General features: G+C 72.0%; 56 protein-coding genes (1 of these 56 only partly in view). 10 read left to right on the top strand and 46 right to left on the bottom strand.

Annotation, left to right across the window (positions count from 1 at the left end):
* Window positions 1-199, top strand: partial view of a hypothetical protein gene (locus ACZDWJ_RS05250; protein ID WP_463519873.1) — the 3' portion only. Its footprint begins 86 nt before the window's first position; the window shows 199 of its 285 coding nt (coding positions 87-285); its start codon lies beyond the left edge, outside the window; the stop codon is at window positions 197-199.
* 60 nt (window positions 200-259) lie between these two features.
* On the opposite strand, the gene ACZDWJ_RS05245 is transcribed toward ACZDWJ_RS05250, so the two are convergent.
* From ACZDWJ_RS05245 to ACZDWJ_RS05215, 7 genes are all read right to left on the bottom strand, one after another.
* Entirely contained in the window at window positions 260-1,156 is an 897-nt protein-coding gene (locus tag ACZDWJ_RS05245; RefSeq protein ID WP_463519872.1) for an LLM class flavin-dependent oxidoreductase, read from the bottom strand.
* Window positions 1,157-1,198: 42 nt separating this feature from the next.
* On the bottom strand, window positions 1,199-1,891 hold the full coding sequence (locus ACZDWJ_RS05240; protein ID WP_463519871.1) for a dihydrofolate reductase family protein: 693 nt from the start codon (window positions 1,889-1,891) through the stop codon (window positions 1,199-1,201).
* The gene (locus ACZDWJ_RS05235; RefSeq protein ID WP_463519870.1) at window positions 1,879-2,400 is read right to left on the bottom strand and encodes a class III extradiol ring-cleavage dioxygenase family protein; all 522 of its coding nucleotides are present in this window, start codon (window positions 2,398-2,400) and stop codon (window positions 1,879-1,881) included. Before ACZDWJ_RS05235 ends, ACZDWJ_RS05240 begins: the two co-directional genes overlap by 13 nt.
* Entirely contained in the window at window positions 2,397-3,266 is an 870-nt protein-coding gene (gene folP, locus ACZDWJ_RS05230) for a dihydropteroate synthase (protein ID WP_463519869.1), read from the bottom strand. The genes ACZDWJ_RS05235 and folP overlap by 4 nt, the downstream gene beginning before the upstream one ends.
* The gene (locus ACZDWJ_RS05225; RefSeq protein ID WP_463519868.1) at window positions 3,263-4,195 is read right to left on the bottom strand and encodes a glucosyl-3-phosphoglycerate synthase; all 933 of its coding nucleotides are present in this window, start codon (window positions 4,193-4,195) and stop codon (window positions 3,263-3,265) included. Before ACZDWJ_RS05225 ends, folP begins: the two co-directional genes overlap by 4 nt.
* Before the next feature lie 146 nt (window positions 4,196-4,341).
* Window positions 4,342-5,250: a glycosyltransferase gene (locus ACZDWJ_RS05220; RefSeq protein WP_463519867.1), complete on the bottom strand. Its 909-nt coding sequence runs from the start codon at window positions 5,248-5,250 to the stop codon at window positions 4,342-4,344.
* A 41-nt stretch (window positions 5,251-5,291) separates the two neighbouring features.
* A complete protein-coding gene (locus tag ACZDWJ_RS05215) occupies window positions 5,292-6,644 on the bottom strand; it encodes an RCC1 domain-containing protein (protein WP_463519866.1) in 1,353 nt (450 codons plus the stop codon).
* Between the two features lie 19 nt (window positions 6,645-6,663).
* Between ACZDWJ_RS05215 and ACZDWJ_RS05210 the strand changes: the two genes are divergently transcribed.
* Window positions 6,664-6,852 (top strand): hypothetical protein, encoded by a 189-nt coding sequence (locus ACZDWJ_RS05210; protein ID WP_463519865.1) that lies wholly within the window; start codon window positions 6,664-6,666, stop codon window positions 6,850-6,852.
* Between the two features lie 368 nt (window positions 6,853-7,220).
* On the opposite strand, the gene ACZDWJ_RS05205 is transcribed toward ACZDWJ_RS05210, so the two are convergent.
* The 3 genes from ACZDWJ_RS05205 to ACZDWJ_RS05195 all read right to left on the bottom strand — a co-directional run bounded on the left by ACZDWJ_RS05205 (window position 7,221) and on the right by ACZDWJ_RS05195 (window position 8,862).
* Window positions 7,221-7,703 carry a VanZ family protein gene (locus ACZDWJ_RS05205; protein WP_463519864.1) on the bottom strand — a complete coding sequence of 161 codons (483 nt, stop codon included), beginning with the start codon at window positions 7,701-7,703 and terminating at the stop codon, window positions 7,221-7,223.
* Window positions 7,696-8,625 carry an alpha/beta hydrolase gene (locus tag ACZDWJ_RS05200; protein WP_463519863.1) on the bottom strand — a complete coding sequence of 310 codons (930 nt, stop codon included), beginning with the start codon at window positions 8,623-8,625 and terminating at the stop codon, window positions 7,696-7,698. Before ACZDWJ_RS05200 ends, ACZDWJ_RS05205 begins: the two co-directional genes overlap by 8 nt.
* 75 nt (window positions 8,626-8,700) lie before the next feature.
* A complete protein-coding gene (locus tag ACZDWJ_RS05195; RefSeq protein ID WP_463519862.1) occupies window positions 8,701-8,862 on the bottom strand; it encodes a hypothetical protein in 162 nt (53 codons plus the stop codon).
* A gap of 243 nt (window positions 8,863-9,105) precedes the next feature.
* On the opposite strand from ACZDWJ_RS05195, the gene ACZDWJ_RS05190 reads away from it, so the two are divergent.
* Entirely contained in the window at window positions 9,106-10,563 is a 1,458-nt protein-coding gene (locus ACZDWJ_RS05190) for a sugar transferase (RefSeq protein WP_463519861.1), read from the top strand.
* Window positions 10,564-10,694: 131 nt separating this feature from the next.
* Here the strand turns inward: ACZDWJ_RS05190 and ACZDWJ_RS05185 are convergent, their stop codons facing one another.
* From ACZDWJ_RS05185 to ACZDWJ_RS05170, 4 genes are all read right to left on the bottom strand, one after another.
* The gene (locus ACZDWJ_RS05185) at window positions 10,695-10,979 is read right to left on the bottom strand and encodes a DUF2516 family protein (RefSeq protein WP_463519860.1); all 285 of its coding nucleotides are present in this window, start codon (window positions 10,977-10,979) and stop codon (window positions 10,695-10,697) included.
* A gap of 113 nt (window positions 10,980-11,092) precedes the next feature.
* Window positions 11,093-11,923 carry a hypothetical protein gene (locus ACZDWJ_RS05180; RefSeq protein ID WP_463519859.1) on the bottom strand — a complete coding sequence of 277 codons (831 nt, stop codon included), beginning with the start codon at window positions 11,921-11,923 and terminating at the stop codon, window positions 11,093-11,095.
* A 74-nt stretch (window positions 11,924-11,997) separates the two neighbouring features.
* Window positions 11,998-12,399: a helix-turn-helix domain-containing protein gene (locus tag ACZDWJ_RS05175; protein WP_463519858.1), complete on the bottom strand. Its 402-nt coding sequence runs from the start codon at window positions 12,397-12,399 to the stop codon at window positions 11,998-12,000.
* 127 nt (window positions 12,400-12,526) lie between these two features.
* Complete coding sequence (locus ACZDWJ_RS05170; protein WP_463519857.1) at window positions 12,527-13,507, bottom strand: asparaginase; 981 nt, start codon at window positions 13,505-13,507, stop codon at window positions 12,527-12,529.
* A gap of 77 nt (window positions 13,508-13,584) precedes the next feature.
* Between ACZDWJ_RS05170 and cysC the strand changes: the two genes are divergently transcribed.
* Window positions 13,585-15,390, top strand: coding sequence for an adenylyl-sulfate kinase (gene cysC / locus ACZDWJ_RS05165; protein WP_463519856.1), 1,806 nt, complete (start codon window positions 13,585-13,587; stop codon window positions 15,388-15,390).
* A gap of 158 nt (window positions 15,391-15,548) precedes the next feature.
* Here cysC and ACZDWJ_RS05160 read toward each other — a convergent pair whose 3' ends face one another.
* A complete protein-coding gene (locus tag ACZDWJ_RS05160; RefSeq protein ID WP_463519855.1) occupies window positions 15,549-16,133 on the bottom strand; it encodes an arsenate reductase/protein-tyrosine-phosphatase family protein in 585 nt (194 codons plus the stop codon).
* A 127-nt stretch (window positions 16,134-16,260) separates the two neighbouring features.
* Between ACZDWJ_RS05160 and manA the strand changes: the two genes are divergently transcribed.
* Complete coding sequence (manA, locus tag ACZDWJ_RS05155; RefSeq protein WP_463520011.1) at window positions 16,261-17,451, top strand: mannose-6-phosphate isomerase, class I; 1,191 nt, start codon at window positions 16,261-16,263, stop codon at window positions 17,449-17,451.
* A gap of 40 nt (window positions 17,452-17,491) precedes the next feature.
* On the opposite strand, the gene ACZDWJ_RS05150 is transcribed toward manA, so the two are convergent.
* From ACZDWJ_RS05150 to ACZDWJ_RS05110, 9 genes are all read right to left on the bottom strand, one after another.
* Window positions 17,492-19,645: an acyltransferase family protein gene (locus tag ACZDWJ_RS05150; RefSeq protein ID WP_463520010.1), complete on the bottom strand. Its 2,154-nt coding sequence runs from the start codon at window positions 19,643-19,645 to the stop codon at window positions 17,492-17,494.
* 56 nt (window positions 19,646-19,701) lie between these two features.
* Window positions 19,702-20,949, bottom strand: a complete 1,248-nt coding sequence (locus ACZDWJ_RS05145) for a hypothetical protein (protein WP_463519854.1) — start codon at window positions 20,947-20,949, stop codon at window positions 19,702-19,704.
* Window positions 20,946-22,214, bottom strand: a complete 1,269-nt coding sequence (locus ACZDWJ_RS05140) for an MATE family efflux transporter (protein ID WP_463519853.1) — start codon at window positions 22,212-22,214, stop codon at window positions 20,946-20,948. The genes ACZDWJ_RS05145 and ACZDWJ_RS05140 overlap by 4 nt, the downstream gene beginning before the upstream one ends.
* Entirely contained in the window at window positions 22,211-23,272 is a 1,062-nt protein-coding gene (locus ACZDWJ_RS05135) for a glycosyltransferase (RefSeq protein ID WP_463519852.1), read from the bottom strand. Before ACZDWJ_RS05135 ends, ACZDWJ_RS05140 begins: the two co-directional genes overlap by 4 nt.
* On the bottom strand, window positions 23,265-24,224 hold the full coding sequence (locus ACZDWJ_RS05130; RefSeq protein WP_463519851.1) for a glycosyltransferase: 960 nt from the start codon (window positions 24,222-24,224) through the stop codon (window positions 23,265-23,267). The genes ACZDWJ_RS05135 and ACZDWJ_RS05130 overlap by 8 nt, the downstream gene beginning before the upstream one ends.
* A gap of 153 nt (window positions 24,225-24,377) precedes the next feature.
* Window positions 24,378-24,647: a hypothetical protein gene (locus ACZDWJ_RS05125; RefSeq protein ID WP_463519850.1), complete on the bottom strand. Its 270-nt coding sequence runs from the start codon at window positions 24,645-24,647 to the stop codon at window positions 24,378-24,380.
* The gene (locus ACZDWJ_RS05120) at window positions 24,644-25,507 is read right to left on the bottom strand and encodes a nucleotidyltransferase family protein (RefSeq protein WP_463519849.1); all 864 of its coding nucleotides are present in this window, start codon (window positions 25,505-25,507) and stop codon (window positions 24,644-24,646) included. Before ACZDWJ_RS05120 ends, ACZDWJ_RS05125 begins: the two co-directional genes overlap by 4 nt.
* Window positions 25,508-25,574: 67 nt before the next feature.
* On the bottom strand, window positions 25,575-26,192 hold the full coding sequence (locus ACZDWJ_RS05115) for a hypothetical protein (RefSeq protein WP_463519848.1): 618 nt from the start codon (window positions 26,190-26,192) through the stop codon (window positions 25,575-25,577).
* A 190-nt stretch (window positions 26,193-26,382) separates the two neighbouring features.
* Window positions 26,383-27,678, bottom strand: a complete 1,296-nt coding sequence (locus ACZDWJ_RS05110; protein WP_463519847.1) for a hypothetical protein — start codon at window positions 27,676-27,678, stop codon at window positions 26,383-26,385.
* 43 nt (window positions 27,679-27,721) lie between these two features.
* On the opposite strand from ACZDWJ_RS05110, the gene ACZDWJ_RS05105 reads away from it, so the two are divergent.
* Complete coding sequence (locus ACZDWJ_RS05105; protein WP_463519846.1) at window positions 27,722-29,209, top strand: tyrosine-protein kinase domain-containing protein; 1,488 nt, start codon at window positions 27,722-27,724, stop codon at window positions 29,207-29,209.
* Window positions 29,210-29,412: 203 nt separating this feature from the next.
* On the opposite strand, the gene ACZDWJ_RS05100 is transcribed toward ACZDWJ_RS05105, so the two are convergent.
* The 7 genes from ACZDWJ_RS05100 to ACZDWJ_RS05070 all read right to left on the bottom strand — a co-directional run bounded on the left by ACZDWJ_RS05100 (window position 29,413) and on the right by ACZDWJ_RS05070 (window position 34,596).
* Window positions 29,413-31,188 carry a DUF4012 domain-containing protein gene (locus ACZDWJ_RS05100; protein ID WP_463519845.1) on the bottom strand — a complete coding sequence of 592 codons (1,776 nt, stop codon included), beginning with the start codon at window positions 31,186-31,188 and terminating at the stop codon, window positions 29,413-29,415.
* Between the two features lie 59 nt (window positions 31,189-31,247).
* On the bottom strand, window positions 31,248-31,679 hold the full coding sequence (locus ACZDWJ_RS05095) for a hypothetical protein (RefSeq protein WP_463519844.1): 432 nt from the start codon (window positions 31,677-31,679) through the stop codon (window positions 31,248-31,250).
* Between the two features lie 293 nt (window positions 31,680-31,972).
* Window positions 31,973-32,269: a DUF1416 domain-containing protein gene (locus ACZDWJ_RS05090; RefSeq protein ID WP_463519843.1), complete on the bottom strand. Its 297-nt coding sequence runs from the start codon at window positions 32,267-32,269 to the stop codon at window positions 31,973-31,975.
* Entirely contained in the window at window positions 32,269-33,117 is an 849-nt protein-coding gene (locus ACZDWJ_RS05085; protein ID WP_463519842.1) for a sulfurtransferase, read from the bottom strand. Before ACZDWJ_RS05085 ends, ACZDWJ_RS05090 begins: the two co-directional genes overlap by 1 nt.
* A gap of 79 nt (window positions 33,118-33,196) precedes the next feature.
* Window positions 33,197-33,682 carry a DUF4395 domain-containing protein gene (locus ACZDWJ_RS05080; protein ID WP_463519841.1) on the bottom strand — a complete coding sequence of 162 codons (486 nt, stop codon included), beginning with the start codon at window positions 33,680-33,682 and terminating at the stop codon, window positions 33,197-33,199.
* Between the two features lie 270 nt (window positions 33,683-33,952).
* Window positions 33,953-34,360 (bottom strand): PIN domain-containing protein, encoded by a 408-nt coding sequence (locus tag ACZDWJ_RS05075; RefSeq protein ID WP_463519840.1) that lies wholly within the window; start codon window positions 34,358-34,360, stop codon window positions 33,953-33,955.
* Complete coding sequence (locus ACZDWJ_RS05070; protein WP_463519839.1) at window positions 34,360-34,596, bottom strand: type II toxin-antitoxin system prevent-host-death family antitoxin; 237 nt, start codon at window positions 34,594-34,596, stop codon at window positions 34,360-34,362. Before ACZDWJ_RS05070 ends, ACZDWJ_RS05075 begins: the two co-directional genes overlap by 1 nt.
* Window positions 34,597-34,691: 95 nt before the next feature.
* Between ACZDWJ_RS05070 and ACZDWJ_RS05065 the strand changes: the two genes are divergently transcribed.
* Window positions 34,692-35,219: an LbetaH domain-containing protein gene (locus ACZDWJ_RS05065; RefSeq protein WP_463519838.1), complete on the top strand. Its 528-nt coding sequence runs from the start codon at window positions 34,692-34,694 to the stop codon at window positions 35,217-35,219.
* Window positions 35,220-35,255: 36 nt separating this feature from the next.
* Here the strand turns inward: ACZDWJ_RS05065 and ACZDWJ_RS05060 are convergent, their stop codons facing one another.
* Together ACZDWJ_RS05060 and ACZDWJ_RS05055 are read right to left on the bottom strand one after the other, a co-directional pair.
* Complete coding sequence (locus ACZDWJ_RS05060; RefSeq protein WP_463519837.1) at window positions 35,256-36,455, bottom strand: glycosyltransferase; 1,200 nt, start codon at window positions 36,453-36,455, stop codon at window positions 35,256-35,258.
* A gap of 98 nt (window positions 36,456-36,553) precedes the next feature.
* The gene (locus ACZDWJ_RS05055) at window positions 36,554-37,720 is read right to left on the bottom strand and encodes a nucleotide sugar dehydrogenase (protein ID WP_463519836.1); all 1,167 of its coding nucleotides are present in this window, start codon (window positions 37,718-37,720) and stop codon (window positions 36,554-36,556) included.
* Between the two features lie 169 nt (window positions 37,721-37,889).
* On the opposite strand from ACZDWJ_RS05055, the gene ACZDWJ_RS05050 reads away from it, so the two are divergent.
* On the top strand, window positions 37,890-38,903 hold the full coding sequence (locus tag ACZDWJ_RS05050) for a glycosyltransferase family protein (RefSeq protein ID WP_463519835.1): 1,014 nt from the start codon (window positions 37,890-37,892) through the stop codon (window positions 38,901-38,903).
* Here the strand turns inward: ACZDWJ_RS05050 and ACZDWJ_RS05045 are convergent.
* The 7 genes from ACZDWJ_RS05045 to ACZDWJ_RS05015 all read right to left on the bottom strand — a co-directional run bounded on the left by ACZDWJ_RS05045 (window position 38,895) and on the right by ACZDWJ_RS05015 (window position 47,156).
* Entirely contained in the window at window positions 38,895-39,650 is a 756-nt protein-coding gene (locus ACZDWJ_RS05045; RefSeq protein ID WP_463519834.1) for a hypothetical protein, read from the bottom strand. The two genes, ACZDWJ_RS05050 and ACZDWJ_RS05045, sit on opposite strands and share 9 nt — an antisense overlap.
* 65 nt (window positions 39,651-39,715) lie before the next feature.
* Entirely contained in the window at window positions 39,716-41,038 is a 1,323-nt protein-coding gene (locus ACZDWJ_RS05040) for a hypothetical protein (RefSeq protein WP_463519833.1), read from the bottom strand.
* The gene (locus ACZDWJ_RS05035; protein ID WP_463519832.1) at window positions 41,035-43,110 is read right to left on the bottom strand and encodes a glycosyltransferase; all 2,076 of its coding nucleotides are present in this window, start codon (window positions 43,108-43,110) and stop codon (window positions 41,035-41,037) included. Before ACZDWJ_RS05035 ends, ACZDWJ_RS05040 begins: the two co-directional genes overlap by 4 nt.
* A complete protein-coding gene (locus ACZDWJ_RS05030; protein WP_463519831.1) occupies window positions 43,107-44,009 on the bottom strand; it encodes a glycosyltransferase in 903 nt (300 codons plus the stop codon). Before ACZDWJ_RS05030 ends, ACZDWJ_RS05035 begins: the two co-directional genes overlap by 4 nt.
* A complete protein-coding gene (locus tag ACZDWJ_RS05025) occupies window positions 44,006-44,917 on the bottom strand; it encodes a glycosyltransferase family 2 protein (RefSeq protein WP_463519830.1) in 912 nt (303 codons plus the stop codon). Before ACZDWJ_RS05025 ends, ACZDWJ_RS05030 begins: the two co-directional genes overlap by 4 nt.
* Window positions 44,914-46,110, bottom strand: a complete 1,197-nt coding sequence (locus ACZDWJ_RS05020) for a glycosyltransferase (protein ID WP_463519829.1) — start codon at window positions 46,108-46,110, stop codon at window positions 44,914-44,916. Before ACZDWJ_RS05020 ends, ACZDWJ_RS05025 begins: the two co-directional genes overlap by 4 nt.
* A gap of 38 nt (window positions 46,111-46,148) precedes the next feature.
* Window positions 46,149-47,156 (bottom strand): UDP-glucuronic acid decarboxylase family protein, encoded by a 1,008-nt coding sequence (locus ACZDWJ_RS05015; protein WP_463519828.1) that lies wholly within the window; start codon window positions 47,154-47,156, stop codon window positions 46,149-46,151.
* A gap of 122 nt (window positions 47,157-47,278) precedes the next feature.
* Between ACZDWJ_RS05015 and ACZDWJ_RS05010 the strand changes: the two genes are divergently transcribed.
* Window positions 47,279-48,268, top strand: a complete 990-nt coding sequence (locus ACZDWJ_RS05010) for a polysaccharide pyruvyl transferase family protein (protein ID WP_463519827.1) — start codon at window positions 47,279-47,281, stop codon at window positions 48,266-48,268.
* On the opposite strand, the gene ACZDWJ_RS05005 is transcribed toward ACZDWJ_RS05010, so the two are convergent.
* Genes ACZDWJ_RS05005 through ACZDWJ_RS04990 form a run of 4 tightly spaced genes read right to left on the bottom strand, consistent with a single transcriptional unit; the run spans window position 48,254 to window position 52,708 of the window.
* Window positions 48,254-49,399, bottom strand: a complete 1,146-nt coding sequence (locus tag ACZDWJ_RS05005; RefSeq protein ID WP_463519826.1) for a hypothetical protein — start codon at window positions 49,397-49,399, stop codon at window positions 48,254-48,256. The genes ACZDWJ_RS05010 and ACZDWJ_RS05005 overlap by 15 nt on opposite strands.
* Window positions 49,396-50,736 carry a polysaccharide biosynthesis protein gene (locus ACZDWJ_RS05000; RefSeq protein ID WP_463519825.1) on the bottom strand — a complete coding sequence of 447 codons (1,341 nt, stop codon included), beginning with the start codon at window positions 50,734-50,736 and terminating at the stop codon, window positions 49,396-49,398. The genes ACZDWJ_RS05005 and ACZDWJ_RS05000 overlap by 4 nt, the downstream gene beginning before the upstream one ends.
* Window positions 50,736-51,875, bottom strand: coding sequence for a glycosyltransferase (locus ACZDWJ_RS04995; RefSeq protein ID WP_463519824.1), 1,140 nt, complete (start codon window positions 51,873-51,875; stop codon window positions 50,736-50,738). Before ACZDWJ_RS04995 ends, ACZDWJ_RS05000 begins: the two co-directional genes overlap by 1 nt.
* Window positions 51,876-51,886: 11 nt before the next feature.
* Window positions 51,887-52,708 (bottom strand): glycosyltransferase family 2 protein, encoded by an 822-nt coding sequence (locus ACZDWJ_RS04990; RefSeq protein ID WP_463519823.1) that lies wholly within the window; start codon window positions 52,706-52,708, stop codon window positions 51,887-51,889.
* Between the two features lie 132 nt (window positions 52,709-52,840).
* On the opposite strand from ACZDWJ_RS04990, the gene ACZDWJ_RS04985 reads away from it, so the two are divergent.
* Window positions 52,841-54,049 (top strand): glycosyltransferase, encoded by a 1,209-nt coding sequence (locus tag ACZDWJ_RS04985; protein WP_463519822.1) that lies wholly within the window; start codon window positions 52,841-52,843, stop codon window positions 54,047-54,049.
* Between the two features lie 16 nt (window positions 54,050-54,065).
* Here ACZDWJ_RS04985 and ACZDWJ_RS04980 read toward each other — a convergent pair whose 3' ends face one another.
* Window positions 54,066-54,728, bottom strand: coding sequence for an acyltransferase (locus tag ACZDWJ_RS04980; RefSeq protein ID WP_463519821.1), 663 nt, complete (start codon window positions 54,726-54,728; stop codon window positions 54,066-54,068).
* On the bottom strand, window positions 54,725-55,725 hold a 1,001-nt coding region (locus tag ACZDWJ_RS04975), incomplete at its 5' end, for a glycosyltransferase family 4 protein (RefSeq protein WP_463519820.1). The genes ACZDWJ_RS04975 and ACZDWJ_RS04980, both read right to left, overlap by 4 nt.

The raw sequence follows: 55,725 nt of genomic DNA, 5'->3' as shown, positions 1-55,725 counted from the left end.
CCGGCTCTCGGTCCTCGGGACGCTGCTGCTCTCCCTGCTCGACGACCAGCCGCGCACGGCCGACGACCTCGCTTTCTCAGCCGTGGCTCGGCTCGGCGAGGCTCCTCCCGACGCGGTCGCCGCCGCCCTCGACGCCGCCCTCGACGCGCTGGTCGGGCTGGGCGTGGTGCGCCGGGTCGACGCTCCGGCCGGCATGTAACGCGGAGTCCCGTGCACTGGCCCCCGGTTATGGCCGGTGGGAAGTGCACGGGACTCCGCGTTACAAGAGCTCGGCCACCCGCGCCACCTGCTCCACCGAGGAGTCGGTGGGGATCAGCTGCACCTCGTCGCAGCCGAGGTCGGCGAAGGAGTCGAGGACGGCGCGCAGCTGCGGCAGGGTGCCGGCGAAGCCGGTGGTGGGGGCCAGTGCGTCGACGAGCGAGGCCGGCAGCCAGCTCATGTAGTGCCGCAGGTGGCGGTGCACCTGGGCGCGGGGGCCGCGGTGGTCGGCGGTCTCCTCGAGGGCGAACCAGAACGACGTCGTCAGGCGCGGGGCGGCGCGGCCGGCGTCGGCCCAGGAGGTGCGGGCGAGGTCGAAGAGGCCCCCGACGGCCGCCGGGTCGAGGTCGAGGGTGACGCCGGCCAGGCCGTCGGCCCAGGAGGCGGCGTGCGCGATGGTGCGCGGGCCCATGGTGCCGACCAGCATCTCCGGACCGCCGGGCTGCAGGGGCGCCGGTCCGACGGAGCGGGTGGCGCCCTCGGGGGTCTCGCCCGCCCACACCGCGCGCATGGTGGCGACGCGGGCGGCCATGTCGCGCATGGTCTGGGTGGCGAGGTCGGCGCCGGCGGTGCGGTAGTCCTCCTCGCGGCCGCCCACCCCGACGCCGACGCTGAGGCGTCCGCCGCAGAGCCGGTCGGCGGTGGCCAGCGCCTTGGCGAGCAGCACCGGCTGGTGCAGCTGCGGGACGACGACGGTGGTGGCCACGCGCACCCGGGAGGTCCAGGCGGCGACGGCGCCGAGCAGCGTCAGCGTCTCGGGATTGTCGAAGGCGACCCGCTCGCCGAAGCAGAGGCTGGAGAACGGGCCGTCGTCGACGGCGCGCGCCCAGCGCTCGAGGGTGTCGGGAGCCGCCCAGAGGTCGGGCTCCATGACGGGCAGGGTGAGGCCCACGTCCATGGGCCGCACCCTAGGGCCGGTCGGCGGGCGCCGACCAGGGAACTACGAGACGTCGGTGGAGGCGATGGTCCAGCGGCCGAAGAGGGTGCCGGCGTCCTCGAGGAGCAGCGCGAGCTCGAGCGGGTTGTCGACGGGCGCGCCCTCGGTGATGCGCGGGTAGGCGCCGGCCACGAGGCGCGGCACCGAGGTGGCGGTGAGCTCGTCGGCGGCGCCCTGGTGGACGAGGTCGCGCAGCAGGTGCGGGCCGCCCTCGCAGAGCTGGTGGCCCCAGCCGCGGTCGGCGAGGGTCTGCTTGAGCAGCGGCAGGTCGACGCGGTGGCTGCCGAGGGTGAGCACGTGCTCCTCGCCGAGCAGCTCGCGGGCCTTCTCGATGCCGTCCGAGCGCGAGCAGGTGGCCAGGTAGACCGAGCCGGCGGGCGCGTCGCGCAGCGTCTCGGGCACCTGCGCCTTGCGGCTGACCAGGACGATGGGGCGCTGCGCGGGGCGGTAGCCCTCGGCCTTCGCGGTGCCGGCGCCGACGACGATGACGTCGGCGAGCTCGCGCAGGACGTCGAAGACCCGCTTGTCGGCGGCGTTGTTGATCGAGCCGCTGCGGCCGTTGGCGCCGGTGGCGCTGCCGTCCACGGTGGAGACCATGTTGACGCGCAGGAACGGCGCCGAGGGCGCCGCGTAGAGCGCGCGCAGGTCGTCGTCGGTGAGCTCGCCGGTCTGGTCGGCGCCGGTCAGGACTCGCATTGCCACCTCATCACCCAGTACTGGACGCCGAAGGGGTCGTCGGCGTAGTCCACCTGGGCCGAGCTCGCGGTGTCGAGCAGGTCGGCCAGGCGGGCGAACCCGTCGGGGTGGCCGATCATCAGCTCCGCGGCGAGTGCGCCGTCCAACTGTCTCAAACCGTCCGGAGCCGGAGCACGGAGGGCCTCCCCCAGCGCTGCGTCGACGCCGGCGGCGCGCTCGTCGAGGTGGCCGGGGGCCTTCTCGGTGCGGGTGGCCGAGCCGTTGGCGACGACGACGACGGCGTCCGCACCGCCCTCGGCGAGGGTGCCGGCGGCCCGGGCCTCGGCCCGCAGCGCCTCGACGACGCGGGCGCCCTGCGGCTCGGCGACGACCTGCGCCTCGGCACCGGCCCAGCCCACCGCGGCGACGGCGGCTACGCGCAGCTCGGCGACGGGATCGGTCTGGCCGGCGTACTGCGGCAGCAGGGCCAGGACGCCGGGCACCAGGACGACGCGGCTGGGGGTGCTCACTGCAGACCTCGGATCGCTCGGCGGGGCAGGCGCACCCCGGTGATGACGTCGACCATGTCGACGGTCTGGCGGGTCTCGACGACCTGGTGGACGCGGTAGATGCGGGCGCCGGCCTGGGCGCACAGCGCGGTGGCGGCCAGGGTGCCGATGAGGCGCTCGCCGACGGGCAGGTCGAGCGACTCCCCCACGAAGTCCTTGTTCGACAGCGAGACCAGCACGGGGCGGCCGCGTCCGGCCTCGACCATCTCGCCGATCCGGCGGGTGACCTCGAGGGAGTGGAAGGTGTTCTTGCCGAAGTCGTGCGCGGGGTCGATGACGACGCTCTCCTCGCGCACGCCGGCGGCGACGGCGCGGTCGGCGTAGGCCATGGTGTCGGCGATGGCGCTGGCGACGACGTCGTCGTACTCCAGGCGGTAGGGCCGGGTGCGCGGCGTGACGCCGCCGGTGTGGGTGCAGATGATCGCGGCGTCGTGCTGGGCGGCGACGTCGACGAGCTCGGGGTCGGCGCCGCCCCAGGCGTCGTTGAGCACGTCGGCGCCGGCGGCGCACACGGCGTCGCCGACCTCGGCGCGCCAGGTGTCGACGCTGATCACCAGCCGCGGGTAGGTCTCGCGCACCCGGGCGACGAAGTCGACCACGCGGGCCTTCTCCTCCTCGGGCCCGATCTCGACGCCGGGCGCGGCCTTGATGCCGCCGATGTCGACGATCTCCGCGCCCTGCTCGACGACGGCGGCGACCCGCTCGAACGCCTTGTCCTCGGCCCAGGTGGCGCCCTGGTCGAAGAAGGAGTCCGGCGTCCGGTTGACGATCGCCATCATCAGCTTGTGGTCGTCGGCGAACTCGTGCCGACGCAGTCTGAGGGTCACTGCACGCTCCTCGCGGGGGGCCGCTCGCCGACGCGGACGTCGCGCTCGGCGGGTTCGATGCGCCCCTCCTGGGGGCGGTACTGCCGCAGCACGACGCTGGCGTCGAGCTGCTCGGGCGGGCTCTGGAGGTCGCGTCGGCGCTGCACGGCGGCCAGCAGCTGGGTGGCCATCGCGCCGAGGTCGTGCAGCGGCTGGTGGGAGTGGGCGCGGACGCCGAGGCCCACCTGGGCGAGGGCGTCGACGCCGAGCAGCCGGGCGGTGTCGATGAGGGAGGCGATCTCGACGGCGTAGCCGGTGGGCACGCTCAGCTGCTCGAACAGCGAGCGGCGGATCGCCCACTCGCCGGCCAGCGGCTGCACCAGCCCGGCCAGCGCGGGGTGCTCGAGGGCGATGACGGGCCGGGCGACGAGCTCGGTGACGCGGCCGCCGTCGAGGGGGCCGGCCTGCCCGGGCCGCTCGTAGTAGCCCTTGACCAGCGCCACCTCGGGGCGGGTGAGCAGCGGCCCGAGGAGGCCAGGCACGAAGTGGGTGTCCCAGTCGGTGAGGTCGGCGTCCATGAAGACGATCAGCTCGCCGCGGGTGACGAACAGCGACTTCCACATCGCCTCGCCCTTGCCGGGCACCGAGCCGAGGTCGGGACGGATGTCGCGGGTGCGGTGGACGACGGCGCCGGCGTCGGCGGCGATCGCGGCCGTGGCGTCGGTGGAGTCGGAGTCGATGACGACGATCTCGTCGAGCAGCCCGGCGGAGTCGAGCAGCGCCTCGCGCACCCGGGTGACGACGTCACCGACGGTGGCGGCCTCGTTGCGGGCCGGCACGACCAGCGAGACGCACTGCTCGCCCTTGGCCTCGCGCAGCTGCTCGAGGGTCCACTCGTGCCATTGGTGGGTGTTGCGGTCGAACCACGCAGCAGCCGGGGACGTGGTCACGTCGGCGAGCGTAGCCAAGCCCCGTCCGGCATCCCGGGCCGAGTGGGTGAGACCCCGCACTCGTCTCGCCGGATCTCGACAGGCTCGATCCCCCGGATCGGTCGGTGATCGAGCCTGCCTTCGGCGCTCGAGCCTGACGAGACCCCTCAGCGGCGCACGGCCCGCCCCACCCGACGCAGCGCGTCCGATCGGTGCAGCCGCCGCTCGACGCGCAGCCGGGCCCGATCGCGCAGCCACACGCCCTGCGGCGCGACGACGTCGTCGGGCAGGTGCCGGCGGGCCAGGCGGGCGTAGGTGGTGGCGGCGTGCCGGACGTAGGACGGCGTGAGCAGCCCGGCGTGGAAGTGCGAGTGGTCGCGCCGCGCGCGGTCGCGCCACAGGTGCTCCCAGAGGTGGAGGCTGACGGCGTCGGGCGGCAGCTCCACGTCGCGCTCGAAGAGGTCGGCGATCCCGTCGGGGGTGTGGTCGAGGGAGAACAACGCGGTGCGCGGCAGCACCCGCAGCGCCTCGGGCATCCGCTGGCTGAGCCGGTAGGGCAGCACGGTGGAGTGGTTGCTCCAGGAGCCGTCGAACGCGGCGGGCATCTCCTGGAGCCAGGTGGCGATGAACGCGCTGCCGGGCTCGGCGGCGATCCAGGCGTTGCACAGCGAGCCCTCGGCTCCGTCCGGCGGCGTCTCGTGGCCCATGACGGCCGGGGCGTCGAGCCACTCCAGCGGCAGCGGTCGCACGAAGAGGGAGTCGATGTCGGCGTAGACCCCGCCCTCGCGCAGCAGGATCTCCAGCCGGACGACGTCGGACTCGTGGGCGTAGCGGTACTGCTCGAGCTCGGGCGGCGAGGCGCCGAGCCCCGCGCCGGGCTCGATGGGTCGCACCTCGACGTCGTCGACGATCCGCTCCCACCACGGACCCCACGGCGTCTCCCGCAGGTGCACGACCACCCGGAAGTCCGGATGCAGGTCGAGGCACGAGCGCAGCGCGAGGTGGTGCAGCAGCGGGAACGGCTCGGTCTGCGGGCGCATGCCGTAGACGAAGTGGAGGACGCGAGGGATCGTCACGGGCTCATGGTGACGGCGCGGGCGGTGGCGCGGGCGGGATCTCAGTCGAGCATGACCTTGTCGGTGAGCACCGGCGACGCGGTGAGGAGGGTGCCGGTGCCCCCGGTCGACGTCGTGCCGGTCACGCCGGAGAGCAGGGAGCCTCCCCACGCGTAGAGGACGCCGTCGTCGGCGAGCGCGAACTGGGCCGCGCCCACGGCGATGTCGGTGAAGGTGCGGCCGGCGACGTCGAGCCTCACGGCGTCTCCGGTGCTGACGGTGCCCCCACCGTTGCCTCCATAGAGGCCGCCCCAGGTCCAGACCTCGCCGGTGTCGGTGAGCGCCATCGCGCCCCCGGGGCCAGCGACGACCTTGACCCAGGTCTTGCCGGGGGGCAGGGCGGTGACCTCGTGGATCCGGTAGTCGGTCGTCGTCGCCTTGTTGCCGAGGCGCCCGCTGGATGCAGTCTGGCCCCACGAGAACACCTTGGTGACGCCGTTGAGCGTCCCGAGAGCGACGGCGAACGCGCCCCCTGCGCTCACCTGGCTGAAGACCACGCCCGCGGCGTCACCGTTCGCCGACGAGGTGACGAGCTTCTTCGGCACTGACTGAGCGCTCAAGGTGCTGGAGCCCGACGCGAGGTACTGGGTGGCTCCCCAGCCGTACAGCTCACCGCCGGCGACCACGACCACGGCATCGGCCGAGGGGTTGGATCCTCCTGGGCCGCAGACGGCGACGGAGGTCACCGTGCCCGCGGCCAGCTCGGAGCCGCCGGTGGGGGACGTCGCGGTCGCCTTGAAGGTCAGGGTGGAGGTGCTCGTGGTGCCGTTGCCGAGCTCGCCGTTGTCGTTGGCGCCGGCGACGTACACGGTGCCCCCGGCCACCACCGCCTGGATCCGCCCGCCGTAGGCACCGGTGGTGACCGACGCGGCTGGCAGGTCCGAGCTCGGGCTCACGAGGACAGGTCCGGGGCTGGTGGCCGTGGTACCGCCCTGCCCGTAGACGAACTGGCCACCGGCGTAGACGGCTCCGTCGACGCCGAGCAGGCTGTAGTGGAGGTACGCGCCGAATCCCCCGCCTGCCCAGTTGTGCCATAGCGCCTTGGTGGTGACCGTCCCGAGCGCTGTGACCGGTGCGGGAACGAAATCGGTGGTCGTGCTGCTGGACCCCCGGTAATTCTGGCTGCCGCACACGTACGCGGTGGTGCCGGCGATCATGTACGACGCAGCGGCGGCCGAGCTCGAGCGCCCGCCCGTCGGCAGCACCCACTCCCGGAACCGCGTGCGCCACCCCGTCGACACCGCACCGGCGGTCGTCGGCACGCTCGCCGAGACCTGCAGCAGCGCCGCGTGCCTGCTCGGCTTGGTGTAGGCGTAGGACACCGACGCGACACCCGCCGCGTTCGTCGTCGCCACCTGGGTCGTCACACCACCCGTGGCCGAGGCCCCGAACGACGCCGGCCACGTGGAGTCCACCTTCAACGTGAAGGTCACCGACGCCCCCGACACCGCCGCACCGGTCCTGTCGGTCACCTTCACCGACAACGACACCGCACTCGCACTCGCCGCCTGGGTGACGTACGACGTCGTCGACGGCGTCACCCGCGTGATCGAGGCCGCCTGACCCGCCGACGCCGCGAACGCAGGTGCGGCCGCCACTGCCGTCACCACCGGCGCCGCCCACACCGCAGCCGTCCCCGCCACCACCGCCCGACGCGACGGACCCGCCGACGGGGTCACGGAGTCAGGGGTGGACGAGACGTCATCGCGTCGCTGCGACATGGGGAGGCTCCTAGGAGGACGGGGAGGACTCCCGCGAGGCTAGGTCACTGTCTTAGGCGCCGCAGACGAACCGACCCACGTCACACCGCACGCGACGAGCGCTCTAGACAGGTCCCGGTGGCAGCCGGGCAGGAGGGATCTCGACAAGCTCGATCACCGGGCCTTTCGGTGGTCGAGCCTGTCGAGACCCCCGCACCGATCTGCCGACCCTCAGCGCACCTCGACGCGGGCCCGCGGCCGCTTGAGGGCGGCGCGCACCAGCGTGGTGGCGAGGGCGCCGAGGAGGACGCCGGTGGTGTTGGCGACGACGTCGCTGAAGGCCGGGACGCGGTGCGGGAAGGCGAGGGCCTGGGTGATCTCCACCGAGGCCGAGGCGGCGAAGGCGCCGACGGTCCAGCGCTCCCACGGCACCCGGCGCCACAGGGTCGCGAGGGCCGCGGCGAGCGGCACCATGATCACGACGTTGCACCAGAAGTCGACATAGGGATATCCGGAGAGCACCGTCGGCAGGCCCTGGGCGGTGAGGCGTCGGCTGATGGCGGCGATGCTCTGCGAGGGCACGTCGTTGGACGGCTCGAAGAGCACGAAGGCCAGGAACACGCTGTAGAGCGCCGTGCCGGCCAGCACCACCCACCACCGGGCGGTGCGCTCCGGGCGCGGGGTCCGAGAGGGGCGGGTCACCAGCTCAGCCATGCTCGCCGTGCAGGAGGCGACGGGTGCGGGCCACGACGTCGTCGAGCGCCGCGGTGGCCGCGGGGCTCACCACGCCCATGTCGATGAAGCCGTGGACGAGGCTGTCGTAGCGCACGGCGTCGACGCTGACGCCCGCGGCGGCCAGGGCCGCGGCGTAGGCCTCGCCCTCGTCGCGCAGCGGGTCGAGCTCGGCGGTGACGACGACGGCGGGCGCGACGCCGTCGAGGCGCCCGTGCAGCGGCGCCAGGCGCGGGTCGGCCAGCGGGCCGGCGTCCTGCTCGAGGGTGGGCAGGTAGTGCCCGAAGAACCACAGCATGGTGGCCATCTCCAGGAAGTAGCCCTCGGCGTTCTCCTCGCGGCTGGGGTACTCCCCGCCGGGGTCGACGGCCGGGTAGATCAGCAGCTGGCCGCTGATCTGCTCGCGCAGCTCCTGGGCGGCGATGGCGGCGAGGTTGCCGCCGGCGGAGTCGCCGCCGACGGCCAGGCCGGCGCCGCCGTAGGAGGCGAGGTCGTCGGCGACGGCGCGGGTGACGGCGAGGGCGTCCTCGACGGCCGCGGGCCAGGGGTGCTCGGGGGCGAGCCGATAGTCGACCGAGACGACGACGAGGTCGGCGCCGGCGCACAGCCGGCGGCAGGTCTGGTCGTGGGTGTCGAGGTCGCCGATGACGAAGCCGCCGCCGTGGAGGTAGACCAGCGTCGGCAGCGGGCCGGAGGTCTCGGGACGGTAGACGCGCACCGGCACTCCGGCGACGGTGGTGTCGACGACGTCGGCGACCGGCACGACGTGGTCGGGCTGGACGACGTCGACGGTCATCGCCCGGAACGCCTTGCGGGCGGTCTCGGGGGTGCCCTCGTGCATGGGCGGGTAGTCCGAGGCGGCGATGAGGTCGAGGAGGACGGCGATTCCTGGATCGACGGGCATCTGGTCAGCCTAGACGGCCGACGAGCGGCACCGGACGCGGCGTGAGCGGCGCCTCAGCAGCCGGTCAGGTGCGGGTCAGGCGGCGCGGGAGTCGCGCTGCGGGGACTCCTCGGTGGTGAGCGCGGCGGCGTGCGAGTGGTCGTGACGGTCGATCGCGCGGCCGAACACGACCGCGGCCGGCAGGGCCAGCAGGGTCCACGCGGCGAGTCCGCCGGTGATCCAGGTCGTGGTGTCCATGTCACGAGTGTGCTCGCGTGACGCCGCCGGCAAACACCGACGAGCGTCCGAGGCGTCGATGCCGTCCGGGTGGCCCGCGAAACCCGGCTGTCACACGGAGGTAGTCACTTGTGACCAACTGGTCTAGTCCCTCTGGGCCACTTTCCCCGCTGGAGTTCGCGAGAGTTAAGGAAGGCCTCAGAATCAGCGTGGGCCATCGACCGTCCCACCCTCCCCCACACTTCCTCGACATAGGAGATCCCCTTGTCGATCCTCGCTGAGCGCACGACGCGCTTCGTCCAGACCCGGGCGGCCAGTCGTGCTCTCAAGTTCCTCCCCGCCACGGCGGTGCTCCTCGACGCCGTCATCATCACCCTGGCCGTCATCGTCAGCGTCGCGATCCGAGCGGAGGTCAGCGTCGGCGGCAACGGCGAGGTCGACCTCACGTGGTCGGCGCTCGTGATCGGTCCCGAGATCCTCGCGGCCTGGATCGCGGTGACCTACCTGATGCGCGGCTACCGCGAGAACGTCTTCGGCGCCGGCACCGACGAGTTCAAGCGCGTGCTGAACGCGAGCCTCTACACCGGCGCGCTCATCGGCGTCACCTGCTACCTGGCGAAGTTCCAGCTCTCCCGCGTCTTCTTCGGCGCCACCTTCGTGCTCGGCACGATCGGCCTGCTGCTGGGCCGCTGGGCGCTGCGCCGGCTGGTGCACGCCGCCCGCCGTCACGGCGTCCTGCGCCAGCGCACCCTGCTGGTGGGCACCTGCACCCAGATCGACGAGATCGCCGCCGTGCTGCGGCGCGAGACCTGGCTGGGCTACGACCTCGTCGGCGCCCTGGGCGACTGCCCCGACATCGAGACCCCCGGCGGCGTCCCGGTGCTGGGCCGCGCCGACGCCCTGGTCGCGATGGCGCAGGACGACACGATCGACACCGTCTTCCTCGCCGGCGCCGGCGTGGCCTCGGGCGAGGAGATGCGCCGCCTGGTGTGGGCGCTGGAGCGCCGCGGCGTCAACATCGTGGTGGCCCCGAGCGTCATCGAGATCTCCTCCGAGCGCATCCGGGTGCGGCCCGTCGGCGGCCTCCCGCTGATGCACATCAGCCCGCCCACCGCCCGCGACGCCGCCTCCCTCGGCAAGCGCGCCTTCGACGTCGTCGGCGCGAGCGCGCTGCTCCTCTTCTTCGCCCCGGTGCTGCTGATGCTCGCGCTGGCCATCAAGCTCGACGACCGCGGCCCCGTGCTCTTCCGCCAGACCCGCACCGGCCGCGGCGGCGAGGAGTTCGCCTGCCTGAAGTTCCGCACCATGGTGGTCGACGCCGAGGCGCGGCTGGAGCAGCTGAAGGCCGAGATGGGCTTCGAGGGCGGCCTGTTCAAGATGGCCCACGACCCCCGCATCACCAAGGTGGGCGCGATCCTGCGCCGTCTCTCCCTCGACGAGCTGCCCCAGCTGGTGAACGTGCTCAAGGGCGACATGAGCCTCGTCGGCCCCCGCCCGCCGCTGCCCACCGAGGTGGCGGAGTACACCGAGGACGTCCACCGTCGCCTGCACGTGCGCCCCGGCCTCACCGGGCTGTGGCAGGTGTCGGGCCGCTCGGACCTCTCCTTCGAGGAGGCCGTGCGCCTGGACCTCTACTACGTCGACAACTGGTCGATGCTCCAGGACCTCAGCATCCTGGCGCGGACGATCGGCGCCGTGGTGAACAGCCGCGGGGCCTACTGACACCTCGAACCCATGCAGAAGGGCCGGTGGTCGAGCCGACCCTTCGGTGGTCGAGCCAACCCTTCGGTGGTCGAGCCTGTCGAGACCCCCGCACCCGCCGAGAGGCGGCGAGCAGGGAGGGACGCGAGCGCTCAGCGCCGGTAGAGCCCCTTGAGGGCGGGCCGCACGTCGAGGATGAAGACGAGCGCGGCGATGGTGAACGCCAGGTCGATGATGCCGCCGAGGCCCACCAGGGCCACGGCCACCCCGATGCCGGTGATCAGCGTCCAGGCGGTCTTGGTGAGCTTGCCGGCGGCCTCGTAGGCCCGCGCCTCGAACATGAGGGCGCTGATGAAGGCGAAGAGCTTCACCACCAGCAGGGCGAGGTTCAACGCGAACATCAGGCCGAACTGGGCCTCGAGGACGGATTCGAGCACGCCGCGAGCCTACCGGTCGGCCGCGGGCCGCGCGGGCGTCCGCGCACCCCGAAGACGAACGAACGCGGCCGGCCCGAGGGCCGACCGCGTTCGCGGGGGAGGGAGGGGGTGGATCAGGACTGCTCGGTGGTGCCGGTGGTCTTCGCGGCCGAGGCCTTCTTGGCAGCCGGAGCCTTCTTCGCGGGCGCCTTCTTGGCGGCGGGGGCCTTCTTCGCCGGAGCCTTCTTGGCCGGGGCCTTCTTCGCAGCCGGGGCCTTCTTGGCGGCGGGCGCCTTCTTGGCGGGGGTGCGCTTGGCCGTGGCCTTCTTCGCGGGGGCGGCGGCCTTGACGGTGGCGGCCGGCTCCTCGACAGCGGACTCGAGGGCGTCCTCGACGGCGTCGAAGGCGTTCTCGACGGCCTCGACCGCCTTCTGGGCGCTGCTGAGGAGGTCCTGCACGGCGTCCTGCTTGCGCAGGCGGGCGACGACGCCCTCGCCGCGCTTGGCGAGGTCGGCGTAGGCGGCGCCGGCGGTGGCGACGTTCTCCTCGAGGGCGGCCTGCACCTTGGTGGGCAGGGCGCGGGCCTCGGCCTGCAGCTCGGCGACGCGGGCCTCGATGGCGGCGCGGCGGGCCTTGGCCTCCTCGGTGAGGGACTCGACGCGGGTGTTGACCGCGCCGGTGGCCTGGCTGCGCAGGGCGGTGGGCTCGAGGTCGATGCCCTGGACGGTCTTCTGAACGTCGGCGATGCGCTTCTGCACGTCGGCGAGGCGGACCTCGACGTCCTTCTGGACCTCGGCGATGCGCTTCTGGACGTCCGCGACGTACTCGGTGACCGACTCGCGCACGGTCTCGACGGCGAGGTCGAGGGCGCCGGTGCCGGCGTAGAGGGCCTGGGTGGCCTCGGACTTGAGGTCGAGGTCCTTGAGGGCGGGGAGGTCGAGCTGCGGGAGGGTGAACGTGGCCATGCTGGTGGCTCCTTCAGGTGTCCGTCGTGATGACGGGTCGGGGGTGGCCCGGCGGGAGACCGAGCCGCGGACGCTCAGGCGTCGGGCTGCTGCCCGGCGTCCTCGGACGGGTCGGTCTGGGCCTGATTGATCGCGAGGAAGGACTGGTAGACGTCCAGCAGCGACTGGCGCTGCCGCTCGGTGAGCGCGGTGTCGGCCAGGATGGCCAGCTCCACGCTGCCGCCCACGCCGTCGTCAGGGCTGACGATGCCGGCGCGGAGGTAGAGCTGCTCGGCGGAGATGCGCAGCGCCTTGGCGATCTGCTGGAGCACCTCGGCCGAGGGACGTCGCAGCCCTCGCTCGATCTGGCTGAGGTAGGGGTTGGAGACGCCGGCCTGCGCGGCGAGCTGCCGCAGGGAGAGCTGGGCTCCGACCCGCTGCTCCTTGAGGTACTCGCCGAGCGTGTCGACCGCGCTCGAGACCTTGCCCTTCGCCATGCCTCCAGTGTGCTAGCAATTGCTAGCGCTAACAACTGCTAGCAGGGTGCGATCAGTCACAGGAGGCCAGTCGGCACAGGGATTCGGCCCGCTAGCGCTGCTAGCAGCGGCGCCTCGGGACGCGGGGTCAGAGCACCGCGCGCATCTCCCCCACGCGCTCCGCACCGCCGAGCAGCGGCACCTCCGCGAGGGCGTCGATGACGCCGGCGTCGACGCCCACGTCGTCGGCGACGCCCATCCGGCGCAGCGCGGCGGCGGCCACCAGCGGCCAGGCGCGCGGGGCGCCGTCCTCGATCTTCAGCGCCAGCGCCCGACCGTCGGCCAGCGCGAGCACGTAGACCGCCTCGGCGCCGAACTTGCCGATGGCGCCCGGGATCGCGCCGAGCAGCGCCCGCTCGGGGCGCGTGGTGCCCGAGACCATCTCGGGGTGACGCCGGATGGCCTCGGCGATGCGCCGCTGTGGACCGTCAGGCGCGATCGCCAGGGAGCGGAAGGCGCGGGCGAGCCCGGTGAGCGAGGCGGAGAGCAGCGGGGCACCGCAGCCGTCGGTGGTGGCCACGGCGATCGGCTCGCCGGTGAGCCGCTCGAAGGTGGCGGTGACGGCCTGCTGGAGCGGGTGGTCGGGGGCGAGGTAGTCGTCGATCGACCAGCCGCGCAGCACGCTGGTGGCGAGCATCGCGGCGTGCTTGCCCGAGCAGTTCATCAGCGCGCGGCTGCGCTCGCCGCCGGCGCGCAGCAGCTCGTCGCGCACGCGCTCCTCCAGCGGCCAGTCCAGAGGCGTCTGCAGGGCCGACTCGTCCAGGCCAGCGCCGGCCAGGATGCGGCGCACGCCGTCGAGGTGGATCTGCTCGCCGGAGTGGGACGCGCAGGCCAGGGCGAGGAGGTCGTCGGGCAGCTCGAGGCCGAGCTCGACCATCGCCAGGCCCTGCACGGGCTTGTTGCACGAGCGCGGCAGCACCGGGCTGGTCGCGTCGCCGACCGCCCACGCCACCGAGCCGTCGGCGTCGAGGGCCACGACGCTGCCGCGGTGGCGCCCCTCGAGGAACCCCGAGCGACGGATCTCGACGAGCACCTCGTGGTGCGGGGGCTGGGGCACGGCGTTGCTCATGCCGCCGACCCTATGGCCCGTCCAGACCGGCGGCAGACGCCCGGCCCCGATGCCCGCCCGGCTGGCAGGATGAGCCCGTGTCGAGCCTTCCGCAGCACTGCCCCTCCCCTCGCGAGCTCGACGACCTCGAGCTGCTCGGCGCCGGGGCGCTCGCACCCCTGACCCGCTTCGACGAGCCGGGCAGCGTCGTCACGCTGAGCCTGCCCGAGGAGGTCCGCGCCGCCGCCGAGGCCGCGGGCGGCGTCGAGCTGGTGGACCCCGAGGGCCTGCCGCTGGCGCGCGTGACGCTGCCCGGCGGGGAGATCGAGGTGCTCTCCCGCCCCCAGTTCGGCCCGTTCCGTCGCCTGCACCTCACGCCCGCCGAGGTGCGCGCGCAGCACGCCGGGCGCGCGATCGTGCCGGTCGCGGGGCCGCTCACCACCGCCGAGCTCGCGGCGATCGGCACCACGCCCGTCGTCCTGCTGGCCCTCACCGGGCACGGCACGTCCGTCCTGCCGGCGGTGGCGCTGGTGCGCGCCACGCTGGCCGCCGCCGAGCTGCTGCCGGACGCCGTGGTGGTGGCGGTTCCCCTCGCAGCGCACGGTGACGCCGAGGCCGATCACGCGCTGGGCGTGCAGGTGGCCGCCGCCTACGCCGGCGACGACGCCGTGCTCGCCCTGCCCGACCCCGGGCCCGACGCCGAGCTGCCCGCCGCGGTGGCGGCCGTCGTCGAGCAGGCGCTCCCGGAGCCCGGACGCCAGGGCCTGGTGCTGTTCTTCACCGGCCTCTCCGGCAGCGGGAAGTCCACGCTCGCGCAGGCGCTGATGGACCGCATCCTCGAGCAGGGCGCGCGCTCGATCACCTCGCTCGACGGCGACGTCGTGCGCCGCAACCTCTCCGCCGGGCTGACGTTCTCCCGGGAGGACCGCGAGACCAACATCCGCCGCATCGGCTGGGTGGCCGCCGAGATCGCCCGCCACGGCGGGCTCGCGGTCTGCAGCCCGATCGCCCCGTTCGCCGAGACCCGCGCCCAGGTGCGGGCGATGGTGGAGGAGGCCGGCGGCGCGTTCTTCCTCGTCCACGTGGCCACGCCGCTGGAGGAGTGCGAGCGCCGCGATCGCAAGGGCCTCTACGCCAAGGCGCGGCGCGGCGAGATCCCCGAGTTCACCGGCATCTCCTCGCCCTACGAGGAGCCCGACGACGCCGACGTGCGCGTCGACACCACCGGGCGCTCGATCGACGACGCGCTCGGCGAGGTCGTCGACGCCCTGCGCGCCAGCGGCCACCTCGACCTCCCCGCGGCGGCCGCACCGGCCGGACGCGTCGCAGGCGTCGAGGAGCCCCGGGGCGCCCGGGCCGCCGTCGCCGGGGCCGAGCCGCTGCGGGTGCTGTTCGTCTGCACCGCCAACATCTGCCGCTCCCCCACGATGGAGCTGCTGGCCCGCCACCTGGCGGGCCCGGACGCCGGCATCGAGTTCGGCTCGGCGGGCACCCACGGCTACGACCAGCACCCCGTGGACGACGTCGTCGGCGAGACCCTCACCGCACGCGGCGTCGACGTCGACGGCTTCCGCAGCCAGCCGCTCACCCGCTACCTGGTGGAGCACGCCGATCTGGTGCTGACCGCCGAGGTCAGTCACCGCACCGCGATCCTCCACGAGCAGCCGGCGCTGTTCCGCAAGGTCTTCACCCTCGGCCAGTTCGCCACCGCCCTCGAGGGGCTGCGCCCCGACGAGGTGCCCGACGAGCCCCGCGCCGTCATCGCCGCCGTCGCCGCCCGCGCCGGCACCGCCTCGGGCGACCACGACGTTCGCGATCCCTTCCGCCGTGGCCCTGATGCAGCAGAGGCCAGCACCGCGCACATCGAGAAGCTCCTGACCCCGGTGCTCGACGCCCTGCGCTGACCTCCCTCGGCCGAGCGGTCGTCGAGCCTGTCGAGACCCGGCCGCCGACCTCCGGTGGTCGAGCGGATCTCCGGTGGTCGAGCCGATCTCCGGTGGTCGAGCTCGTCGAGACCCCCGCCGCCCACAAGAGAGCAGCACGACGCTGAGGCCGTCGAGCCCTACCCCACCCGCGCCCGCAGCAACGGCACCAGCAGGGCGCTGACCACGCCGACATGCTCCGCGATCAGATCGGCCACCTCACGGTGCACCTGCTCGGAGCGGCCCATCGGATCGGGCACGTCGAGCTCGAAGCCCGCGGCGTGGCTGCGATGCCGTGCGGCGTAGGCGACCAGCTCGCCGACGCTGCGCACGGGGGCCTCCTGCTCGACGGCGTAGCGCACGAGGTGGCTGAGCTCGAGGAGGGTGAAGGCCCGCTTGATGAGCCGCGGCTGCACCGCGAGCGCCTCCTGGCGCACCTCGCGGGTCATGGTGAGCACGAGATCGGCCTCGGCGCCGATCTCGGCAGTGAGGCGCCGGGCTCGGAAGTCAGTGGCGTCTCCCCCGAGCCGGACGAGCTCTGCAGCGGCGTGCTTCTCCATCGGGCGTCCCTCGAGCCCCTGGACGCCAGCGCTCCCCACAGTCACGATGCCGGCGGGCAGCGACGAGAGCCGCTCGCGCAGCAATCGCTCTGCCAGCGGCGAGCGGCACACGTTGCCGACGCAGACGGTGAGGATGCGCGTCGTCGCAGGAGCAGTGCCGGTCACGGGCTCAGGCTATCGACGGCGTGAAAGCCTCAGCGCCGAGCGCTGATCGGCTGGACGCCGACGCGACCGCGTCACAACCCGCGCATCCCTCCGCATCCGACCATCGCCGCCTCCTAAGGTGGACCTCATGCATCGGCTGCGCAACGGGGTCCAGAACTACTCGTGGGGTTCGCCGGACGCGATCCCCCGCTTCCTGGGCTCGCGCCCCGACGGCACTCCCGTGGCCGAGGTGTGGATCGGCACCCACCATCTGCAGCCGTCCACCGCCGTCGACGCCGACGGCGTCGAGAAGCCGCTCTCCGACCTCTCCGGCGACCTGCCGTTCATGCTCAAGGTGCTGGCCGCCGACCAGCCGCTCTCCCTCCAGGTGCACCCCTCGAAGGCGCTGGCCGAGCAGGGCTTCGCCAACGAGGAGCAGGCGGGCATCCCGATCGACGCACCCCACCGCGTCTACAAGGACGACAACCACAAGCCGGAGATGGTCTACGCGCTGACCACCTTCGACTCCCTCATCGGCTTCCGCCCGACCGTGGAGATCCTCCGCGTGCTGGCGCCGCTGGAGACCCCGCTGACCCAGAAGCTCGCCGAGGACCTGCGCGCCGACCCGGGCTTCGCCGGCATCGTGCGCCGCCTCGAGTGGCTGCTCACCGCCGGCATCACCGCCTCCCAAGTCGGCGAGGTCGTCGGGGCCTGCCGCGCCCTGAGCAAGCTCGGCCTCGACATCAAGCGCGCCTACGCCACCGCTGTGGAGATCTCCGAGCACTACCCCGACGACGTCGGCGTCATCATCTCGCTGATGCTCAACCGGATGACGCTCCAGCCCGGCGAGGCCGCCTACCTCGGGGCTGGCATCATCCACGCCCACCTCAAGGGACTGTGCCTGGAGGTGATGGCCAGCAGCGACAACGTGCTGCGAGCCGGCCTCACCACCAAGCACGTCGACCCTGATGGACTCGTCGCCTGCCTCGGCGGCACCGGCATGGCCCGCATCGCGCGGGTCAACCCCGAGTTCGCGCTCGCCGACACCGAGGTGTTCAGCCCCTCCGACGTCGAGTTCGCCTTGGCGATCACCCAGGTGTCGCACGCCGAGCCCGACGGCGTCAGCCTGGTGACCTCGGCGCGCTCTCTGCTGATCTGCACGGGCGGGGAGGTGGAGGTGCGTAATGCCAGCGGCGCCGCCGTGCGGCTGGCGCGCGGCGACTCGGCTTACCTCGACCCCGAGGATGGCGCATGCACCCTCGCCGGGCTGGGCGAGGTCGCCCAGGCGTACGAGCCTGCTCGGCGAGCCGTTCACTCCCGTCTTGTCGACGTGGTCTGAGTTCGCCACCCCCGTAAACCGCGGCGTGAGGTCCGGTGACTTAAGAGATCGCCTTCTTGACTAGGTCAGAAAGTGCTCTTGCGATCATGACGCCGTAAGCAGGTGTCATGTGGCGGCGGTCTGCTTTCGTTGGCACCTCGCCAACAAACGGAGGACAAAGGTCCTGCACACAGAACAATGGCGAGGTATCAATGAACTCTGCACCGAGCCTTGACGCAGTAGATCCTTCCTCAGCGGCAAAATCCCGCCACGACGAATCAATTCTGGTGACACAGTCACCAGGCCCGTTGCTACGCGGCAGACATTCTGAAACATCGATGTCAGCAGGGGGAGCAGCCAAGAACACGACCCGCTTCGCAGCGGCGCGAATTTCCGCTACCTCTTCGCCCACGGATTCCAACATTTCCGAGGGACTCAACTTCCGAGTCCCACTCGCGGTGGTCGTCGTCGTTGCGAACAAGTTGGCAACGACGACGACATCTGGTCGAATCTTCTTAATCAATGCAATTGCAGACTGCCGGCGTCGAGGACAAGTCTCCAAGTTGGTCGGATCATCGTTCACGTTCTGCTGGGACATAAAGACGCAACCAGCTTGTGCGAAATCATAGATCCGCCATCCCTCAGTCCCGAGCGACTGCCGCAGCGGATTCACGAACGTCATGGCAATCGAATCGCCGATGACAACTGCCGTCTTCCGCGGGGAACGCGCTCCCCACCAGCAAGAGGGCGACGCAGGACCACCCGTAGAACACGACTGAATGTCAGGCGGCGCTTGTGGTCCACCCGCTGCTCCGAGTGCGGCTTCCTTCACACCGCTGGGCCACGCGTCAGAACTTAGCGCCTCGGCGATCTGACGTTGCAACTGTGCAACCGAAAGCCCCCTAACCCTTGAAGGGCCAGACTCTCCCTGCGCGTCGGCACTAGCTGCAGCCCCCTCACTTGGAGCGGCGACATTGAATGCACGCGGTGCGTCCGCTGGCTGAAGCGAAAGCGCACTAGTAGTGGCGGCCAAAATCACTACCGCCGCAAGCAGCCAGTATCTATAGACACGGCGCGTCTCAGCCGCGAAGAGATGCCGCCCACGGCGCCGGCGATCGCGACGACTCATTTCAAAGAGCGAAGATCGGCGAATCGGATCCTCGATCAAATTGAAGCTCAGGATCGACAGAAGAACAATTAGGCCAAGCGATGCTGCGCGAACGGCATCAGAGTCTCCGTATTTAACATTGGCGAAGACAATCACCGGGAAATGCCAGACGTACAGAGAGTAGGAGATCTCCCCCACATACTGACTCGGCCGGATGCGAAGAAGAAGTGGCGCTTGATAACCGTCCAGGGCAGCGCGGTCTCCGCATCCAGCCGCGATCACCAACATGGCTCCGAGGACCGGAACAAGCGCACCAGGGGCAGGGAAGGGGCCACTGGAGGGCATCAGGAAGATGGACGCAAAAATCGCTACTAGACCAGACCAAGCCAGAGCAGACCGCGACGCCGAACTCCACCGCGGAAGACTTGATTGGACAAGCGCCAATAATGCACCTGCTCCGAGTTCCCAGAATCTACCCAAAGAGGAGAAATAGGCGGCGCTCGCATCCGCCTGAGTGAGATATACCGCATAGCAGAAAGAGGCGCAGCAAACTATGCCGAGCAAGATCGCGCTCAGTGATCGAAGGAACCCCGAAACCCTGTCCCGCTCTGCAGCGCGCAGCGTGAATAGCAGCAGGAGCGGCCAAATGAAATAAAACTGCTCCTCGATACTGAGGGACCAAAAATGCTGAACTGGCGAAATGAGTCGGTCGACGTTAAAATAATCGATGTTCTCGGAACCAAATCGGAAGTTAGCCGCGAAGAATGCGGCCCAAAGGGAATCGATCACCGTGGATGCCGAATCTCGCGGCAAAAGCAGCGCCTTCGCCAGAAGCGCAGTAGTAGCCAACACGGCCATCGCCGCGGGCAGGATTCGCTTTACTCGACGCCGATAAAAATTAAGGAAAGAGATCGAGCCCGACCGTTCGAACTCACGCCTCAGAAGGCCAGTGATCAAGAATCCTGAGAGCACGAAAAAGACATCAACGCCCACGAATCCGCCGCGCGGAAATTCTGCCAGATGGTTCGCAACAACGGCAATCACGGCGACCGCTCGGAGGCCCTGAATATCTTGACGCAACGACGATCTCTCGTCGCTCGCCGACACGAGCTTCAAGGCGAAGAATCCACTTCTTCGATCCATAATTCCGGCTCGACTCAAAATCAGCTCCTTCGAACTCTCGTAGCGACAATCGGCCGAACTGCGCTTCCTGACCGTCGCCTACTCACCCGCTCCGCCCGTCGCGCCCATGCAATTAGAACAGCAATGGACACATACACGGCGACATCCAAGAATCCCGAATGGATATCAAGAATTGCAGCCGACAAGGAGAACGCGTAAGCGACCTGCGGCGCCCAAGTCCGAGCTCGGAGCGACCAGAGATATAGGGTCGCCAGAAAGGCACCGAGCGCGAACATGAAAATGTAGACGCCAGTCTCGCCGAAATCAACATAAGGCTCTCCGAGGATCGAAGGCGTGATCGTCACACCTTGACGTCCTTCGACATAGCCAGCCACCAGAAGTCGCGGTCCCAACTGCTCTCCGGGAAGAATTGACTGAAATGCGGACCAGATCATGTCGCCGTCGAGGTGCGGGTACGACTGAGGAATCCGCTCCCGGAGGATCGAGAGAACACCAACACCCTCGCGCGGCGTTGCCCAGATGGGCGCAATAGTCAGCTCACGATCCGTCATGCCCAGGCGGCGATATTGGTTGAAGAGCGACTGCTCTCCAGCGCCAAATCGATAGACAGCAAGCCACGACAGCCCGTACAGGCCTGCAGCAGCCAATGCGCCTGATCGAATTCCGAATCTAAACTGCCTGCCAAGCCATCCCGCGAAGAAAACTGTAAGGATGGCCAAAAGCATGAAGGTGCGAAATCCTAGCAGGAGAAGGACAACCGCCGATGTACCTGCGACGACTGCCCGCCATTGCGAGCGGTCGTCCTTCAGCCGACTCGACCCGTGCAGCGCGATCCCAAGGATCAGTCCATAGCTCAAAAGCGTAAGATATCCCGAAGCGGACAGTCGGCCCTCGCCTAGAAAGAGCGGGATGGCCCGAAACTGGAAAATGATTCCAGCTCCAGCAAGGGTCCCGATCGCAATCGCGATGCTCCTGAAACGCCGCAGACCATCGGGACTCGCCTTTGCGTTCAGCTCCTCGGCGGCAACACGCGTACCCTTTGCCATCCACCACACTAAAGCAACACCAATGTAGAAGAAGGCCAGTGCCTTCAGTGCGAGGACCAGTGTTGACGGGGGCACAGTTCCGCGCAATGGAACGATGTTGACTGATCCGAATCCGAAATAGGCGACGTAGACTAGTCCGAAGAACAGCAATCCGCTTCGCGCGCCATGCGAGGTGGAAGATTTGCGAGGTACGTTCTGCATCCCCTCGATCGTTGTTCTCATCGCCTTAATTCCTCCGCTCCTACCCGAGTCGAACTCAGCCCAAGGAGAGCCCAGACCGCGAGGGCGACGACGGCCCCGGCCAGAGAGCCCACCCCCGCTAGCGTTGCTCCTCCAACATGCGCGCCGCCGATGAGCGCCCCTGCGAGGAGAAGGGTCAGGGCAATCCTCACGGCCGCTGCTTGCCCAGCGCGGTCGGACAGCCTGATGAGTTGAACCTGGAGGGTTGCAGCACTCTGCAGTCCGAGCCCGACTGCCAGAAAGGCTGGGGCGGAACCAACGAAACCCCAGGATTCACCGAAGGCGAGCTGACCCCACGCGGTGGGGAGAAGCAGGAGAGCCAGGCTGAAAGCTGAAGAGGCCAGGACGATGCAGACCCCAGCGACTGATGCAAGACGCCAGGCTTGACGAGGCTCTTCAACGAACGCGCGACGCATCCGCGGAATTGCGATGACGGTTGCGCTCATCGCGAGAACGTTGAATGGCCCGATGGCCGCGTAGGAGGCCCTCAGCCCGCCTGACACCTCGAGACTGGCTACCAACGGCACAAGAAGCAGCGAGGCCTGGAAGATCCCGGATCCAGCACCGAAGTCGAGAGCTAGCTTCAAGCCGAACCTCCCATGCTCTTTGAGATCCGCCGCGATAGCACCTCGACGAAGCTGGCCGAGGGGGTCGGCCATTAGAGAGACCCCAGCCGCCAGCGCGGCGGTACCACCCCAGACCACCACGAGCTCACCGGATGTCAGCGCTGCTGGCTTAACGACGACGACGACGAGTGTCGCGGCCGCCAGCAGGCACCAGATCAGGTCGAGCATCATCGCCCGCGTCGGGACGGAATGGGTGTAGAAGCGGTAGCGTGCAGCGTCTGCCAGCAGAAGGCCGGGGAGAGCGATTGCGGTCGCTATGAAGATCCCCAGGTGGTCGGGGATCAGAACTACGGCGACCAGGCTGGACGCCACTCCGATGACGACGCCGAGAACGGGAGCGATGCCGAGAATGCTCGACGTCCAGGTGAATTTTTCAAAGCCGTCGTGTGGAACTCGCAGCATCGCCGTCTCGCCGCAGAAAGCCCGGGACAGCCCTGTGGCGACCCACATGACTACGTAAGCAAGGGCGAAGGCACCGAAATCGCTCGCAGAGGAGACCTTTGCGATGGCGATCGAGAACAAGAAAGTGATCGCGCTGGAGAGCCCTTGGTCGAAGGGCACGGCGAGCTTCCTGAGCGGGAGGCGCGGGATCGTCGGCCGCATTGCCGTCAACGCGTTCACAGACTCTCCAAGAGCCGGCGCCATTGCTGAGAAACAGCGCTAGGCGTGAGCGACTCGAGCGCGCGCTCGACCATCACTGGATCTACGTCTGTTGAAGCCGCCTGTTGGACCGCCTTCGCGAAGTCCTTCGGACTCGTCCCCGCCGCGACCACCCCGGGAATTGCGGATCCCACAACTTCGTCCATGACCGGCATCGGTAGGCAGACGACGGGTGCGCCCGCGCAGGCAGCCTCGAAGAGGGTGTACCCATAGGTCTCCGCATACGACGGATGCACCATGACAACGTCCTCGTTCAGATGCTGTGCGGCCTGAGGCACGTGACCGTGGATCCGCAGTCGTCCCTCAAGCCCCAGCTCGCGAGACAAGTCCACCAACTCCTGGCGGGTTTCGCCGTCACCGAACAGGTCCAGCGTGAAGCACTCGGGCAGGTCCGCAAGCGCCCGAACCGCGACATCCCAGTTCTTCCGCCGGCTGAGGCTGCCAATGCCAACCAGCGTGGTCCGACGCCGGTCCTTCCTGTTCTCGAAGTTGGGCGCCCATCCATCGGCAACCGCGACATTGGGGATCACGTGCGTGGGCGCGGAATAGCGTCGACCACTCGCCTTGGAGCAGTGCGCAGTTGCCTCACTGACTGCGACTACGCAAGATGCACGTCGCGACCATCGTCGCCATAGGAGTGATGCCGCACGGACCTTGGGCTCGTTCTCGATACGCCATGGCAGCAGTGAGTGCTCCCAGTGCACGACTCGGCGCCGGGTGCCCAGCAGGGCGACCGCTGTGGTCGTGAACGCCCAGATCCCGACGCAGACCACCGTGCGGTGGGCCTCGTGGCGAAGCACCCGTCTCAACCGGAGAGCAGCCTGCAGACGACCGCGCAGACCCGCACTCCCCTGAAGATTGAGAATCGGCGTCGGCCATGGCGCCTCGACCCCATAGAGGACGACTGTCACGGCATGCGCGCCAATCGAGGTCTCGAGCAGCTCAGCAGCGGCGCGCTCCATTCCCAGGTGCGGGCTGAGCCGGTCCATCACGAAGCACAGGGCGGGAACTTCAGCCATGCGTCACGACCGAGACCGCGCCGGGTGCCTGGAGAAGGTCCTCGCGAGCCAGCTCGTCGACCTCGACCGAGCGGCAGAGACCCCGCTGAGAGAACTCGCGCGCAGCTTGCATCTGGTGGTCATCGACGTGCTCGGCTCGATGGGCCCTTCGGGGTAGCACGACCGGACGCACTCCCAGATCAGCCAGCCCCAGGAGCGTGCCCACGCCAGCGTGGGTGACGACGACGTCCGCCCTTCTAGCGTTGTCCTTGAACTCCTCGTCTGTCAGGTAGGTGTGCGACGTCCCGGGGAGTCCGTCTCGCGTGGTCTCGCCGACCTGCCAGACCACCTCGTCGTCCGGCCCCAGCAGCCTGAGAAGCGCGTCGATCGCCGCGTCGAAGCGGTAGGGCCGGATCGTCCCGAGGGTGACGAAGATTCTCAGCGCGCCATCCGCGAGAGGCACCGAGGCGCCCGCATAGTCGTCCAGCACCGATCCCGCGTACGGCCATGTGGCATTGATCAGGTGTTCGTGCTGGGTGAACGTGCGGACGCCGGGGACCTTCGCCATGATCCGACCGGTCATCGACGGGGCGTCGAAGCGGGAGATGGTGTCGATGTAGAAGTAGGGCCGCTGCCGCGACGCCACAGGCAGAGCGGCGAGCGCGACGGCCGCCCCGGTGCTCAGGATGGCGTCGAACGGCTCCACACCGGAACGGCGGATCAGCCTCGCAGCGCTGGCTACGCCCCGCCAGTCACGAGGCGAGACGTAGGGGACGTAGAGCACGTCTCGGCCGGCGAGGAGCGAGCGGCTCTGAGGCGAGTCGAAGGTGACAAAGCGGCTCTCGTCGCTGCACTCGAGACGACGGGAGAACCGGACCAGTTGCTCCAGATGTCCTCCGGTGGCCGCCACCAGCAACGCTCGCCGTCCGGCGAGTGCCGACAGATGGGCACTGGGAGGCGGCGGGCCAGACATCGGATCTCCTTCGAAGAACGCGTCGAGATCCCGATGTGGGGGGAGGGATTCGAGCTTGAAGAAAGCGTTCCACAGCCGCCGTGCTGTGTCCGGGGATTCACCGCAGGACCGGATCCACAGTGCGTGGCGGGCCCCACACAGCGCAGCCAGCGGTCAACGCTCGATGCGAATGACCAAACCTGCCTGGACGAGAGCTCGCAGAAGAGGCTCCAGCTCTTCCTCCGTGGGCTCGTTCTTGAACAGCGTGGCAAATCCACGGCCGACTTCGGCGGTGGAGCCAGGACGATGATCGACGGCCGCGAGCACTTGACCGCTGAGGCCCGAGACCACCCGTGGCTCATGATCGGCCCGCACGAACACGACGACGCAGCGAGCGCCATCAGTGGTCATCGCTACCCCGGGTGCAACCTTCCACTCACTCACGGGCGGCCACCCGCACCGAACAGCCGGGGAAGAGCTCGGAAGGCGCGAGCCCATCGGCCGACTCGGGCCGACAGCAACCCGAAGGTGCCGAGCTGGCGGAGACGTTGTCGTTCGAGTTCGGCTCGATCGGACCAGAAGGCACGCCACAGCAGCTTCGGACGTGAGGGCCACGGCGCCTGCCCGATCTCGCGGAGCCAGGGCCGCAAGGTGGTCGTTACCGCCGTCGTGCGATCGCGCCAGGCTTCGGCGAGCTCCGGATGGAGCCCGTGCTCTGCGGGAGCCACAAGGCCGAGCATGGTGAGGAAAGCGCCGGCTGAGCCGGCGCAGCCGGTCGACGTCGCAGCCGTGAGCAGGGACTGGGCCGAGTGCATCCCCTGGAATCTCTCCGCAAGATCTTCCAGCCTGGCGCGGCCAGCTGGCGTCATGCGGTCCCGCAGAACATGCAGCGCTGCGATGAGCACGTGGTCAGCCGGCGACGGGATCGGCACGACCTGATGGCACCAGTCAATCTCCATACGACGCGACCAGACCTGGTCGAACACCTCGTCCGAGTCCCTCAAGAAGCCCGGAAAGAGGCGGTGCAGGTCGATCTCGGTCGGCCAATACGGGTGTCGCAGCGTCACGGAGTGGCGTGGATAGAGGTGCGGAGCGGTGGAGAGACCGAATCCGACCCAGCCGCGGTCCGCCAAGGCCGTTTGCGCGTCCTCCAAACGTGGCGGATCGACCCACAGGTCCACATCCAGCGAAAGCCAGTCACGATCACGCAGCCCTTGGCTAGCCAGAAACGGGCCCTTGATCGCCAAGGCACGGATGCCGAGGCTCTGGAGGTACGGGAGAACGACGGCAGGCAGCAGAAACACCGACTCCCGCTGACTCAAGGGAGAGTCAGCGGGAGTAGGGGATTCTGCTTCAGAGATGCGGTACCTCTCAGAGGTTGATCGCCAGCAGCGGCGACGGGAGGCCCGTACCGGGGGTGGCCGAGCCAGCCACAGCGTAGAGCGGCTTGGAGGTCGGCAGGGTGATGACCGGCTTCAGGACGACGGACTCGCCGGGCTTCAGCTGGGTGTTCGAGACGTAGCGGAACGTCACCGAGCCGAGGACGGTCTTGGTCAGGTTGCCGACCAGCGGGATCATGCTGCCGGTCTTGTAGGCGGCCCAGCCGGACGGCGTGGAGGAGGCCGCGTCCTTGGTGCTGCCACCCAGCACGCCGTTGACGACGGGGAGGAGCGAGGCCACCGGGAGCGCGCTGAGGCAGTCGATCGTCAGGGTCACCGCGAGGCCGGTGGTGGTGTAGGTGCCGGTGTTGGTGATGGTCACCGCCGGGTTCAGAATCTTGCCCGCGCGACCCACGCGCAGGCTGGCGGCGAGAGCGGTGGAGCCGCTGTCGGTGGCGGAGGTGGCCGCGGCGAGAGCCGGGGCGGCCGAGGCGATGGTGATCGCCGGCACGGCGACGGCGCCGATGGCGCCAGTGCGAACCAGGGCGCGGCGGGACATGCCAGCGCCGGCCGCGTCCTCGGCAGGCGTCGAGTGGTCGAGCGTGGTCATGGGAGCTCCTTGCGGGAGAGCGCTGGAGTTAGCGCCGTGTTCAGGGGAGGGGGTAGGCAACCTTGCCTACCCCGAAGGCTAGGGCAGCCCGAGACGGGTGCCTAATGAACTGCTTAGATCCGGACCACCGGTCTAGGCCATCCCGTGAACTGGTTGTTAAGCGGTCTGCCCGGCCACGCCTGGAAGCGGCTCAGCCGGGCGTCAGGACGCCGTGCTCCACGAGCTCTGCCAGGAGTGCGTGGGCGACGTCGCGCAGGTGCTCTGGCTCGATGCCGTCCTGGTCGGTCAGTGCCTCTGCTGCGCCGTCGAGGGTCACCGCACCGCGGCGACGTGCTGCGACGAGCAATGCTCCTGCGGGGCCGCTGGTGACGAGGTAGCGGTCGCCTAGGAGGAGGGCGACGCGGCCATCCGGGGATTCGTAGACGTCGTGGGCGTCGGCCAGACGCCACTGGGGGACGTCGGAGGGTGGGGGTGGCGGCGGAGGCGGGGGGAGCTCGCGGGTCTCGACTCTCGTCGGACTCTGCTCGATCGCCGGGGCCTGGTCGTCGGTGGTCGTCGGCTCCGCAGATTGCTTCGGCTCGGCTTCTGCGTCGGTGCGAGGGTCTCGACAAGCTCGACCACTGTCCGTAGTTCGACCACCGAAGGCCTCCTCCGCCTGCATGACGTCGTCGTCGAGGCCCCACTCGAGGAGGAGGGGGGCGAGGTCGTCGGCTTCGGCGTAGCGGACGCGGCGGACCGGGCCGATCGCGTCGAGGAGGGCTGCGAGGCGGTGGAGGGGGTGGGAGCGGGCGGCAAGGAAGGCGCACTGCGGGGCGAGGAGGGCGATAGCCTCGAGGGGATCGAGCTCCTCGACGTCGACGCCGTCGTGCCCGGCCACGCGGTCGAGCACGAGGATCATCGTGGCCCGGGGCGCGCTCGGCGTGGGCTGGGCACCCAGCGCCTCCGGCGCGTGCTGCGACTTCCAGTGATCGTCACGGTCCAACACCGAGAAGGGCTTGGGGTAGGGCGTGATCGAGAGGTCGGGGGCGATCGCGATGGTCTCGTCCGAGACGTAGCCGAAGCGCCGAGCGAGGCGGCGCACCGCCGTGGTCTTGCCGGCCCCTGACGGGCCCACCAGCACCGCCGTGCGGCCCGAGGCGTCGCTGACACCGCCGGCATGAAGCAGCAGGACGTCGTCGATGGCGCGCAGTCGCAGCGCGAGATCGGTGACCCGTGGCGAGATCTCATGCACCAGCGGCACCAGCTCCGCGTAGGCCGCGTCGCCACGGGCGTAGGCCTCGGCCACCACCGCCGGGTCGTCATCGAGCAGGGCGTGCAGCACGGCGTCGGGCTCCCCCGGCTCGTCGGCCGGCACCAGGCAGCGGCTCCAGGCGCGCTCGATCTCGGCCTGTGCGAGACCACGGCCACAACCGCTCAGTTCCACCCGTACGCGCGCGCCGATCGCCCTAAGATCCACGCACACGGGCAGGGCCGTCTGAGAGCTCACGGGCCCGATCCTCGCACTCCCCCCGAGAAAGGCGCCCGCGCCGATGGAACTCAGCGACTACCTCCGCGTGCTGCGCACCTACTGGGTCGGCGTGCTCGTGCTCGTCGCCCTCGGCGGTGCCGCGATGGGGCTCTACACCCTCACGCAGCCCAAGGTGTACGCCGCCAACGCGAACGGCCTGGTGGGCGTCTCCGTGCCCACCGACGGCAGTGGCCAGAGCGACGACCCGACCATCGGGGCCGTCAACGACACCCTGGCCAAGTCGCGCGTGAAGTCCTACGTCGAGGTGGCGCAGAGCCGCTCGGTGGCCCAGCGCGTCATCGACGACCTCGGGCTGACCACCAGCCCGTCGTCGCTCATCAGCGACATCAGCGTCGAGCAGCCGCTCGACACCGTGCTCCTGCAGATCACCGCCAAGGCCGACAGCCCCCGCGCGGCCCAGCGCCTCGCCGACGCCTGGGTGCGCGCCGTGGCCGCCGAGGTCGCCGACATCGAGAACCCGAACGACGTCTCGCGACCCACCGTCAACGTGCGGCCGGTCGACTCCGCCGCCCTGCCTAGCACCCCCGTCTCCCCCAACCCGAAGCGCAACCTCGCCCTCGGCATCGCCGTCGGCCTGCTGCTCGGCGTCGCCTACGCCGTCGTGCGCTCGCGCCTCGACCGCCGCATCAAGAGCTCCACGGACTTCGACAAGGAGTTCGGCGTCTCAGTCATGGGTCGCGTGCCGGCCATCAAGCAGCTCGAGACCCAGTCGGAGACCGGCGCCGCCCAGCTCGCGGTCTCCAAGTCGTCCGGCTCCTCGGGCTGGGAGGCCGGCGAGGCGTTCCGCAAGCTGCGCACCTCGATCTCCTACATGGACGTCGACAACCCGCCCCGGGTCATCGTCGTCACCAGCCCGCAGCCGAACGACGGCAAGTCCACCACCGCCGCCAACCTCGCCGCCGCCATCGCGATCTCCGGCCAGCACGTCACCCTCGTCGACGGCGACCTCCGCCGCCCCTCGGTGGCCGACGGCTTCGGCCTCGTGGAGGGCGCCGGCCTCACCGACGTGCTCATCGGCCGCGTGACCCTCGACGACGTCATCCAGGACAGCCCCGACTTCGAGGGGCTGCACGTGCTCGCCGCTGGCTCCATCCCGCCGAACCCCTCCGAGCTCCTCGGCTCCAAGGCCATGCAGCACCTCATCGAGGAGCTCTCCCGCGACGGCCTCGTCGTCATCGACGCGCCGCCGCTGCTGCCCGTCACCGACGCCGCGATCCTCTCGCGGGTCTGCGACGGCGCGATCGTCGTGGTCTCGCACAACCGCACCGTCGACGCCGAGCTCACCGACGCCCTCGGCTCGCTCAGCGCCGTGCAGGGCCGCGTGCTCGGCCTCGTGGTGAACCGGGTGCCGCGCCGCGAGAGCGGCACCGGCTACTACACCGGCTACTACACCACCGACGTCGGCGCGGCCCCCGCTCCGGGAGCGCCGCAGCGTGCGCGGGCCTCCGCGGGCTCGCGCTCGGGCTCGCGGCGGGGGCGTCGACGCTGACCGCTGGTTGACATTCACGATCGACGGCTCGACCACCTGGTGGTCGGGCCGTCGGTCTGTTCGGGCTCGGCTGTTCGTTCGGCGGATGGGTCGGTGCGGGGGTCTCGACAGACTCGACCACCGGGGACGTCGCTCGACCGCCGGCGACCTCGCTCGACCACCGAAGACCTGGCTTGACCACCGACGACCGGCGGGCCGTCGGGTCAGCCGGCGCGGCAGGCGCTGGGGCCGGCGGAGTCGTTCGGGGTGACGACGCCGGGGGTGACCTCGAGGTGGGGGGCGGCGGTCTGGCCGCGGCCGGAGGTCATCTCCCAGACCAGGCGCACGTCGTCGCCGGGCTTGAAGGTGAGGGTGCTGGTGGCGACGGTGCGCGTGCCGTCGCGGTAGGTGGTGAGGGTGCCGACGTCCTGGCCGTTGATGGTCAGGCGGTCGATGCGGCCGCCGATCGGGCTGTAGGCCACCACCTTCAGCAGCTGGGTGCCGCGGGTGTAGCCGTACTGCTCGAACGGGCCGGCCGGGTAGTCGGGCAGGCTCGTGGCCTGGGCCGGGGTGAGGGTGGAGCGCAGCTCCTCGATGACCCGCAGCTGCTGGCGGCCGCGCACGCAGGCGGTGGCGGTGACCCGCTGGCGCGAGCGCAGGTAGAAGGCGATCTTCGAGCCGGAGCCGTCGTTGAGGTAGAGGCCTACCTCGGGACGGTCGGTGGCGGTGCGGGGCAGGGCGCCGGCGATGGTGGTGCCCCCGAGCTCGCGCTGCTCGGCGCCGTCGAAGCTGCGCACCAGGATGCGGCGCTGGTCGACGCCCTGGCCCAGCACGGAGAGCAGGCCGGAGACGTCGTCGGTGCCGGCCGAGAGGCGGGTGAAGACGGTGGCCGCGACGCCCTGGAAGAAGCGGTCCTGGTCGGCCGGGTCGGGGAAGCGGCGGTAGGTGTCGGAGAGCAGGAGGCGTACGGCGTTCTTCGAGGTGACCTGCACTCCCTCCACCGTCACCGGGCCGGTCACCTTCAGCAGGGAGGCCATCAGCACGGGGTCGGTGGCGATGACGCCGTCGACCTGGCCGGGGTACTGCTTCTGCCACAGCGCGCGCCACACCTGCGCGACCCTCGGGAAGTCCGGGATCTGGTTGGTCTCGCGGAAGTCCTTCGTGGGCAGCTCGCCGAAGTTGTCGCGCTCGGCCTGCGTGGAGGGCAGCACCTCGTCGGGGTAGACCAGCGTGTTGCCCGGCACCTGCCGGGCCAGCTCGATGCGGCCGTCCTTGGCCACCAGCTCGACGACGGCGCCCCCCAGGCCGCCGGTGGAGCGGACCTCCGCGGAGTTCTGGAGCACGAGCAGGTAGCGGCGCTCGCCGTCGCCGCCGAGCATGCCGGGCAGGACGTCGACGGCGATCCGCGCGGCCCGCGCCGCGCTGGCGAGGTCGTCGATCTGCGTGGTGGCCTTGCGCCAGCCCTTCGCCACCGGGCCGACCAGGTGGTTCGACGGGGTCTCCGCGAGCCGCTGACGGGCACGCGCGAGCGCCTCGGCCGCCTGCGTCACCGGCTGCTTCAGATCGGCCACGGCCGCCGGCGAGATGCGTCCGTCCTTCGGCACCAGCCGGCTGCGATCGTCGGAGATCTGGGTGAGCGAGGGCAGCGCCTGCTCGACGAGGTCGTCGGCCACGTGGGCGATCGTGCGCACCGCGCGGGCGTCGTCACCCAAGCGGGGCAGGTGCGCGAGCGTCGACCAGATCGGGCCGTCGACGCCCGAGGCGGCCGCCTGCGCGTGCTCGACGAGCTGATCCTGGAACCGCTCGGCTCCCGCGGTGTCGCCCTGGGCCAGGTGCTTGCGCATCTGCTTGACGTCGCTGCGCGCGTCGTTGAGATCGCCGCGCACCTGCAGCACGCGCCAGGCGACGGCCCCCAGAACCAGCAGCGCCACCGCGGCGACGATGCCCAGGGGCAGGTAGACGCTGCGGCGGCGCAGGGCCGCGGGAATCCGGAGTCTCACGATGGCAGCAGGCTAGCGAGACGCGGGTTCCCGAGGAGGTGGAACGAGGAGATCGTGCGTCAGCGCACGCGGATCTTGTAGACCGTGCGGGACTTGCCCACGATGTCGGTGTTGTAGGGGCGGAACAGCACGACGACGCGGTAGGTGCCCTTGTGCTTGAGCTTGCCGGTGGTGAAGGTGCTCTTGGCGCTGATGCGGCCGATGCGGGTGAAGGCGAAGCGCTGCTTGAGCTTGCCCTCGGGGCCGATCTTGACGACGACCTTCATGACGCCGCGCTGCTTGCTCAGCGGGGCCGGGCCGCGCTCGGCGACGTTGGACGCACCCTGCGGCGTGATGCCGAAGGTGACCGGCTCGTTGACGTCGGCCTGCGTGGGGCCGGTGTACTTCGAGGAGCCGGCCGGAGCCGACGGGTAGGTGTCGGCCGCCTGCGCGGAGGCCAGCGGGAGCGAGATCAGCGCGGCAGCGGTGACGGTGGCGAAGGTCTTCTTCATGGGGGGTCCTTGAAGCAGGGAGCGGATTGGGGAGGCGAAACGACGGTGGCCCGACGTCTGGGGAGGCGAACGGCAGCGCTGCCGCGTGCTTGAAGAACGCTCTCACGCCGACGCCGGACGACGCCACGGGAAACGGCAGATGAACCGGTCTAGCGCGCATCGGTCTAGACCGTTGCAGGCCCGCACCCATCCGACTATGCGTCCACCCCGAACCGTCGGGATGTCGGCGAGGTGAACGCACCGCGGCCCGACCCCCCGGTTCGGGGATCGGGCCGCAGCGGATGAGCGGTGGATCAGATCTCGACGGTCACCTCGGCCACCGAGCCGATCGCGGCGACGACGGCGCGGTCGACCGGGTCGGCCTTCGGCGCGAGGGTGCGCAGCGTCCACTCGCCCTCGCCGGCGAAGAACCGGAAGTGGCCCGACGCGGACGTGGGCACCTCGGCGGTGAACTCGCCGGAGCGGTCGAGGAGGCGGACGTAGGCGTTCGGGACGGGCTCACCGCCACGCAGCACCTGGCCCTGCACCACGGCCTCCTTGGCGACGTTGACGCCGTCGAGCGAGAGACCGCCCGCGGTGGCGCCGCACATCAGGCCTCGCCCCGCTCGTCGCCCAGGACGACCGGGACGCCCACGAGGGAGCCGTACTCGGTCCACGAGCCGTCGTAGTTCTTCACGTTCTCCTGGCCGAGGAGCTCCTTGAGCACGAACCAGGTGTGCGAGGAGCGCTCGCCGATGCGGCAGTAGGCGATGGTGTCCTTGCTCCAGTCGACGCCGGCCTCGGTGTAGATCTCGCGCAGCTCGTCGTCGGACTTGAAGGTGCCGTCGTCGTTCGCGGCCTTGCTCCACGGCACGCTCGCGGCGGTGGGGATGTGGCCGGCGCGCTGGGCCTGCTCCTGCGGGAGGTGGGCCGGGGCGAGGAGGCGGCCGGCGTACTCGTCGGGGCTGCGGACGTCGACCAGGTTCTGGGTGCCGATCGCGGCGACGACCTCGTCGCGGTAGGCGCGGATCGAGGCGTCCTGCTCCTGCGCGGTGTAGGAGGTGGCCGGACGCGAGACCTCGTCGGCGACGAGCTCGCGGGAGTCCAGCTCCCACTTCTTGCGGCCGCCGTCGAGCAGCTTGACGTCGGTGTGGCCGTAGAGCTTGAAGTACCAGTAGGCGTAGGCCGCGAACCAGTTGTTGTTGCCGCCGTAGAGCACGACGGTGTCGTCGTTGGAGACGCCCTTGGCCGAGAGGAGCTCCTCGAACTGCGCCTTGTTGACGAAGTCGCGACGCACCTGGTCCTGCAGGTCGGTGGTCCAGTCGAGCTTGATGGCGCCCTTGATGTGGCCCTTGTCGTACGCGGTGGTGTCCTCGTCGACCTCAACCAGGACGACGTTCGCGTCGTCGAGGTGCTCCTCCACCCACTGGGCGGAGACGAGTGCGGTCTCGCGGCTCATGCTGTTCTCGCTTTCGTTGCGTCGGATCACGACGGTGATGAGTTGGGGCTGTGCAGGTGGTGCGGTCTGGCGGTGCGGGTCAGGCGGTGACACGCTTGATGAGCAGGTACATCTCGCAGCCCAGGCAGAACCGGAAGACCGCGTTGAGCACGGCGGCGACCAGCGCGAAGCCGACCGCCACCTGGCCGAGCAGGGTGGCGCCCGAGACGTAGCCGACGAGCGCGACCACCAGGAACGCCAGGCCGACGGCCTGGGCGAACCGCGGCGGGGCGGGGTCCTCGAGCTCGGTGGGCGCCGTCAGGCGCGGACGGACGAACCGCTTGAACGCCCAGGCGTGCGGAGTGTGCTGGACGCCGCGGACGGCGCCGAGCGCGAAGAGCGCGGTCTGGATCGCGACGAGCACCGTGGCGGCCGTGCTCGGCAGCGCCAGGATCGCGACCAGGACGACCACGGTGATCGACGCGGTGAACTGCGGGCCGCGCGGGTCGATGCCGGCAGGGACGCCGGGGGCGCCGGCCGTGCCGGAGCGGGCGGCGGACGCCGGATCGGTCGAAGGGAGGGACATGTCCACACCTCAGAGGAGTCGTCGGGGAAGGGCCAGGGCCGCGGCTGCGGCGACCGGGACGGGCGACTCGAACTGTCGTAAGACGAACAGTCGGGTTAGAGCGCTCGGCGTCCCGTCAGCGGAGACGACACAGGGACGAGCGCACGCGGCAGTGATCCACTGCGCGCCGCTTGGTCAACCAGGTCGAGGACATGGGTCGAGAGTAGGCGGGGCGGCTGGCCGGCTCCCAATCGGTGTCCATATCGCGGGACGACCATCCACGATGTGGACTCAGGCCCACGGATCAACCAGGTCGACCCCGGTCCCACGGAAGTCTCGAACGTTGCGCGTGACCACGGCCAGTCCCCCGACCAGAGCCGTGGCCGCGATCAGCGCGTCCCGCTCAGGACGCGGGTCCGGAACATGCAGACCCGCCGCTCGGCGCGCCACGGCGAGATCTACCGGCAACACACTGTCGGCGAACTCCACCAGCACCTGCGACTCCAGCCAGGTGCGCAGCAGCAGACCCTGCTCGGGATCCCGACGTTCGACCTTCAGCACTCCTGCCTCGATCTCGCGCACGGTGATGACGCTGATGAAGCAGGACCGGCGACGCGCGGACGCCGCCCATCGCACGACGGAGGGCGCAGGCGAGGGTCGGCGAAGCTCGCTGACGACATTGGTGTCGAGCAGGAACATCAGAGCTCGGCCACGCGTCCTGCCGATTCGTCCACGACCGGCTCGAAGGCGATGTCGACGCGCATCCGCAGAGCGTCATGGAGCGTGACGTCGCCTGTCAGGCGCTCGTACTCGGCGATGTCGAGGAGCACGACGCTCGGGCGGCCCCGATCGGTGACGAAGACCGGGCCGTCCTTCGCCATCGCCTTGACGAGCGACGGCGACCGATTGAACTCCTGAGCACTGACCAGAGCCATAGGACCACCTCCGTCCTCATCATACTACGTAGCATCTTCCCGGCCCGCACGTGATCGCGCCTCCCCACCCCCGACGCCCGCCTACGCTTCGGCCCATGGAGCGCGACCTCGCCGGGTTCACCGGAGCCGGCTACGAGATCGGCCGGCCGCGCGTGGTGCAGGTGGCCTGGCTGATCGCGTCGGGCCTGATCCGCCCCTGGTGGGTGCCGGCGCGGGTGCGGGTGGCGGTGCTGCGGGCCTTCGGCGCTCGCATCGGCACCGGCGTGCTCGTGCGCCACCGGGTGCGCATCCACTGGCCGTGGAAGCTCACCATCGGCGACCACTCCTGGATCGGCGAGGGCGCCTGGATCCTCGACCTCGAGCCGGTGACGATCGGCAGCCACGTGTGCGTCTCCCAGGACGTGCTGCTGTGCACCGGCAGCCACGACCGCCGCAGCCCCACCTTCGAGTTCGACAACGCGCCCATCGTCCTCGAGGACGGCGTGTGGGTGGCCGCCCGCGCCACCGTGCTGCGCGGCGTCACCGTCGGCGCCGGCAGCACCATCGGCGCCACCGCGCTGGTGACCCGCGACGTGCCGCCGGGCACGACGCTCACCGCGCCGCTCGGCGTCGAGCAGCGCTGAGAAGAACAGGTGCCGGCGCCGGCCCTCAGCCGGCCCTCAGCGAGCCAGCGAGGCCAGCCAGCGCTCGTAGGCGTCCAGCGCCACGGACTCCGAGAGCACCTCGCGGCAGTAGCGCGGGCCGTTGTCGGCCCACCGGTCGCGACGCTCGTCGACGACGATCTTGCGCACGCCGTCGAGCAGGTCCTGGGGACGGCCAGGCGCGACCACCAGGCCGGCGTCCGCCGCCCGCACCTCCTCGGCGGTCGTGCTGTGCGACTCGGTGGCCGCCAGCACCGGACGTCCGACGCTGAAGTAGGACGTCAGCTTCGAGGGCACCGCCATCTCCACCACGCCCGGGCGCTCGTGGACGAGCAGCACGTCGGCCGCCGCGAGGGCGCTGCCGAAGAGCGGGTCGGGCAGCGGGTCGAGGAAGTCCAGGCGCCGGACGCCGGCGGCCTGCGCCTCCAGGCGCGCCCGCTGGCCGCCGTCGCCCACCAGCACGAAGCGCACCGGCAGCCCGGCCCGGTCGGCCAGCCGCGCGGCCTCGACCACGGTGCCGAGATCCTGCTTCTCGCCCATCGCGCCGCTGTGCAGGGCGATGACCTCGTCGGATCCCCAGCCCAGATGGGTGCGCACGGCGTCGCGGTCGACGACCTCCGGCGCGCGCAGGTGCGTCCAGTTGCGCAGCACCTCGATGCGCTCCCACGGCACGTCCAGGCTCTCGGCCAGCCGGGTGCGGAAGCGCTGGTGGATGACGCCGACGCCCGTGGCCCGACGCAGCGTGCGGCGCTCGACGCGACCGATGGCGCGGGCCGCGCGCCCCCGCGAGGTCTCCTGCAGCCCCACGGAGTAGATGTCCTGCACCAGCACCCCCACCGGGACGCCGGCCGCCCGCGCCCGCTCGACGACCATCGCCGAGGCCAGCAGGGCCGGGCTCACGCACAGCACGACGTCGGGACGACCCCAGCGGCTCGCGACCGCCCGAGCGCCGAAGGAGACCTCCGAGAGCGCGCGCGGCACCCCCGTCGGATCCGCCGGCACGTAGTGACGCACCCGCTTCATCGCGACGCCGTCGAGCACCTCGCGCCGCGACCAGCCCGAGCCCGGCTCGACGCGCCACTGCGGGTAGTGGGCGAACGTGGTGGTCACCCGGACGTCGTGGCCGCGCTCGGAGAGACCGGCGGCCAGGCGGGCTGTGTACGGCGCGATGCCGGTCGGCTCGGGGGCGTAGTTGATCCCCACGATCTGGATCCGCACGCTGCGGACCTCCTCGCGGTCGACGGGTCAGGACAGGGGAGGGAGGACGTCCCCCAGTGTGCCTTGCCCGTCGGGTCCCCGTCCGGGTATCGGAGGTTTCAGTCGGTGCCGTAGATGTCGCGGGTGTAGACCTTCTCGGCGACGTCGTCGAGCACGTCGGTGCGGCGGTTGGCGATGATGACGTCGGAGCGGCGCTTGAACTCCTCGAGGTCGGCGATGACCTCGGAGTGGAAGAACTCCGCCTCGTCGAGCGCCGGCTCGTAGACCACGACCTCGATGCCCTTGGCCTTGATGCGCTTCATGACGCCCTGCACCGAGGACTCGCGGAAGTTGTCCGAGCCCTCCTTCATGATCAGCCGGTAGACGCCGACCGTCTGGGGGTTGCGGGCGATGATGTCGGTGGCGATGAAGTCCTTGCGCGTGGTGTTGGAGTCGACGATCGCGCTGATGAGGTTCTGCGGCACCTCGCGGTAGTTCGCCATCAGCTGCTTGGTGTCCTTGGGCAGGCAGTAGCCGCCGTAGCCGAAGCTCGGGTTGTTGTAGTGCGTGCCGACGCGCGGGTCGAGGCCGACGCCCTCGATGATCTGCGCGGAGTCCAGGCCGCGCACCGCCGCATAGGTGTCGAGCTCGTTGAAGTAGGCCACCCGCAGCGCCAGGTAGGTGTTGGCGAAGAGCTTGATGGCCTCGGCCTCGGTGGAGTCGGTGAGCAGCACCGGCACGTCGTCCTCGAGCGCGCCCTCCTTGAGGAGGTCCGCGAACCGCTGGCCGACCTCGTCGCGCGAGCCGACGACGATGCGCGAGGGGTGCAGGTTGTCGTGCAGCGCCCGGCCCTCGCGCAGGAACTCGGGGCTGAAGAGGATCGTGACGCCCGGAATCTCCTCGCGCACCCGCTCGGTGAAGCCCACCGGGATCGTCGACTTCACGACAACCACGGCCGAGGCGTCGACGGCCGCCACCTGGCGGATCACCGACTCCACCGAGCCGGTGTTGAAGTAGTTGGTCTCGGGGTCGTAGTCGGTGGGGGTCGCCACGATCACGAACGAGGCGCCGGCGATGGCGTCCGCGGCGTCGGTGGTGGCCCGCAGGTCCAGCTCGTGCCCGGAGAGGTACGCGGTGATCTCGGCGTCGACGATCGGCGAGCGACGCTCGTTGACCGCCTTCACCTTCTCCGCGTCCAGGTCGACCGCCACGACCTCGTGCCGCTGCGAGAGCAGGACGGCGTTCGACAGGCCGACGTAACCGATGCCGACGACGGCGATCTTCATCTGATCCTCCGGGATCTGGACGGTGGCGGGCCGCAGCAGCCTATCGGGGGCCGCACTCGCCCGAGGCATCCCCGGAGGCCCCGGGCGTGGCCCTGCTCACCGGCGCGGTCCAGACCGGGCCCGGCATCGGCACCCCCGTCCCCCGCTCGCCCGGCCCTACCCTTCACCCATGCGCATCGCCCTCGTCGTCGGCCGGGCCGCCCCCGGCTCCGACGGCGTCGGCGACCATGCGCGGGTGCTCGCCCACGAGCTGGTGAGGCAGGGCCACGACGTGCTGCTCCTCGCCGTCGTCGGGATGCGCGAGCACCAGGAGGTGGACGACGGCGTCGAGGTGCTCGAGGTGACCCACGCGCTCGACCGTCCCGAGGACCGCGCCGCCGTGCTCGCGCGGCTGGCCGCCTTCGGCCCCGAGCTCGTGTCGGTGCACCACGTCCCCTGGACCTTCGGCCCGCGCGGGGTCTCGCGCGACCTCGAGCGGCTCCTGCTGCAGATCGACGCCCCGCGCTGGCAGATCATGCTCCACGAGCTGTGGGTCTTCGACTCCCGCCACCCGTGGCACCGCGCCATCGGCTTGGCGCAGCGGCGGATCGTGCTGCGGCTGCTGCGCTCGCGCCGGTGGGACGCCGTCCACACCTCCATCGAGCCGTACCGGGCGCTGCTCGCACGACACGGCGTGGACGCCCGCCTCCTGCCGCTGTTCGGCAACGTGCCGGTCACCGCGGCCGCGCGGGAGCGGGCCGATGCCCTGGTCGTGTTCGGCACCCTGCCGCCGCGCGACGCCTGGCCCCGCATCGCCGACGAGCTCGCCACCGCCTCCGGCCGCGCCCTGCAGACCCGGGTGATCGGCGGCGAGGCCGCCGCCCGCGCGGAGCTGTGCGCGCTGCTCGCGGCGCGCGGACTCGACGTCGTCGACCTCGGGCGGCTCGAGGCCGGCGCGATCTCCGCCGAGCTGCGCGGCGCCCGCGTCGGGCTCAGCCGCACGAGCGCACGTCTGGCCGGCAAGAGCGGGGTCCTGACCACCCTGCGCGAGCACGGCCTCCCGGTCTGGGCGCCGCTGTGGGACGCCCCGGAGGTGCCGGGCACCCGCACGAGCCTCGCGGCGGCCCTCGCCGACCCGCACATCACGCCGACGCCGACGGTGGCCGACGTCGCCGCACGGCTGATCGCCGACGTCTCAGGCTGAGGCGGCGAGGCGACGCCGCAGCCCGCGAGCCGCGCGCATGCCGTGCATCTGCACCACCGCGGCCCTCACCCGCCACGGATGCCGGCCGAGCAGCGTGCGCAGCACCCGCCCCGTGCTGCGCACCAGCGAGGCCTCGGCGCCGACCGGACCCCGATCGCCGATGGTCGAGGCGCCGTCGACCTCGACCACGGGCGTCCCGTGGCAGGTGCAGCGCGCCTCGACGAAGCGCACGCCCCGCCGCCTCCCGGGCGTCGGCCAGTCGGCGAGGGTCGGGACGTCGCCGGGCCTCGACCGCAGCCGTCGCGCGGCCGTCGCACCGCACACGTACGCCACCGTCTGCAGAGGCGCACCGCGCAGCCGTCGCAGCCGGACCTCCGGGTGCGCGTCCGCCGGCACCTGTCGCCCCCGGGCGACCTCGCGGGCGGCGTGGAGGACGACCACCGCGCGCGGATCGCGTCGGCAGGCCTCGCGGGCGGCGTGCACGGCCGCCCAGCAGCGCACCACCGCGTCGTCCTCGAGCACCACCACCGGCGCGTCGACCACACCGGCGTAGACCTCCTGATGGGCCAGGAGGCAGCCGAGCTCCCCCGGCAGGCACGCGCGGCCGAGCACGACCCCGACGACCCTGCTCGCCTCCGCGAGACGCGGATCGTCAGCAGCCACCTGCACCGGCGGCACCACCCGGACGACGCCCTGGCTGCGCGCCTGCTCCAGCAGGCCGGGGCTGCGAGCCGGGCTGCGGCCCACGAGGACGATCTCGAGCGCCGAGGTCCGCCCCGAGGTCCGCCCGGAGGTCCGCCCGGAGGTCCCCGTCACGACGACGGGAGGGGCGCTCGCCGCCAGGCCCACAGGTAGAGGCCTCCGAGCAGCACCGCGGCCGAGGCGGCGATGTTCGGCGCGAACACCACGCCGTAGAGCAGGATCGGCGCGAGCGCGAAGGCGGTGGTGGCCAGCAGCGGCTCGCCGATGCGACGCGCCGTCGAGAGCCCGTGCAGCAGCACCAGGACCGCGAGGAGCTGCCGCGCCACCGCGATCGCGACGCCGAGCAGACCCAGCTCCGCGGGCAGGCGCGGCATCTCGGTCTCGATCCAGTCGAGGGTCGAGCCCGCCGTGATGCCGGCGAGGTTGTGCAGGCCCATGCCGTCGCCCAGCCAGCCGAAGGGGGCGTCGAGATAGCCGAAGGCCGAGGTCAGGATGCGCTGCGTGGGGTCCTCGCTGCGCCCGGCCTGGTCGATGCGCACCTGGAAGGCCGCCACCACCTGGGGCAGGAACCGGAAGGCCGCCGCGACGCCGAGGGCGCCGATCACCGCGACTCCGGCCACCGCGCGGAAGCGCCCCCGGTCGGCGCGCCGGACGAAGGCGGACGGGCCGCTCCACAGCAGGAAGCCGACGACGACGATCGCGGCGTTGAGGATCGCGCCGCGCGAGCCGCCCACCGCGATCACGAAGGCCACCGACGCCAGCGCCAGGATGGCGCGCGGGCTGGTGCGACGCTGCGCGAACTCGGCGAGGGCGACCGCCGCGGCGACGGCGACGAAGGCCGTCAGGCCCAGCGGCGCGGCGAACGTGCCGCTGGCCCGCAGCACGCCGTCGGCGGTGCCGATGCCGATGTCGTTGCCGCCCGCGCCGCGGTTCCACACGCTGCCCGCCGGGCTGAAGGTCTGGAGGGCGGAGAGGGCGGCCTGCACCGGCGCGGACCACAGGACGACCGCGACCACCGCGGCGCGGGCCCGGGCGACGTCGCGCACCATGCTCGCCAGGAGCAGGGCCAGGAGCGGGGAGAGGTAGGTGATGATGCCGACCGCGATCGGCGTGCTCGGGGCCCCCTGTAGGATCTGGAGGACGCCGAGCGAGGCCAGCGCCGTGGCCAGCACCACGCCCCCGAGGAGCCGGGCGGAGAGCGCGCGGGGCGTGCGTCGCAGCAGCAGGAGGGCGAAGAGCCCCAGCACGATCACGTCGGTTGCGAAGTACAGCGGCTGCCCCAGGCCGCCCGGGCCCCACTTGCGGGCCGCGCCGCCCAGGATCCAGGCGAGGGCGTAGAGCGCGAGCCCGCGACGCAGCACCACGTCGACCGACAGCTCGAGGGCGGCCTCGCGCTCCGCGGCGAGCAGGCGCGGGCTGAGGAGGGTGCTCACGGGGTCCTCCGAGGACGAGGGTGCGCGTCGGCGTCGACCGGCGCAGGAGGCTCGACGCCCGTGCTGGGCGCCTTCGAGGATACGGCTCCCGAGGCCTCGCGATCCGCGGTTCGCGCGGATCCGAGGAGCAGCGGCAGGTACCGCGACGCCTCCTCGCGCGGGGTGTGCCGGCGCAGGTGCTCGCGCGTCGCCGCCGACGGTCGACCCTCGGCGTCGGCGCGGGCGAGCCCCTCCAGCAGCGCCTCGGCGAGCGCCTCGACGTCGCCGTTGGGGAAGACCACCGCCTCCGGACCGCCCGCCTCGGGCAGGCCGCCGCCGGCCGACACGACGGGCACGCAGCCGGCCGCCAGACCCTCGAGCGCGACGATGCCGAACGGCTCGTCCCAGCGCGACGGCACCGCCAGCACCCGGTGCTCGCGGAGCAGGGCCGCCAGCTCGGGTCCATGCAGCGGCCCGCGCACGACCACGGGGCCGCCGGGCCGATCGGAGCCACCCGAGCCGGCCGCCCGCGCGGCGAGCGCCTCGCGCTCGGGGCCGTCGCCGACGATCGTCGCCGAGAGACGGTGCCCGCGGGCGGCCAGGAGGTCGAGGGCGTCGAGGAGGTCGCCGGCGCCCTTGTCGGAGACCAGCCGGCCGACGAGGACCACGTCGCGGGTGCGCACGGCCGCGGGCTCCCCCGTGCCGAACACGTCCGGCCGGTAGGCGGGATGGATCACCGTCGCGTCCTCGAGGTGCGCGGCCACCGCGCTGCTCACCGCGACCACCGTGCAGCGTCGCAGCAGCCGGCGCTTGACCCGCTCGCGTCGCCCGACCCGCCCGTCGGGCTGACGCAGCCAGGTCGCCACGATCACGACCGTGGGCCGACGCAGGAGCAGCGGCATCCAGAGGGTGCGGGCCGAGACGTTGTTCTGCACCACCACGTCGCTGCGCCGCACCAGCGCCAGCGCCCGGCGTCGCGACGGGGCCCGCACGACCGGCGGGCCGTCGCTCGCCCTGCCCGCGGGATCGGGCGTGGGGGTCATGACGGTGACCCGGAGGCCGAGCGCGGTGAGCTCGTCGGCGAGCTGGCGCGTCGCGGTCTCGATCCCGCCGACCGCCGGCGCGTAGGAGTGGCTCATCAGCAGCACCCGGACGCCGCCGCGTCGCGCCCCTCGGTGGCGCCAGCGCAGCGCGAGCCACGGCAGGCCGAGGAACGACACCAGCGCGTGGAGCACCAGCTCGACCACCCGCAGCGGCTCGCGCCGCCGCAGCGCGCGCACCGCCACCGACAGGTCGCGCAGCGGCACGTGCACCCGGCTGTGATAGCGGGCGATCCGGCGCAGCCGCGGGTCGTCGTCCGCGAACGCCCGCGCGTGCCAGTCGGCGTAGAAGCGCTCCTCCGAGCCGGTGGCGTAGCCGACCGTCGTCATCGAGCCCTCACGCTCGCGCTTGACGTAGAGCCGCTGCGGGATCACGTGGACGGGGCCGGCCAGGGCGTAGCGCAGCAGCAGGTCGGCGTCCTCGTGGGCGCGCAGGTGCTCGGCGTAGCCGCGACCCCACAGGTCGCTGCGCAGGGCGTAGAACGGCCCGTTGCCGGTGACGCAGAAGAAGGTGACGGCCGGCGTGCGCTCCTCGTCGTCGCGCAGGTCGCGCGGCAGCGGCAGGGCGGGCACGTAGCGGCTGCGCCGCGCGGGCACGACGCTCCCGTCGGCCCGCAGCGCGGAGTACTGGACGCCGACCGCGACCGCGTCGGGCAGCCGCTCGACGGCCGCGCGGATCTCGGCGACGGCGTGCGGCACCAGGAGGTCGTCGCCGTCGACCGGCCAGATCCACTCGCAGACCGGCCGCAGGCGCTCGGCCCCGACGTTGCGCGCCGCGGACTGGCCGACGTTGCGCTCCAGCGCGATCACCTCGACCCGCGGGTCGCGCTCGGCCCATGCCCGGGCGCGCGCCAGGGTGTCGTCGGTGCTGGCGTCGTCGACCACGACGACGCGCAGATCGGCGTCGGTCTGGGCCACCAGGCTGGCCACGCACTCGTCGAGGAGCGGGCCCAGGTCGTGCGCGGCGACCAGCAGGCCGATCGGACGGCTCATCGCCGACGCCCGCCGCGGACGCCCCGCCGCAGGTCGTGCTCGGCGATGCCGAGGTGGAAGGCGGCGCGCTCGACCTGCTCCGTCGCGTGTCGCCGCAGCGCCGGGACGAGCAGCTGCGGCAGGGCGCCGAGCACGAGCGCCGTGCCGAACAGCAGCCGGATCGACGCGCCGAGCGGGCCGCTGCGCCGCGCCAGGTGGGGATGGTCGACCACCGCGCCGTGCTTGAGGCGCATCCGGCCCTGACCGCGCCCGTAGGTGCGCTTCTGCCGCACCAGACTGCGCAGCCCGTCGCGCTGGACGTAGTCGACGACCGCCTCGGGCACCAGGACCCCCTCGGCGCCCGCCATCGTCGCCCGCACGAAGAAGTCGACGTCGTCGCCTCCCGCGCCGAACTCCTCGTCCCAGCCGCCCAGGCGCTCCCACAGCGCGCGCGGATACCCGCAGCTGGCGCCGATCACGTACGAGGCGCGGGCGAAGCCGGCGCCCCGGAGCTCCGACTCGACCCGCCGCAGCGTGCCGGAGACCGAGACGTGACGCAGCGTCCCGCCCACCCAGCCGGCGCCGGCGAGCAGGGCGTCGGCCATCGCCTGCACCCAGCCGTCATGGACGACGTCGTCGGCGTCGCAATGGAGGATGAGCGTGCCGCGGGCCGCCAGCACCCCGCCGTTGCGGGCCCCGCCGGCGCCCGCGCGTGCAGCGGCGTCCACCAGCCGCACGCCCCGGCCGGCGTAGGACTCCACGAGCGCCCGCGTGCCGTCGGTGGAGCCGTTGTCGGCGACGACGACCTCCACCGCGTGCGTGCACCGCTGCCCGACCAGGGCGTCGAGCTGGCGCGCGAGCGTGGCCTCGCCGTTCAGGCACGGGATCACCACGCTCACCAGCGGCGTCACCGCGCTCACGCCGGCGCCCCCGTGGGCCGGCGTCTCCGGGCCGCTCGGGCCACAAGGCGGGCGTGGACCCCGCCCTCGAACACGCCCCACTGGTAGAGGCCGCGCTCGGCGCTCATCCGCGCCCGGGGGCGGTCGATCGGCGCGAGCACCAGCGCCCGCAGGACGAGCAGCGCCGCGGCGAGCGGACGGAAGGGCAGCGCCGCCGTGCCGAGCCGGCCCATCAGGCCCGCCTCCGCGGCCACCTCGGGGTGACGCGCCGCGAAGGCGGCGTAGCCGCGCCCGTAGCGCCGCCGCTGGCGGGCGGTGGCGCGCCAGTCGTCGCGCTGCATGTAGTCGAGGACGGCGTCGAGCACGCAGACGCCCTCCGCGCCGTGCTGGCCCAGACGCACGAAGAAGTCGAGGTCCTCGGCGCTCACGAGGTCCTCGGCGAAGCCGCCGATCCGCTCCCAGTCCGAGCGCCGGATCGCGCAGTTGCCCGTGAGCGTCCAGGCCACCCCGTCGCGCCCGACCCGACGCAGCTCCGACTCCTCCCACAGCAGCCGGCCGTCGGCGGTGACGTGCCGCGTGCGACCGCCCGCCCAGTCGGCGCCGGCGTCGAGGGCGTCGGCGAGGGCCTGGAGCCAGCCCGGGTGCACGACGTCGTCGGCGTCGCACTGCAGGACGATCTCGGCGCGCGCCGCGCCGACGCCGACGTTGCGCGCGTGCCCGGCGCCGGGCCGGTCGGAGGCGTCGACGACCCGCACCCGGGTCGCGTAGCGCTCGAGCACGGCGAGGGTGGCGTCGCGCGAGCCGTTCTCGGCGACGATGACCTCGAAGGGCCGGGTCGAGCGCTGGGCGAGCACCGCGTCGAGCTGGGCGGCGATGCCGTCGGCGGCGTCGCGGCACGGGATGACCACGCTGACGAGCGGCTCGGTCACGACGCCTCCCTCGGCGTCGAGATCAGGGGCGGCAGCGCGCCGCCGTCGCCGAAGACCTGCGTGCGCAGCACCTCCGCGGCGCGTGCGGTCCTCGCAGCGGCGGCCTCCGGGTCGGCCAGCGTCGCCGCCACCCCCGCCGCGAGTCCGGCGACGTCCTCGGCGATCCAGACGTGCTCGCCATGGCGCAGCGGCAGCCCGCGGAAGGCCTCGGGGAGGCCGACCACCGGCACCCCGTGGACGATCGCCTCGAGCGTCTTGAGCTTGGTGCCGCCACCGCCGCGCAGCGGGATCACCGCGCAGGAGGCCGAGCGGTAGAGCGGGACGAGGTCGGGAACGGCCCCGCGGTAGTCGATGCGCGGGTGGGCCCGCAGCCGCTCGGCGAGCTCGGCGGGGGCGCCGACCCCGGCCACCACCGTCCGCCAGGCGGTGCCGGCGCCCAGCGCCTCCTCGAGCGCGGCCGACACCGGACCCGTCAGCAGTCCGACCGCCTCGACGTTCGGCGGGTAGGAGAGCGTGCCGACGAAGAGCAGCTCGCCGTCCGTGCGCTCCGCCCAGCCCGCCACGGACTCGGGTGCCAGCACCCGGTTCGGGCGCACGTGGACGAGGGCCCCCGGCTCGCGGGACAGCACATGACCCCGGTCCTGCGCGGCGGCCACGCACACCTCGCGGAAGCGCGGGAGCAGCCGCCGCTCGGAGACCGCGTACTGCCGCGAGGCCGCCCAGGCCCCGGCGGCGCCGCGCCACGCCCCCGACCGTGCGGCGCAGCGGGCCACCTCGCGGTGGTTGAGCGTCTCGGCGTCGTCGAGGTCGAGGACGACGCGTCCCTGCAGCGGCACCGCGTCCAGGTAGCCCGCGACGGCCAGGCGGAAGACGACCGTCAGGTCGGCCTCGGCCAGGAGGGAGCGCACCGGGTCCGGCACCTGCCCGTCCGGCCCGTCGGGCACCAGCCAGCCGGTGTGCGCCTCCGGCCGCCGGCGCACGTGCCGGGGCCACAGCTTGGCCACCGCACGATCGCGCCGCGTGCCCGGACGGCCCGGCACACGGTGGATCCGGACGCCGTCGACCACGCGGATGCAGTGATCGTCCAGGGCCGGCACCACGACCTCGACGTCGTGGGTGCGGCGCAGGTCGCGCACCCAGTCGGCCGCGCGCAGCCCCGGACCGCCGGGATCGCCCGGCATGACCAGGGACACCAGGACCGCCCGCGGGCGGTCACCCCCGGGCGACATCCTCAGACCGGGACCGCGGGCAGCGCGAGCCCGGCCTCGCCCCGCGCGGCCAGCCGCGCCGCGAAGTCGTCGATCGTGCGCACCAGGCCCTCGGCGAGCGGCACCGTCGGCGACCAGCCCAGCGCCGTCTGGGCCCGGGTGATGTCGGGGCGGCGGCGCGTGGGGTCGTCGGAGGGCAGCGGCAGGTGCCGGATGCCGGCGTCGCTGCCGACGATGCGCATCACCTCGGTGGCCAGCTCGAGCATGGTGAACTCGCCGGGGTTGCCCAGGTTGATCGGGCCGGTGACCTCCTCGCCGGTGTCCATGAGGCGGATCAGGCCCTCGACCAGGTCGTCGACGTAGCAGAACGAGCGGGTCTGCTGGCCGTCGCCGTAGATCGTCAGCGGACGCCCGGTGAGGGCCTGGACGATGAAGTTCGAGACCACCCGGCCGTCGTTGGCGAGCATCTGCGGGCCGTAGGTGTTGAAGATCCGGGCGACCTTGATGCGGGTGCGGTGCTGGCGCCAGTAGTCGAAGAAGAGCGTCTCGGCGGCCCGCTTGCCCTCGTCGTAGCAGGAGCGGATGCCGACGGGGTTGACGTTGCCCCAGTACGACTCCTCCTGCGGGTGCACCGCGGGATCGCCGTAGACCTCCGAGGTGGAGGCCAGCAGGATCTTCGCCCCGGTGCGCTTGGCCAGACCGAGCATGTTGATCGAGCCGTGCACGCAGGTCTTGGTCGTCTGCACCGGGTCGGCCTGGTAGAAGACGGGCGAGGCCGGGCAGGCCAGGTGGTAGATCTCGTCGACCTCGACGTAGAGCGGGAACGTCACGTCGTGACGCATGATCTCCAGCCGCGGGTGGTCGCGGACCTCGAAGAGGTTGTCGCGGGTGCCGGAGTAGAAGTTGTCGATCACCAGGACGTCCTCGCCGCGGTCCAACAGCCGCTTGACGAGGTGGGAGCCGATGAAGCCGGCGCCGCCGGTGACGGCCACGCGCTTGGGACGCAGGTCGACGAGGTCAGGGGTGATCACACCTGGTGACGGTAGAGGAGCAGCGGCCCGCCCGGAGGCGGAATGAGCCGGTTGGGACGCATCTCCCACGCGGGCTCCCGCCGCTGCCCGATACTGGCGCCCGACCGAGGAGGGAGTCGGCCATGGACGCACGCGAGCGACGCCTCGAGCACCTGCGGCGCCTGCTGCACGATCGCCTGCGGGACCTCGGCCTGGCCGACCGGCCCTGGACCGTCCACGACGCCCCGGGCTACCCCAACCCCGGGGACGCGCTCATCTGGCTGGGCCAGGCACGGCTGGCCCGCGACCTCGGCGCCCGGGTGGCGCGCGCCGACTCCGCCTACCGCAGCGCGCCGACGCCCGCTCCGGCCGACCATGCGGTGCTGCTCGGCGGAGGCGGCAACCTCGGCGGGCTCTACCCCCGCCACGACGACCACCGCGTCGCCGTGCTGCGGGCCCAACCCGGGCGTCCGGTGATCCAGCTGCCGCAGTCGGTCGAGTGGGTGGCACCCTCCTCCGACCGCCTGCGGCGCGCGATCGCCGAGCACGGCCGGTTCGTCCTGCTGGTGCGCGACGCCCGGAGCCTCGAGCGGGCCCGGGCCGGCCTCGACTGCGAGGTCCACCTGGTGCCCGACGCCGCGTTCGCCCTGGGCCCGCTGCCCGCGCCGGCTCCGCGTCACGACGTCCTCACCCTGGCCCGGGAGGACCGCGAGGCGGGCGCCTCCGCCGCCCGGCCACCGGCCGGCGTCGCCTCTGACTGGCCGCCCTCGACGACCGCGACCCGCGCGCTCACCGCGCTGCTGCACCGGATCGCCCCGCAGCAGCACCAGCCCGCCGTCACGATGCGCGCCGCCGCGACGGCCCGGATCGCGACGACGCTCTCGCGCCGACAGGCCGCGATCGCCCGCACGCACCTGGGCGCCGGCCGCGTCGTCGTCAGCGACCGCCTCCACGCCCACGTGCTCGCCCTGCTCCTCGGGCTCCCGCACGTGGCCGTCGACGACGCCCACGGCAAGGTGCACGCCCTCGTCGACGCCTGGAGCGCCGACCTGCCGATGGTCCAGACCGCAGCCACCTGGGACGACGTCCCGGACGCGCTCGCGCGGCTGCGGGCGGGCTCAGCTGCGTCGTAGGACGGCCCGCGCGCCGACCTCGAGCGGCACCAGCACACGGTTGCGGCGCAACGCCCGCAGCGTCGCCCGCGCCCAGGGCGCCTCGAGGCCCTGGCGCCGGATCTCGACGCCCACCAGGCGCCACAGCTCCTGCTCGATGGGGCCGCCCATGCGCACCCGCGCGATCCGCTCGACCGGGATCGCCGGGAACGCGGCCGGCTCGGAGGCACCCGCCAGGAGCAGGCAGACGTAGGTGCGCAGGCACTTCGCGCAGTGCCCGCAGTTGCGGTCGAGCCGCTCGCCCTTCCAGCACACCCGCACGTGCGCGCACGCCTGCGGCCAGCCGGCGATCTCCTGCACCTTGCGCACCCGGCCCTGCCCCGACCCGTCGTTGACCACCTGGAGCGCCCCCGAGAGCAGGTGGTCGGTGATGACGCTGCTGCCCCACGGCACCTCGAGCTCGTCGTAGGCGCCGCTGGAGGCGATCAGGCCGACCCCGTGGTCCTCGGCGAACAGCGCCAGGCAGGCCGCCATCGCCAGGCCGTGCTCGTCCTCCCAGTCGCGGGTGAGGGAGCGGACGTTGGTGCGCACCGTCGCCAGCGTCAGGCAGGTGCCCTCGAGCAGACGTCCCGCGCGCTGACGCGCCGCGTCGAACTCCTCGCTCCGTGCCAGGGGGATGTCGAAGCCGTGGACCATCACCGCGGTGGCGAGCGGCCGGGTGCGCCGCCCCGCAGCGCCGGTGAGGTGGCGCCAGGCGGTGTGCGCGGAGTCGACGCCGCCGGAGAAGGGCATCACCGCGCGATCCGTCTCCGCGACGACGTCGACGATCTCGTCGGCGGTGATCTCGACGGGGCGGTAGCGGTCGGGCCGCCACAGGGCCCACGCCTCCTGCCACTCCTCGAGGCCGGTCAGGAGCCGGGCCGAGACGGCGCCCTCGACGTGGACCGGCGCGCCCTCGGCCATCGCCAGCATCAGCGACGCCAGGAGGTGGGGGTCGCCCGGCACCCGGTCGGCCGGCACCGCCTCGAGCCCCGGACGCGCGAACCACAGCTCGCGCTCGAGGCCCGCCAGGACGATCCGCGAGCGCCACACGACGCCGTCGTCCTCGAACCGGGGCGGGTCGACGACGATGCGCGCGACCGTCACCGTCATACGCCGGACCTCTCCTCGGCCGGAGGCTCCGCCGGCTCCTCGTGGCTCGCCTCCATCGAGGCGAGCGGCCGCCGGCGCATGCGCAGGATCTGGACGCTCTGGAAGAGGGTCTGGCCCGCGGCGCTGGCCAGGCCGACGGTGAGCACCGCACCCGTCGAGTCGATGCCGACGATCAGCACCGCCAGCACCTGGGCGCCCACCGCCGCCAGGATGTTGAGCGACTGCCCCTGGCTGAAGCCCTGGGTCATGAGCACGCGGAACAGGAAGCCGCAGAGGAAGTAGAGCACCCCGCCGAGCACGGCGATCCAGATGACGCCCTGGGTGTTCTCGTACTGTCCGCCGAGGAGGAAGGCCCACACCTGCGGGACGAGCACCGCCGAGAGCGTGCTCACCAGCGCGAGCGTCGCGTAGACGGCGAAGCCGACGAGGGTCAGCCGATCGAACTCGCGGCGCGTGCTGCAGCGCGCGAGCCGGGGCATCAGCAGCGTGCCGGTGACGCGATCGACAATGAGGAGCAGCATCGCGAGCCGCCCGACGGCGCCGACGTCCGCGACCACGGACGCCGTGCCGGCGAGCGTCGCGAGGAGCACCGTCACGAAGCCCTGCAGCTGGTAGTAGACCCCCGGCAGGATCAGCGGCCGCACGATCTCGCCGATCCTCCGGTCGATGTCCTTGCGGACGCCGACCGCGACCTCCGGGATCGGGCCGAACCCGCGGATGTGACGGCGATGGGTGACCAGACCGAGCTGGGTGGCGAGCACCACGGCCACGAAGAGCAGCGCGAGGCGCAGGTCGCCCCACCAGGGCACGAGGGCCAGGCCGACGAGCGCGGCCCGGGCGACCGTGAGGCGCCGGCTGGCCCGGTTCAGGACCCGGATCGACTGGGTGATCGCCAGGATCTCGCCGGTGAACTGCATCGAGAGCATCGCCCACGCCCACGCACCGGTGGCCGCCAGTGCGAGCAGGAACCACCAGTGCGTCCAGTCGTGACGCAGCATCGTCACGACCGCGTACGCCGACACGCACGGGACGCCGAGGGAGAAGAGGATCCAGCGCTTCTGGTAGATCCGACGGCAGACCGCGACGACCCACGTGCGGTCGTCGGCGCGGCGCCCGACGATCGGCATCGCGCAGTAGACCAGGCCGAGGTCGGTGATGCCGACGAGGAGGGTGGCCGCGGCCACGAGGAAGGTGTACATCGCGTACTGCTCCTTGGGGAGCGCGTTCACGATGAGCAGACCGGTCAGCCCCATGACGACCGTGGAGAAGGACTCCACCGAGAACACCGCCACCGCGCGGTCGATCGTGGCGCGGTGACGTCGCACCCAGGCGCGCATCAGCGTCGCCTCGGAGGCGGACCGAGCGCGTCCAGCAGGATCCGGCCCGCGGCGTCCCAGGAGAGCACGCGGTCGGCGTAGTCGGCGGCCGCCGACGCACAGGCCTGCGCCCGACGCGGATCGGCGAGCATCGCGTCGAGGGCACCGGCGAGGGCCGCCTCGTCGACCTGCGGGAGGACGATGCCCCCGCCGGCCGCCTCGACGTGCTCGCTGGCCGCCGTCTCCTGGGAGACCACGACGGCGCAGCCGCGCAGCATGGCCTCGCCGACGGCGATCGCGAAGTTCTCGTTGAGCGAGGGCAGGACGAAGACGGCCGCCTGCTCCAGCAGCCAGGCCCCGACCTCGGCCGCGACCCCCGGGGCCACGACGACCCTCTCGGCGCCGGCCTCCGTCGCGAGCCGCTCGAGGTCGGCGACGGTCCAGTCCTCCTCGGGCCCGACGACCAGCAGGGTGCCGCGCGACACGCTCGCCCAGGCCCGCACGAGCAGGTCGGGCTGCTTCTTGACCGCGAGCCGCCCCAGGAAGACGACCCGCTCCTCCGGCGGCGCCGCGAGCCACGGCGCCAGCCGGGCGCGCAGCGCGGCGTCGGGCTCCTGCGAGGTGCGCCGGGCGACGCCGAGCGGCATCACGACGACCCGCGCCCGCGGGTGCAGCTCCTGCAGGTTCGCGGCCTCGCTGGTCGAGGCGGCCACCAGCAGGTCCGCCCGCCGGATGACCCGGCGGCCGACCAGCGCGTCCCAGATCGCCTTGTGGCGGCGGCCGAAGCCGCGCTGGTACGGCTCGAGCACCCCGTGCGGCTGGACCACGAGGATCCTGCGCCACAGCACGGCGGCCAGCCAGGCCCACGCCGAGTGCGCGAGGTAGAGGCCGTGCACGTAGACGACGTCGTGGGTGCGCGCCGAGCGCACGACGTCCCAGGCCTGGCGCCAGGAGTGCTTGAGGCGCCACGGCCGGGAGCGCCGGTGCAGCCGCACCTGGGGGTGCTCCCGGCGCAGCGACGCGCGCTCGGCCTCGGAGAGCACGCCACGGCCGCCGTCGGCGTCGCTCGCGACGAGATGGGAGTGGGCCGCCAGCGCCCTGCTCAGCTCGAGGCTGTTGGTGGTCGGCCCTCCGTCGGAGAGCGCCACCGAGGCGATCACCTGGAGGATCCTCACGTCGAGCCGGACCGCCGCAGCTGGCGCGTCTTCAGGCCGATCTGCCAGTAGTAGAAGCTGTTGGCCAAGGCGTAATGGAAGCCGGCGGCCCCGTCGCGGAAGCCCATCCGGGCCACGTAGCTGAACAGGAAGAACACCAGCGGCTTGAACGGCACCTTCGCCCACAGGCGTCCGCGGGCCGTCCGCTCGACGGCGTCGGCGCGCTCGGCGGACTGCCGCAGCACCGCCTCCCAGTCGGAGTAGCGGTTGTGCCGGTCGAAGTAGTGGCCCAGCGGCTCGAGATCGTCGTGGACGATGCTCTGCGAGGTCACGCCGATGCTGCCCTGCACGGTGGGCTGGACGTGGAGCTCCATCTCGAAGGGGCGCTCGACGCCGAGGTCGTCGAGCGGCTCCCACGCGCAGCGGTGCCGATCGAAGAGCACCCGCTTGCGCACCTTGTAGCCGTGCCGGAGGGTGCGCTCGAGGAAGACGTAGTCGAGGGGCACGTCGTAGGCGGCGTGCGCGGGAGCGGCGACGGTGCGGCGCACCTCCTCGTCGAAGGCCGGCGTCGAGTACTCGTCGCCGTCGAGGTAGAGCACCCAGTCGTGCTTCAGCGGCAGGTTCTCCAGCGCCCACTGCTTCTTCTTCGGGTACTGCCCGTCCCAGGTGAACGGCACGACCGTCGCGCCGGCCGCGGCGGCGAGCTCGGCGGTGCGGTCGGAGCTGTGGGAGTCGACGACGAACACCTCGTCGTAGGCCGCCAGCGAGCGCACGCAGCGCTCGATGGCTCGCTCCTCGTCCTTGGTGATGACGACGACGCTCACGGGGATGGTGGACACGCTGCGGATTCCTCGCTTCACGGCCGGACGGACGACCACGAGGGTCCCACGATCGGGGCCGCCGTCCGGCCGGATCCGACGAATCCGTGACGCACGCCGCGCGCCGCTCCCGCGATCCCTAGGCTGAGGTCCATGCCGCTCGAGCCTCGCCTCCACCGCGGGCTCTACGCGTCGAACGTCTTCCACTACCGGCACGTGCTGGAGGCGCTCGACGAGCTGTGCGACGAGGTCGCGCTGGTGCGGCGGCTCGAGGTCACGCCCCGCCAGCTCGCGCTTGCCCGCCCCCTGCCGCCGCGGATGCGTCGGCTGCTCGAGCGTCGGGTCGTCGAGCAGCCGGAGGGCGTGCGCATCAGCGGTCTCGGGCCCGCCCAGCTGCTCCTGCCGCTCAGCGCGCGAGTGCCGGCGCTGGACCCGCACCGCGCCTACCGCCGCTCGGTGCTGCACCAGTCGCGGGCCGTCGCCCGCGCGGTGCGCCGCTTCCGTCCCGACCTCCTCCAGTTCACCGAGTGCCTCGGCCTGGCCAGCCTGCGCGCCGGCTTCGAGGGCACGGCGGTCTGCGAGCGGCGTCATCTCCACCATGCGGCGCTCGAGGGCGACCCGGGCGCCGTCGGGGACTTCCCGCACGTCGACAAGCCAGATCCCGTCGCCGACGTGCTCGCCGAGGAGTACGAGCGCAGCGACCTGATCGTCGTCTACTCCGAGGTGGCGCGGCGCTCCTTCCTCGAGCGCGGCTTCGCCGCCGACCGCGTCGTGGTGACGCCCCTCGGCGTCCCCACGCCGCCGGACGTCGTCGATCCGCCGCCCCGCGAGCGGCACCGCATCGCCTACGTCGGGCGCACCGACGCCTTCAAGGGCATCGACATCGCCGTCGCGGCCCTCGAGCGCCTCGGCGCCCCCTTCGAGCTGCACGTGGCCGGCCCGAGCTCGCCCCGCGTGCTGGACTGGCTGGCGACCAAGCCGCTCGTCACCCATCACGGGATCCTCGGCCGCGCCGAGCTCACCGAGCTCTACCAGCGCTCGTCGGTGCTGCTGGCCCCCTCGATCGAGTCCTTCGGCTACGCCCCCGTGGAGGGCGCGGCCCTGGGCGCGCATCTGGTCTGCGCCGACACGACCGGCGCCGCGGAGTTCCTCCCCGACGGCTCCTGCACCGTGGGGGTCGGCCGCGACCCCGAGGCCTGGGCGGAGCTGGTCGAGGCGGCCAGCGTGGTCGACCGCGACGCCGAGGCCGAGCGCGTGCGCCGGGTGCGGGCCGCGCTCGCGGCGATGTCGTGGGACGCCATCGCGCCGCACACCACCGACGCCCTGCGGCAGGCGGTGGCCCGCTCGCACCGGCTCGCGTGAGGGCTCGGGTGAGCGCTCAGTCGACGAAGCCGCGCGTGCGGGTGAAGTAGCGCGCCGTCGGCGAGAGGTCCTTCAGACGCCGCGCGGGCTGACCGCCGTAGAGGCCCAGGGGCTCCTCGAAGGCGTCGCCGAGCACCGAGCGCGCTGCCAGCACGGACCGGTCGGGCAGCCTCGCCCCGCCGAGCAGCAGCGAGCCCGACCCGACGAAGGAGTGGTCGCCGATGCGGATCGGCGCGCTGTGCTGACGCCCCTCCTCGATGTCGATCGAGTGCGTCAGGAGCTCGCTGCGGTAGCCGGCCACCGTCACGAACTCGCCGATCTCGATCGGGCTGGTGGCGTCGAGGTGGTGGCCCTTCGTGACGGCGCTCTCGCGTCCGATGCGCAGCACGGAGCGGCGCTCGGGCTGATGGGCGAAGTGAGGAGACCCGGTGCCGCTGGGGAACCCGGTGACCCAGTTCGAGCGCCCGAGGGTGGCGTTCTCGCCGAGGTGCACCTCGTCGAGGTGCACCGCCACGTTGAGGTGGCCGACGCGTGCGCCGGCGGCCATCGTGAGGTGTCGCGGATAGAACCACGCGACGCCGATGCGCGCCGTCGGATGCAGGTCGTAGCCCAGGCAGCGCGTCATCACCAGCCGTCGCCACCACCACGGGCCGATCGCCGCCAGCACCCGCCAGATCATCGGAGCACCTCCTCGTGGACCGCACGATAGGCGGCCCGCAGCCCGGGCTCGGCGAACCGGCCGAGGTTCTGCCGGCCCGCGGCGATCGCGGCGGCCCGGACCTCGGGGTCGTCGAGGTCGCGGACGTGGTCCGCGAAGCCGGCGACGTCGTCGGGGTCGGCGTAGCGCGCCCCCGGTCCGCCGACCTCCGGCATCGGCGCTCGACTGCTGGCCACGACGGGGGCGCCGCAGGCCTGGGCCTCGATCACGGGCCAGCCGAAGCCCTCGGCGTAGGAGGGGAGGACCAGGCAGTGCGCCCGCCCGTAGGCCGCCACCAGCTCCTCGTGGGAGGGGTCGATCAGCTCGTGGACCCGCTCGACCACGCCCGCGGCGGCCGCGGCCTCGCGCAGGGCCGGCTCCATCGGCCGACCGGCCAGCACCAGCTCGCCGTCCCAGCCGTCGGCGGCCAGCCGCGCGAGCAGGGCCACCAGGAGCGGGCGGTTCTTGCGCTCGAGGTCCGAGCCGACGTGCAGCAGGTACCCGCCGGTCGGGAGCCCGCGCGCCGCGAGCACCGCGCGCGCCCGGTCGGGCTCCGGGGCCGCGAACGCGGCGTTGAGGCCGTTGTGGACCACCAGACGTCGCTGGCCGACGCGCGGTGGGGCGAGCCGGTCGAGGTGGTCGCGCGTCGCCGCCGAGACGCACACGGTCGTGCGCGCCCGACCGAGGTGCCGCAGGATCAGCCGTTGCAGCACGACGCCCGTCCGCGACGCCGGGCAGTGGGCGTCGGGATCGCCCAGCGCCCCCGCGATGGCCAGCACGTCGTGACAGGTGACGACCGCCCGGTCCGCCGGGAGCACCGCCAGCCAGGGCGCGTTCGAGTGGTCGGCCACGTGGTACCGCGACCGCCTGCCGAGCAGGCGGTCACGCAGGCGTCCCAGCAGCAGGAGCGCCGGGAACAGCACCAGCTTGTCGACGTAGCCGCCCCACCGCCACCGGGCCGACCCGTGCTCGGCGCCAG

It is taken from the genome of Nocardioides sp. B129/18 (assembly GCF_055282735.1).
Note: the sequence above shows the minus strand (reverse complement) of the source record. Positions and strands in the feature narration are given on the sequence as shown.

Coding starts and splice junctions, on each gene's coding strand:
- ACZDWJ_RS05245 (WP_463519872.1), bottom strand. CDS start 1,156: ATGGACGTGGGCCTCACCCTGCCCGTCATGGAGCCCGACCTCTGGGCG.
- ACZDWJ_RS05240 (WP_463519871.1), bottom strand. CDS start 1,891: ATGCGAGTCCTGACCGGCGCCGACCAGACCGGCGAGCTCACCGACGAC.
- ACZDWJ_RS05205 (WP_463519864.1), bottom strand. CDS start 7,703: ATGGCTGAGCTGGTGACCCGCCCCTCTCGGACCCCGCGCCCGGAGCGC.
- ACZDWJ_RS05200 (WP_463519863.1), bottom strand. CDS start 8,625: ATGCCCGTCGATCCAGGAATCGCCGTCCTCCTCGACCTCATCGCCGCC.
- ACZDWJ_RS05195 (WP_463519862.1), bottom strand. CDS start 8,862: ATGGACACCACGACCTGGATCACCGGCGGACTCGCCGCGTGGACCCTG.
- ACZDWJ_RS05180 (WP_463519859.1), bottom strand. CDS start 11,923: ATGGCCACGTTCACCCTCCCGCAGCTCGACCTCCCCGCCCTCAAGGAC.
- ACZDWJ_RS05175 (WP_463519858.1), bottom strand. CDS start 12,399: ATGGCGAAGGGCAAGGTCTCGAGCGCGGTCGACACGCTCGGCGAGTAC.
- ACZDWJ_RS05170 (WP_463519857.1), bottom strand. CDS start 13,507: ATGAGCAACGCCGTGCCCCAGCCCCCGCACCACGAGGTGCTCGTCGAG.
- manA (WP_463520011.1), top strand. CDS start 16,261: ATGCATCGGCTGCGCAACGGGGTCCAGAACTACTCGTGGGGTTCGCCG.
- ACZDWJ_RS05145 (WP_463519854.1), bottom strand. CDS start 20,949: ATGAGAACAACGATCGAGGGGATGCAGAACGTACCTCGCAAATCTTCC.
- ACZDWJ_RS05135 (WP_463519852.1), bottom strand. CDS start 23,272: ATGGCTGAAGTTCCCGCCCTGTGCTTCGTGATGGACCGGCTCAGCCCG.
- ACZDWJ_RS05130 (WP_463519851.1), bottom strand. CDS start 24,224: ATGTCTGGCCCGCCGCCTCCCAGTGCCCATCTGTCGGCACTCGCCGGA.
- ACZDWJ_RS05115 (WP_463519848.1), bottom strand. CDS start 26,192: ATGACCACGCTCGACCACTCGACGCCTGCCGAGGACGCGGCCGGCGCT.
- ACZDWJ_RS05105 (WP_463519846.1), top strand. CDS start 27,722: ATGGAACTCAGCGACTACCTCCGCGTGCTGCGCACCTACTGGGTCGGC.
- ACZDWJ_RS05095 (WP_463519844.1), bottom strand. CDS start 31,679: ATGAAGAAGACCTTCGCCACCGTCACCGCTGCCGCGCTGATCTCGCTC.
- ACZDWJ_RS05090 (WP_463519843.1), bottom strand. CDS start 32,269: ATGTGCGGCGCCACCGCGGGCGGTCTCTCGCTCGACGGCGTCAACGTC.
- ACZDWJ_RS05085 (WP_463519842.1), bottom strand. CDS start 33,117: ATGAGCCGCGAGACCGCACTCGTCTCCGCCCAGTGGGTGGAGGAGCAC.
- ACZDWJ_RS05080 (WP_463519841.1), bottom strand. CDS start 33,682: ATGTCCCTCCCTTCGACCGATCCGGCGTCCGCCGCCCGCTCCGGCACG.
- ACZDWJ_RS05075 (WP_463519840.1), bottom strand. CDS start 34,360: ATGTTCCTGCTCGACACCAATGTCGTCAGCGAGCTTCGCCGACCCTCG.
- ACZDWJ_RS05070 (WP_463519839.1), bottom strand. CDS start 34,596: ATGGCTCTGGTCAGTGCTCAGGAGTTCAATCGGTCGCCGTCGCTCGTC.
- ACZDWJ_RS05065 (WP_463519838.1), top strand. CDS start 34,692: ATGGAGCGCGACCTCGCCGGGTTCACCGGAGCCGGCTACGAGATCGGC.
- ACZDWJ_RS05055 (WP_463519836.1), bottom strand. CDS start 37,720: ATGAAGATCGCCGTCGTCGGCATCGGTTACGTCGGCCTGTCGAACGCC.
- ACZDWJ_RS05050 (WP_463519835.1), top strand. CDS start 37,890: ATGCGCATCGCCCTCGTCGTCGGCCGGGCCGCCCCCGGCTCCGACGGC.
- ACZDWJ_RS05035 (WP_463519832.1), bottom strand. CDS start 43,110: ATGAGCCGTCCGATCGGCCTGCTGGTCGCCGCGCACGACCTGGGCCCG.
- ACZDWJ_RS05010 (WP_463519827.1), top strand. CDS start 47,279: ATGGACGCACGCGAGCGACGCCTCGAGCACCTGCGGCGCCTGCTGCAC.
- ACZDWJ_RS05005 (WP_463519826.1), bottom strand. CDS start 49,399: ATGACGGTGACGGTCGCGCGCATCGTCGTCGACCCGCCCCGGTTCGAG.
- ACZDWJ_RS05000 (WP_463519825.1), bottom strand. CDS start 50,736: ATGCGCGCCTGGGTGCGACGTCACCGCGCCACGATCGACCGCGCGGTG.
- ACZDWJ_RS04985 (WP_463519822.1), top strand. CDS start 52,841: ATGCCGCTCGAGCCTCGCCTCCACCGCGGGCTCTACGCGTCGAACGTC.
- ACZDWJ_RS04980 (WP_463519821.1), bottom strand. CDS start 54,728: ATGATCTGGCGGGTGCTGGCGGCGATCGGCCCGTGGTGGTGGCGACGG.